Genomic DNA, 57,671 nt, shown 5'->3' with positions numbered 1-57,671 from the left:
ACTTTAAAGGTACTGTTGCTCTTTGTGAGCTTTACTGTTCTTTTTTATAGCGGCATGGTATGGTTAAATCAAGAGTTTGAAGGGTATCATCGCTATGATGAACCGAAAGGAACTGCAATTAAAGTAACAACAGCGGAAGATCCAGAAGAAGAGACCTGGTTTAGCAGACTTATGCTGTTTTATTTAAATGGGGAGTAATGCCAATGGAAGACCAAATAAGAGATTATATTCACTTTCTGACTATAGAGAAGGGGCTTGCTGCGAATACCCTTGTTTCCTATGAGCGAGATTTGAAATCATATCGGACTTACTTAAAAAATGTCTGTCAATTGGCTAGTTGGAATGATTCTCGCAGAACGAACATTATCCAGTTTCTTGCTCATTTAAAAGACCAAGGAAAATCCTCGAAAACAATTGCTAGACATATTGCATCGATACGGTCCTTTCACCAATTTCTCATTCGTGAGAAAGTGACAGACCAAGATCCATCTGTACATATTGAATCACCACAGCCAGAAAGAAGCCTTCCAAAAGTGCTAAGTATGGAAGAAGTAGAATCATTGCTAGAATCTCCAAAGCTTATCGAACCTTATGGATTTAGAGATAAAGCGATGCTTGAGCTGTTATATGCAACAGGAATGCGGGTAAGTGAATTGATTAATCTTAATTTATCTGATGTACACTCGACAATGGGCTTTGTGCGTTGTGTCGGTAAAGGGAATAAAGAAAGAATCATTCCGATTGGAAAAACAGCGCTTTTCGCTATTGATCAGTATATAGTTCAAGCTCGCGGAAAATTTGTAAGTAAAAACTATAAAACTGATTCTTTATTTCTGAATCATCATGGAAATCGGTTGACTCGGCAAGGTTTTTGGAAAATTTTAAAAAGATTAGCAAAAGAAGCAAACATTGAAAAAGAACTGACGCCACATACATTACGGCATTCGTTTGCAACGCACTTAGTAATGAATGGAGCAGATTTACGGGCGGTACAGGAAATGCTCGGGCATGCTGATATTTCAACGACGCAAATCTATACCCATGTGACAAACGTTCGTTTGAAAGATGTGTATACAAAGTTTCATCCAAGAGCTTAATAGAATGATAAGGAGTATTTAAGGTCTTGACTTTGCACATTATAAACACCAATTATCCCGGTTTAACGGGATGGCTTTGTAGATTCAAGAGAAAGGCAGCCCGTATAATACCGGTCGCTTCAATTTTGCAATAAAACAAAACTAGGCGAGTTACAATGCTACCTAGATTTAATAAAGAGAAAGTTTGACTAAAGACATAGACATGACCATGCGTCGAGTTTCGTTATTTGTTTATTGAATGGGTTCGTAGTAATACTCTAACGAGGCTTTAGCGCTAATCAAACAAGACTAACTATCACTGGGGGAGGAAAAACCCATGCTGATGGTTAGTCTTATCAAGTTAGATCTATGTCATATAACTAAAACATGAGTGGTTACCGGGTTTAAGAAGATAAAATCATTGTAAAAAAGATCAAAAATCGTTTACAATGTAGTGGTCAGACTTCTGACTTCAAAAACGCTTACATATTAAACGGTGATTTAATCAATATTGTTACGGGTAATATAAAAAATAGAGGTAAAAAGCTAGGAGGAATAAACATGAACCAAGAATCTAGATATAAAAGAATTTTCTTAGTTGTAATGGATTCAGTTGGGATTGGCGAGGCACCGGATGCTGACTTATTTGGTGATGAGGGTGCGGATACACTCGGTCATATCGCTGCTGAGATGAACGGATTGAAAATGCCGAATTTAGGTAAATTGGGACTAAGTAATATTCGGGAGATTCAAGGTGTGGATAAAGCGGACCAACCGCTAGGATTTTTCTCTAAAATGCAAGAAGCATCAACGGGAAAAGACACAATGACAGGTCACTGGGAAATAATGGGTTTAAATATTACGAAGCCTTTCCGTGTCTTTCCTGACGGGTTTCCTGAGTTGCTCATTCACGAATTAGAAGCTAGAACAGGTCGCTCAATCATCGGAAATATTCCAGCAAGTGGAACAGAAATTCTTGACCAGCTTGGTGAAGAGCACATGAAAACAGGAGCGCTGATTGTCTATACATCTGCTGATTCTGTGCTTCAGATTGCCGCACATGAAGAAGTCGTGCCACTAGATGAATTATATAAAATTTGTGAAATTGCTCGTGAATTGACATTGGCTGATGAATATAAAATTGGACGTGTTATTGCCAGACCATTTATCGGTGAACCAGGCGATTTCAAAAGAACAGCGAATCGCCATGACTATGCATTAAAACCGTTTGAACGAACCGTTATGAATGAATTAAAGGATGCAGGTTTGGACGTTCTTGCTGTCGGGAAAATTTCTGATATTTTTGATGGGGAGGGTGTAACTAAAAGCTTGCGAACAGTGTCTAATGTGGACGGAATGGATAAATTACTGCAGACTTTAGACATGGACTTTACTGGGTTAAGCTTTTTGAATTTAGTTGACTTTGATGCATTATACGGGCATCGCCGTGACCCAATTGGATACGGAAAAGCGTTAGAAGAATTTGACGCACGTATGCCGGAAGTGTTAAGTAAGTTGAAGGAAGATGATTTATTAATCATTACTGCAGACCACGGGAATGATCCTGTCCACGCCGGAACAGACCATACACGTGAGTACGTGCCACTGCTAATCTATTCACCCCGTTTTACAAAGGGTAAAGAATTGCCAATCAGTCAAACGTTTGCTGATCTTGGCGCAACAGTAGCAGAGAATTTTAAGGTGAAAATGCCGGAATTCGGAAAAAGTTTATTGGAATATCTTCAATAAAGATGGCTGATATTGGGCGTTTTCCACGAATAATATAAAGAATAAAGGGAGTAGTGCAGAATGTACGAGAAAATTGAAAAAGCAGCATCGTTTATTAAAGAAAAGTTTCAGGATACACCAGAAATCGGTTTAATTTTAGGATCAGGTCTTGGTGTTTTAGCAGATGAAATTGAAAATGCGGTGAAAATTCCATACAGTGAGATACCAGAGTTTCCGGTGTCAACTGTTGAAGGTCATGCTGGGCAGCTTGTACTTGGCGAACTAAGTGGAAAAAAGGTTGTCGCTATGCAAGGACGTTTCCATTATTACGAGGGCTATCCTATGGAATTGGTCACGTTCCCAGTTCGTGTTATGAAGCTTCTTGGTGTGGAGAAAATGATCGTAACGAATGCTGCCGGTAGTGTGAATGAAAGTTTTGTTCCCGGTGATTTAATGCTGATAACTGATCATATAAATTATACAGGTACAAATCCTTTGATCGGGCCGAATGATGAGCGCTTTGGTCCACGCTTCCCGGATATGTCCGAAGCATATAGTAAGCAGCTTCGAGCAAAAGCGAAGGAGATTGCTTCAACTCTTCAAATCGATACAAAAGAGGGAGTCTACTTAGGATTTAGCGGTCCAACTTATGAAACACCAGCAGAAATCCGTCTCGCAAGGGTAATGGGAGGAGACGCAGTAGGGATGTCAACTGTACCAGAAGTTATCATCGCTCGTCATTCAGGGATTGAAGTGCTAGGTATTTCTTGTATTACGAATATGGCAGCTGGCATCTTGGATCAGCCACTATCACATGAAGAAGTGATTGAAACGACGGAAAAAGTAAAAAGTAGCTTCATGAGCTTTGTAAAAGAAATTGTTAAACAAATGTAAATTTAAAATATTTTAAAAAGTGGTGATTTCAATGAGAATGGTTGATCTAATTGCAAAAAAAAGGGACGGGTTTGAGCTATCAACTGAAGAAATTAACTTTATTATAGACGGATACACAAAGGGATCGATTCCTGATTACCAGATGAGTGCATTTGCAATGGCTATATACTTTAAAGGCATGGCTGAAAAAGAACGTGCTGATTTAACGATGGCGATGGTCAACTCAGGAGAAACAATTGATTTATCAGCGATCGAAGGTATTAAAGTGGATAAACATAGCACTGGTGGTGTGGGTGATACTACAACACTTGTGCTAGGACCTCTTGTTGCTGCAGTAGGTGTGCCTGTTGCGAAAATGTCAGGCCGCGGTCTTGGTCATACTGGTGGAACTATTGATAAATTAGAAGCGGTCAAAGGCTTCCATGTTGAAATTGAAAATGAAGAGTTTATCCATCTTGTTAACAAAAATAAACTCGCTGTAATCGGCCAAAGTGGGAACCTGACTCCAGCCGATAAAAAGCTTTATGCCCTACGTGATGTTACAGCAACAGTTGACAATATCGCGTTGATCGCAAGCTCGATTATGAGTAAGAAAATTGCCGCTGGTGCTGACGCTATCGTCTTGGATGTGAAGACAGGAGCGGGTGCATTTATGAAAACAGTTGAAGATTCGGAGCAGCTGGCTAAAGCGATGGTAAACATCGGGAATAATGTTGGCCGTAATACAATGGCGATTATTTCAGATATGAGTCAGCCACTTGGCTTTGCCATCGGGAATGCATTAGAAGTAAAAGAAGCGATTGATACATTAAAAGGGGAGGGACCTGAAGATTTAACGGAGCTTTCTTTAACACTTGGTAGTTATATGGTTTATTTAGCGAAGAAAGCGGAATCTATTGAAATGGCTAGAACAATGCTTACACAAGCAATCAAGGACGGCTCGGCACTAGCTTCCTTTAAAATGTTCCTTGAAGCACAAGGGGGAGACGGATCGATTGTTGATCATCCTGAAAAGCTTCCACAAGCACAATATAAATTCGAGCTTGAAGCAAAAGAAGATGGATATGTTTCTACAATCGTAGCAGACGAAATAGGAACAGCCGCAATGCTTCTAGGAGCAGGGCGGGCTACTAAAGAATCTGAGATTGATTTAGCTGTAGGTCTTATGCTAAATAAGAAAATTGGAGATCGCGTTGTCAAAGGGGAGTCCCTTGTTACGATATACAGTAACTTTGAAGATGTTTCTGCAGTTAAAGAAAAACTGTATGCGAATATCACAATCTCTTCTGAAAAAGTTGAAAAGCCAACGCTTATATATAAACAAATTACAGAATAATTTAGATGACAATAAGGTTGTCCTAAAGGGTCAGATCTTCACACTCTATACATCGTTTATTAGCTTATGTTCACGACTTAAACGATATATAGTAGGTGTGGGGTCTGACCCTTTCTTATGGGACGGCTTTTTTATACTTTGTTGCTTTTCAATCTATATGCACACTAACAATCTGGGGTGATTTCCGTTTCAGGTACTCGCATTCCGCTCGAATTGTTACTTGCTAAAAACAACTATCCAATAAAATAACTTCCTCCTTTTCCTTTTTAATTAACACAACTTGTATATTAATGATAATTTTGGAAAAAATAAAATTATCAAGAATAGGAGGGGTTTGCAGATGAAGCGGATAGTAAGTATATGCGCAGCTATTCTATTGCTAACAAGCATGAGCATTCCACATAGTTTTGCTGCTGAGAAAAATAGTGTTGAATTAGCAAAACAGGCGAAATCAGCCATTTTAATTGAAAGAGATACAGGCACTGTTTTATATGATAAAAACGCAGAAGAACAGCTACCACCTGCTAGTATGACAAAAATTATGACCATGCTACTCATCATGGAGGCACTTGATAAAGGTGAATTAAAGCTAAATGAAAAGATTAGCACAAGTGAATATGCCGCATCAATGGGTGGATCGCAAATCTTTCTAGAACCTGGAGAAGTCATGACGGTTGAACAAATGCTCAAAGGTATAGCGATAGGATCAGGAAATGATGCGTCTGTTGCTATGGCTGAAAGACTGGAAGGTTCAGAAGAAGCATTTGTCGCGAAAATGAATGAGAGAGCAAAAGAATTAGGAGCAACGCACACGAAGTTCCAAAATTCCACAGGACTTCCAGAGTCTGATCATTACAGTACGGCACATGATATGGCAATTATGGCAAAGGAATTATTGAAATATGACTTAATTACCCAATTTACAGGGACATACGAATCGTACCTTCGTGAAAATACCGACAAGAAATTCTGGCTTGTTAATACGAATAAGCTTGTAAAATTTTATCCAGGTGTAGATGGATTGAAAACCGGGTTTACAAATGAAGCGAAATATTGCTTAACAGCGACAGCGAAAAAAGGCGATATGAGGGTCATTGCGGTCGTAATGGGGGCCCCGTCACCGAAAGAACGAAATGCACAGGTGACGAAAATGCTTGATTATGCATTTTCACAATTTATGACCCATCCATTATATAAGCGTGGGGTTGATCTTAAGACGGTTTCTATCAGTAAAGGAAATAAAAAAAACGTTACGGGTGTAACGAGTGAGCCGATCTCTGTGTTGACGGCAAAAGGCGGGTCTGCAAAAGATTTTACAAAAAAAATCAAGCTTGACAAACATTTAAAAGCACCGGTTATGAAAGGTGAGAAAATTGGAACACTCGAAATCATGAAAAATGGAAAAAAAGTGACGAGCTCACCCATCGTAGCTAAAAATACAGTGAAAAAAGCAAGCTGGTGGGACCTATATAAACGTTCCTTTGGCATGTTTACAAAAACGGAGTAGCGTTTTGTGTCAAAATCAAACCTATTTTTTCTAATTTAGCCGAAAAACCACTAGTTTTGCTGATAAGAAGGAATTGACCCTCTAAAAGTAGAAATTCACTCCTTATACGACAGATAAGGAGGCATGAAGTTTGAGTCTGATAATTGAAATTGAAACGAAAAATCAAGTCTTATGTATCCGCCTAAGAGGAGAATTGGATCATCATACAGCTGTTGAGCTAAAGCAGCAGGCTGAATCAGTGTTGGAGAAACAGGAGATTAAACATATCGTGCTTAATCTAAAAGAGCTAACATTTATGGACAGCTCAGGGCTGGGCGTCATTCTTGGCCGATATAACCAAATAAAGAAGAACGACGGTGAAATGGTCGTATGTGCAATCTCCCCATCTATAAAGCGCTTGTTTGATATGTCAGGATTGTTTAAAATTATCAAGCTTGATATTTCTGAAGAATATGCTTTACAAAGATTGGGGGTTGCCTAATATGAAAAATAAAATGGAATTGGCATTCTCGGCACTCAGCCAAAATGAATCGTTTGCGAGGGTGTCTGTCGCATCATTTATCGCGCAATTAGATCCGACTCTGGATGAATTAACAGAGATTAAGACAGTCGTATCTGAAGGGGTAACGAACTCCATCATTCATGGATATGAGAATGACCCAACCGGTGTTGTTTATATTTCTGTTGTCCTAGAAGACGATATGATTGAATTGGAAATTCGTGATGAAGGCCTTGGAATTGAAGACTTAGACGAAGCACTTCAGCCACTTTATACGACAAAGCCAGAACTCGAAAGATCGGGAATGGGTTTTACGATTATGGAAAATTTCATGGATGAAATGCATGTCATTTCCCATAAAGGCGAAGGAACCATCATTCGACTAAAAAAGCACTTAACTAAAACTAAAGCTTTGTGCAATTAAGGGAGACACGCCTATGGATGTGGAGGTTAAAAACAAGAAGAACCAGGTCCATTTAAAAGATGATGAGTTACGGAGTTTAATCCGACGCAGCCAGAGCGGGGACCAAGAAGCTAGGGACAAGATTGTAAATAGTAATCTAAGATTAGTTTGGTCGGTCGTGCAGCGATTTTTGAATCGAGGCTATGAGCCAGATGATTTATATCAAATCGGCTGTATTGGTCTTCTAAAATCTGTTGATAAGTTCGATCTATCGTTTGAAGTGAAATTTTCCACGTATGCGGTTCCGATGATTATTGGTGAAATCCAACGTTTCATTCGTGATGATGGGACCGTAAAAGTAAGTCGATCGTTGAAGGAAATGGCTCATAAAATCCGTCGTGCCAAAGAAGAACTATCGAAAATATATGGGCGAGTCCCAACATTAACGGAACTTGCCGAGCATTTGGAATTAACCCCTGAGGAAATCGTCCTTGCACAGGAAGCAAGCCGTAGTCCTTCATCAATCCATGAAACCGTATATGAAAATGATGGAGATCCAATCACCCTGCTTGACCAAATTGCAGATACCAATGAAACCAAATGGTTTGATAAGATCGCTTTAAAAGAAGCGATTCATGGACTGGACGAACGAGAGCGATTAATAGTCTATTTGCGCTATTATAAAGATCAAACTCAGTCAGAGGTGGCTGTTCGTTTAGGTATATCGCAAGTGCAAGTATCCCGTTTAGAAAAGAAAATTCTTCAACAAATGAAAGACCATATGAATCAATAATTCATATGGTCTTTTGCGTGTAAAAAAAGAAAAAATATAATAGTTAAGTTAGATGGTAATTTTTAGTCATCACGATTCTTTCGTATGCTCCTTTGATTTCCAATCCATACTACAAATATAAGGAAAATAACGTGCGGGGTGAGTGAAATGGAACTAATTTATGTACGAATGCGAAACCGCGTACAAGTCAAATTAAATCAGGAAGTGAAGGTTAAAGATGTAGTAAAAGTAATTGGTCCCAAAGATTTAGTAAGTAAGCTTGAGGACATTACGCTTTTGAAAGTAAAAAAAGAGGACAAAAATATCATCATTATTGATCTAGTTCAGGTTATCCAGGAAATGGGAAAAATGGATAGTGAGCTTGAAGTACAGACGTTTGGTCCTGCTCAAACAATCGTTGAAGTAGTCTATGAAAAAAGAAAATTCTCGTTTTTATTTTTCATCGGAGTATGGATACTTCTGTTTTTAGGAACAGGAATCACGATTATGAACTATCATGTCGACGTGAGTATGCAAGAAGTCCATCAAAAACTATTTAAGCTTATTACAGGCAGGGAAGACAAAAGCCCGTTGTTAATTCAAATTCCTTATAGTATTGGCTTGGGACTAGGGATGGTCCTGTTTTTTAATCACTTTTTTAAAAAACGATTCAACGAAGAACCGAGTCCACTTGAAGTGGAAATGTTCAATTACCAGCAAGATTTAGACCAATACGTGATTATGAATGAAAATAAGGAAAGCATCCGTCAAATCGATGACAGGTAATTTGATTTTGGTTGCCGTTCTTGGTTTTGCAGGCGGACTTTCTGTCGGTGCTGGATTCGTTGCATTCTTAACTGTTCTTGGACTGATCCCAAGGCTAACTCAGCTGACAAAAACGATGAAAATGATTCGCTATTACGAATGGGCTGTAGTATTTGGTGTACTTGCTGGAACTTGGCTTAGCCTACAAGGAACTATTTTGCATTGGAATCAATACGTATTGCCGATTATTGGAGTGGCAAACGGTGTATTCAACGGAATGCTAGCGGCTGCATTAACGGAAGTGCTAAATGTGTTTCCTATCCTATCCAAACGGATTGGAATCCAAGATAAAATGGTTTATTTAATCATGGCAGTTGTTTTCGGAAAGGTAATTGGATCATTGTTTCAATGGATCTATTTTGTAAACTTGTGAAGATTAACATGTGAAAATTTCTAATAACCGACAGATGGGAGTTCACTTTATATAGAAAGGATCCCTTGAATGGACAATAAACGAAAAGTAGTCCTCATAACTGATGGTGACGAATACGCAAGAAGGGTGGTTGAGATTGTAGCTAAGGAGATTGGAGGACGCTGTATTTCTATGTCTTGGGGCAACCCAACCACTCTTTCAGGCAAGACCATTGTTAGGTTAATTAAAAAGGCCCCCTATGACCCCGTATTAGTAATGTTTGATGATAGCGGGATTGTAGGAGAAGGTGCAGGAGAAACTGCTATGCGGTATGTAGCCAATCATGCGGATATTGAAGTATTAGGCATTATTGCTGTTGCTTCAAGAACGCGACATGCAGAGTGGACGAAAGTGGACGTCAGTATTGATCGTGACGGTAACTTAACAGGAAATGGTGTCGATAAGTATGGGGCGGAAGAATTTGAACCAGGAAAAATTACTGGAGATACCGTTTATTGTATTGATCAGTTACATGCACCAATTGTCGTAGGAATTGGCGATATTGGAAAAATGTCAAAAAAAGATGATTATGTAAAAGGAGCTCCCATTACCAAGCTTGCCATTGAACTTATTTTAGAAAGGAGCGGCTATAGTGACGAACAAAAAAGAGCACAAGATGCGACCGATTCCTGAAAGAGTGGAAGAAATAGAAGCCTTTATGAAGGAGAAAGTTGGCCTAGGAGAAAGTTTTGACTTAGGTGTTAGAAAACTAATTATTTTGAAAAAACAGGTCCATATCTATTATGTGAATGGATTGACCGACTCGGAATTTATAATCGAAATTTTGGACCAGCTCGTCGATCAAAATGATACTGAAAGACATACACAAAAGGTATTTGAAAAAGTCTATAATAGTATAGTTCACCCATCAGTCGAAGAAATTAAGACTCTTGATGAATTAGTCGATCAAGTACTTTCCGGTTTGATTGTTATAGTAGTGGATGGGACGCCAATTGGACTTGTTGTCGATGTTAGAAGTTATCCAGGAAGAACACCAATAGAACCGGATACAGAGAAAGTGGTTCGCGGTTCAAGAGATGGCTATGTGGAAAATATTATTATCAATACAGCACTGACCAGAAGGAGAATCCGTGATGAACGACTTCGATTCGAAATTATGAGGGTTGGAGAACGATCAAAAACGGATATTGCGATCGGATATATAAAAGGGCTCGCTGATCCTGACTTAATAGATATTATACGGAAAGAATTATCTAATATAAAAGTGGACGGATTGACAATGGCGGATAAAACGGTAGAGGAATTTCTCGTCAAACAAGGATATATTCCTTATCCGCTCATCCGGTATACGGAACGGGCAGATGTCGCATCCACTCATTTGATGGAAGGGCATGTCATCATTTTTGTAGATACTTCTCCAAGTGTCATCATTACTCCATCAACGATTTTTCATCATATGCAGCATGCGGAGGAGTATCGTCAGGCACCGGCTATTGGTACTCTTGAAAGGTGGGTTAGATTTTTAGGAGTTATTGCTTCTATTTTACTATTGCCGGTTTGGTTCTTATTTTGTGTGGAACCATCGTTATTGCCGGAACAACTAGCATTCGTAGGGCCTAACGAATCAACAAATATTCCAATAGTCTTGCAAATCTTTATAGCGGACATTGGAATTGAATTTTTGAGGATGGCGGCCATACATACGCCAACCCCACTCTCAACAGCAATGGGACTAATTGCAGCCGTTTTAATTGGCCAGATTGCTATCGATGTTGGATTTTTCGTACCAGAAGTCATTCTCTACGCATCAATTGCTACAGTAGGAACATTCGTGACACCTAGTTTGGAATTAGGAGTTGCGAATAAAGTCTCACGGTTAATTATTTTACTTATTGTTGCAATATTTAAGCTACCCGGCTTAATCATAGGCTTAACATTGTACATCATTTTGCTAGCTAGTATAAAAACCTTGAATACACCATACTTATGGCCTCTTATCCCGTTTCGACCAAAAGCACTATCGCATATTTTGTTAAGAAGACCTTATCCAGGTTCTAGAATTCGTCCGAGTATTGTACATCCTCAAGATCGATATCGTCAACCAAAATAAAGTGAAACAGCAGTCAGTTGGGGTCTTGCTGACTGTATTGTGAGATAAATGAAAAAACTAAGATTGCTCACTTTGATTGGTTGTCTAACCAAATGTTAGTTCTTATATGTGATACTGCGGTATTACACCTTTATCTATGTTAAAAAGCTAAAATGAGTAGTGCAGCTTCATTAAATAGTTTCACATAAGTGTTGCTGTTGTCGAAAAGTTGTGGTAATTTAACTTTATTCTAAAAATCAATAGCTAAAGCTTTGAATAGCTATTTGAAAGAAAAAGATTCCACAAAGAGTTTCTCCTAAAAGGGTCAGACCCCACATCACTTATATCGTTAATACAATTTGTACAAGATTAGTGGAGATCTCAGACCCTTTTGGTGGGGAAATTCTCTTACAAGAACTGCGGGAATTGGCTTCAAAGACAGGAAAGGGAGAGGCGTATATGCACTTTTATGGAACAGGAAAAGTAAATGATGCAAGACATCTTGAAATAGGCGGAGTAGATACTGTACAACTTGCAGCTGAATACGGAACACCTCTATACGTATATGATATCGAATTAATTAGAGAAAGAGCGAGAGGATTCAAACAAACATTCGAAAATCTGGGAATCTCTGCACAAGTAGCATATGCTAGCAAAGCGTTTTCTTCAATTGCCATGATTCAATTAGTGAAAGAAGAAGGACTTTCTCTTGATGTTGTTTCTGGTGGAGAACTTTATACAGCGTTAAAGGCTGAATTTCCTGTAGAACGAATTCATTTTCATGGCAATAACAAGAGCGAAGAAGAACTAATGATGGCACTAGAGCATAACATTGGATGTATCGTCGTAGATAATTTTTCCGAATTAGAATTATTAGAAGAGCTGTGTGTGTTTAAAGAACAGAAGGTAAATATTTTACTTAGAGTAACGCCTGGAATTGAAGCTCATACACATGACTATATCCTGACAGGGCAAGAAGATTCGAAATTTGGTTTCGATTTGCTAAATGGCCAAGCAGAGCAAGCGTTAAAGCAAGCTTTAAATTGTAAGTGGATGAATGTACAAGGACTTCATTGCCATATCGGTTCACAGATTTTTCAAACGACAGGTTTTGTCTTAGCTGCGAAAAAGATAATCGGACAATTAAAGAAATGGAATGAAGAATTCGGCTATCAACCTCCAGTGCTAAATTTAGGAGGAGGTTTTGGGATCCGCTACACTGAAGAAGATACTCCCATTCCTGCTTCACAATATGTAGAGGAAATTGTTCGTGAAGTTCAAAATGAACTTCAAGGAACAGACATTCCAATGCCTGAAATTTGGATTGAACCAGGGCGTTCCCTTGTAGGGGATGCGGGGATTACTTTATATAAAGTGGGCTCTGAAAAAGAAGTGCCACAAGTTCGTAAATACGTTGCGGTTGACGGTGGAATGAGTGATAATATTCGTCCAGCACTGTACGAAGCAAAGTATGAGGCTGTACTAGCGAATCGACCATTAGATGAAGTAGAAGAGACTGTTTCAATTGCCGGCAAGTGCTGCGAAAGCGGCGATATGCTTATTTGGGATTTGCCTTTGCCAAAGTCTGGCCGCGGTGATCTTCTAGCGGTATTTTGTACAGGAGCGTACGGGTATTCGATGGCTAATAACTATAATCGGATTCCACGTCCAGCAGTAGTCTTTGTGGAAAATGGTGAGGCGAAACAAGTGATTAAAAGAGAAACATATGAAGATTTAGTCCGTTTGGATTTAGAATTAAAAGAAATCGTCAAAACGAAATAAAGTGAAACTTCCATCAGTGGGGGTCTTGCTGCCCATTAAGTGTGGGATAAAAAACGAGGCTGTCTAAAAGGGGCTAACCTCACCCTCTATATACAGTTTAAGCGTAATGCTTAATTTGTATATAGAGGGTGAGGATTTGACCCTATGGTTTTAGGACAGCCTCGTTTTTTCACTATTAAGAGAAGAAGGATTTTATCGCATCAATTAAACTGCTAAAAAAGCTTTTAAGTTTATCGAGAAAAGATTGGCCTTCTTCTGATTGGAGAAAGGTAGACAATTTTTCTTTAGCTTCTGTCAATTGGTTACCAACAGCATTCCAGTCAATATTTAAATCTTTCAACTTATTAAACAAGTCGATGAGGCTTTGGATTTGTTGCTCGTTTAAGGTAATTCCCAGTTCTTTTGCCGCAGACTCAATGATTGTTCGAACGTCTGCTTCTGTTTTCGGAGGATCTATTGCCATTTTTTCTTTTATCTTTGTAATAAGGGCAGCGGCTTCCTCTGTACCGACCTGATCACCGAGTTGAGCGGTTTTCACCATCTCCTCATTTGCTGCTTGTTTTACTTCTTCAGGTATCGCTTTATCTGATGAAAGTTCATAGGCTTTAATTACACCAGTTAAAGCAGCCGTCCCTGAAACGGGAATCGGAGCTGTTACATGTACGGTAGCATCTTTGACACCAGCAGTAGCAAGTGCATTGGCATACATCTCTTCTGTAACCCAGTTAATATTTTTTGATTCTACTTTCAATCCTGTGCCTGCTTTTTCCAATGTAATGGAAGAAGAAGAGATTGCTTTCGTTCCGATTAATCGGCTTGCAATATAATTTCCTAAATAATCGTGTTCTTCCTTATTAGTAACTGTTAGAATTTCAGCGTCAGCTGGTGCACCCATTTCTGCTAGTAACATTTGTTTTTGTTCTGCTGTGAGATTTTCACCAAGTGTAATAATCATGTCGCCCACCGCAGCATCGGCAAATGCACGAATTGGTACGAACATACAGAGTATTAGGGCTAATAAACCCCATTTTATTATTCTTTTCATTGTATTTCCTCCTTCAATTAATAGACGAACGTTTTGAGAAAAATATTCATAGTATGAGAGGAACTATCACTCATTAGCTATAGAATGTTCAAGGGATGCTTGAAGTTTCACTTTATAGTATAAGCAGATTGTAGAAAAGTTTCAAAATAAAAGTGGTAAAGCATCTGATTTTATGGTAATAAATTGAAATAATATTGTCAGAAAGTAAAGAGTGTAGTAAAATGAAGGCATAAACAAATAAAGAACGGTTGTGCTATGCATAAAATAATACTTTTTGTACTAATGATTGCGGGTTGTGGGAGTTCGTAAATGAGAAATAATAATCTAACTCTAATCTTCATTTTGATTGCACTAGGGCTTATTTGGGGCATTGTTTACTGGATATGGATCGTATAAAGCTAAATGGTCCTTGATGGGTCAATCTATTTTTAGTAAAAGGAATTATGGCGGATGTTGAAACAAAAGAAGTTTTTATGTATCATAAATATCGGTTCAATTATTAAAATACAACGTTCTTTTAGTAACGAGGGATATTATGTTAATCAAATATAAAAAAGCATACGAGAAATTTGCTATGGGTCTATTGTCGTTTATGCCAGAGGAAAAGGATATTAAAAAATTGCAAACCACGATGAAAGAGTACGAAATCAATGATAATATGCAATTGTATCTTTGGAAGGACGAGGAAATCCTCGGTGTGATTGGAATCGACCTTTCACTTTCTGATGTAATTATCATTAGGCATATTTCTGTTAACCCTTCTTTTCGCCAGCAAGGCATTGGAAAGACTATGATAAAAGAAGTTCAAGAGCTTTTTCCTAATAAAGAAATTAGACCAAATGAAAATACCGTTTCTTTCTTTGAAAAATGCGATTTTATCAAAGAAGTTGAATAATAAGAAGAACGTAAAAGATTTACCATGTAAATATATAAATAATTTATAAACAGTGGGCGTCTCATAAATGTCTGACTTCGTATTCTAAATCAGTATGAAGAGTTTCTTACAAGTATCTTTAACTGTATTTAGCTGTTGCAGGATCTGACCTTAGGCGCCTCTTTTTCCCGCATTAACGGGCAGTAAGACCCCCACCTCAAGGATAAGAGGTGGGGGTCTTATTTGCCTTTTTGTTTCTAACCCTACTTAAGGTCATAAGCTGTAATACTCTGTGGCAAATTACGCCATAGAGTATTACAGCTTATGCTTGTCGGACTATCACAGGATGTGGGTGACATAGAGGTAAGACTAAAGGACGCGGTGCACTTTGTGATTCATTTAGATCCTTCGACAGTAGAAAGGGACAAATCAGTGGGGAATGGAAAAAAACCTACTAATTGAAGTTTCACTTTATTGTAATGTGATCATTGAAGATTAAAAAAATCAGTCACTTTTCGTTTTTCGCATTTGCAGCTGTTTATTACGTTCTGTAATGACCTCTGAACGATCACGTAGTGCATGTCTGTTAATCAAAAGAGAATCATTAAGATTGCTTTCCTTCATCCACTGATAGCCGGCTTCACGGCAACTAGTAAGGCAGTCTTCCGATAATTTTTCGTCGAAAATTGGCAAATTCACACTTTGATAAGGTTTTTCTAAAATCATTCTTTCAGTAAGATCATCGATGAGTTTCATTAAATCATTGTAATCTATTCCAAGCTGGCTGATCTGCGCGGGCTTCAGTTGAAGAATATTACCTGCTTTTCGAATGGTCTTTCTAGCACCAATAAGATTTCCCCGACGGTAATGATAAAGAGCTACAGCTAGTTGGATAAATCCGACCCAATAGGAGTCTCTTTCACGAGGTGAGACCTCTTTCCAATATTCTTCTAAAATTTCATGGCATTCGAAATAATCTCTGCTAGCATGAAAATGAACTAAATAAGACACATACTCTTTTGGGTAGCCCAATTTGTTCACTCCTTGTTTATTCAATTGTTACCGTCATTGTAGCATAAGCCGGATTTAGAAGTGAATCCTTACAGTCATAAAGCCTTAGTAGGGGAAAAGTACAAGGAATAGCTTATAGGAGTGCTCTTTATGTCATAAAACATATTAATTAAAAGGCCCTTTTCGTAAAGATTGTTGTTATCAGCAAGTAACAAATTCGAGCAGATATTGATTGTAGTGGGAGGTACGGGCCACCTGTGACGCCCCGCTTAAAAGCGAATTCGTGTAACGGAAATTATCCCAGGAGAGTAGTGTACATATAATTTAAAAGCAACAAAGTATGTGAAAACAGCCAATTAAAAAGAGGATTTGACTCTTTCGTCAAATCCCTCTTTGTATAAATTTAATTATATAAACGAGGAAAATCAATTCGAGTTGTTCAATTATTTTGTTTAGTGGCTAAATTAGAGCCTCCTAGTCGCCTTATTAACAAGGCTTATGAGCTAAAAATTAAAACCAAGATGCACCTACAATAATTAACAAAATGAATAATACGACAATCAAAGCGAAACCTCCGCCGAAACCAAATCCTCCATCGCCCATGTTAGTACCTCCTTTAATTCTAATTTCTTTACAGTGTCAGAGTATGCACTTTTGAAGAAAAGTGTATGGGCAGAAACCTAATTTAGAAAAATGTTCCTAGAAAAAATGGCTTCTTTATTTAATGTACTATTGGATAACAGCTGAAAAATCCACTATACTATAGTGTGGCGTATTTTAGAAAAAGGTAGAAATAACGAATGAAGTTCGGCTTGCCTTAGGATTTGTAACCGAAAACGATGTAATGGGGTTTTGAAATGGCTTATAATATTAAAATTGATGCTTTTGAAGGGCCGATGGATTTATTGCTTCATTTAATCAATCGGCTCGAAATAGATATTTATGACATTCCAATGGCTGAGATAACAGAACAGTATCTTAGTTATATTCATACAATGAAGCATCTAGAATTAGATGTGGCCAGTGAATATTTAGTAATGGCTGCCTCGCTACTTGCCATTAAAAGCAAGATGTTAGTACCAAAACATGAAGAGGAACGTTTATACGATGAAGAAGGCATGGAATATGAAGAAGATCCTCGTGATGAGCTCGTAGAGAAACTGATTGAATATAAGAAATATAAACTAGCAGCCAATGAATTAAAGATGCTTGAAGAGGATAGAAGTTTAATGTTCATGAAGCCGCCAAGTGACTTGGGGGAATTTGTAAAAGAGGCAGAAATGGATCATCAAGATCTCAATGTAAGCTTATATGATATGCTCGGCGCTCTACAAAAATTGCTTCGCAGGAAAAAGCTCCAGAAGCCGATGTTTACAAAAGTAACGAAACAGGAAATATCTATCGAAAAACGGATGAATCAAATCATGGCTGACTTACAAGCAATTCGGGGAAGAAAAAGCTTTTTTGAATTATTCCCAGAGCCTGAGAAAGAGCATATTGTCGTTACTTTTTTAGCAATATTAGAGTTAGTGAAGCTAAATGATATCTTTCTCGAACAAGAGCATAACTTCGCAGAAATATTTGTTGCAACTAAGGAAGGTGTAAGAGCAGTTGGAAGTGATTAATTGGAAAGGTATCGTTGAAGCATTGTTGTTTGCAGCTGGAGATGAAGGATTATCTCTAAAGCAATTAACTTCAGTACTAGAAATGGCTGAACTTCAGACAAAAGAAGTTCTTCAAGATCTTAATGAATACTATGAAGAAAGTGATAGAGGTTTGCAACTAGTTGAAATGGCGGGCGTTTATCAATTAGCGACTAAAAAGGAACATTCGGATTATATTAAAAAGCTTGTAGAATCACCTGCATCGGGCGGATTGTCTCAAGCTTCTCTAGAGACACTGGCCATCGTTGCATACAAACAACCAATAACGAGGTCTGAGATTGATGAAGTCAGAGGCGTGAAAACAGAAAGGCCTTTGCAGACGCTTATTTCTAAAGCGCTAATTAAAGAAGTAGGTAGAGCGGATGGAGCGGGAAGAGCTTATTTATACGGCACAACGAAAGAGTTTCTCGATTATTTTGGATTGAAAACACTTGAGGAATTACCCGCGCTCGAAGGCTCATCCGAGGAAAACTTTGAACAGGGTGAAGCGGATCTGTTTTTTGAAAAATTCCAGGAAACACTTGACTGACAATATTATCGTAATTGTGATAATATACTAATAATAAATCTATCCAGCCCATAATACGTTTTTAGAATCGAAAACGGATTGGCGGATAAAATTCATTAGGGGGGTTCGCTGTGGAAAGTTCAACGGTTCAGTCTCAGTTAGTTGATGTACAAAACTTTTTAGAGAATACGGTAAGTACGCTTGAGGTATTTCTAAATGAAACGACAATGCATGAGTTGACGCAAGAAAAACAAGGCGATGAAACGTATTATAAAGGTCTTTTATCAACCATTCGCCGTTTGTTGGTAAACAGTGAATATTGTTTGGAAGAGTGTCAGATCATTTTGCAGAAAAACAATTTTAATAAAGAGATAGCTGAGAAAACTTTATATCGAATATTTCATGGGTGTATAGAAGAATTTTTTACTCCCAGATCAGATGTTTGGTATGAAGATAGCCGATCTGCTTATACCGGTGCACATGCGATTAGATTCCAAAAGGATGCCCCTGATAGTGTAGACCGCTTATTGAAAAGTCTAGAAGGCAATTTTCAAAGAATGCGTGAAGAACTAGATTATTATGAAAATGATTATCGTACGAAAATGATGCAGTCTAATTAAATGTAACCAAAAGCTGGTTTGCGAAAAGATCCTTTCGTAAACCAGCTTTTTGATTACTCAAAATATCCTCATATCATGCTAAATTTTTCATAGGATAGTTCAGAATGGGCAAAAAAAGAAGATTTAGTGATATTGGGGGAGAAAGAAAATGATAAATAAACAATATGTAGAAGACGTTATAGAATGGCTTCAGGGAGTAAGGAGTTTTCTTGACAAAAGATCGGATGATTCAAGTGATCTACATGATGAAATCGATCAACTATTAGAGTGTACATCGGAAATAAGTGAAGATGAGCTATCTGCTTCTGAAATCGAACAGCTTCAGCAACGTATCCATATCCTCCATCATAACGTAACCAAACTCTCGCAAAAGCAGCCACAAGATCTAAATGTAAACAAATCCGTGCCGATCGGAAAACATACGCTTCCGCCGCTCCCTTACCCCTATAATGCATTAGAACCAGTTATTTCAGAAGAAATTATGAAATTACATCATGATAAACACCACCAAACATATGTAGATGGGCTTAATAAAGCTGAACGAATGATGCAAAAAGCTCGTGAAACTAATGATTTTTCCTTAATTAAGCATTGGGAAAGAGAAGCTGCTTTTCATGGATCAGGACATTACTTACACACATTGTTTTGGGAAAACATGGATCCAAGAGGCGGTGAAAAACCAAAAGGGAGTTTGTTAAAGCAAATCGATCATGACTTTGGTAGTTTTGAAGCTTTTAAGAAACATTTTAGTGAAGCGGCAAAAGCGGTTGAGGGGATCGGTTGGGCAATACTTGTTTGGGCACCTAGAGCGAAGAAATTAGAAATACTTCAGTCGGAACGACATATGATTTTAACCCAATGGGATACGATTCCCTTACTTGTTTTAGATGTTTGGGAACATGCCTATTATTTGCAATATAAAACAGATCGAGCAGCCTATGTAGATAACTGGTGGGAAATCGTGAACTGGCCTGAGGTACAATATAGATTTGACAAAGCAAGTCAGCTTACATGGAAAACTCAATAAAGGCTTTTATTTCACATTCAAACTCATGATGTAGTTTGAAATTAGAATATTATAAAAGAGTCCATGCGCGTCTGCGCCAAAGAAAAAAATCAAAATGGCTTGGATATTGATAATTTCAGAGTACTAAACACCGCTTCTTTACATCAAATAAAACGAAATACAAAAAGGTGCAGACCTCGCACTCTATATCCTTTTTTATGTGTTCTTAAAACGATATTTAGTAGATATGAGAGTCTGCACTGCATATTTACTGAAGCTTTGTTGTCAGTGATTATCCTAGACCAGTAGTTCATCGCTAGTTTGTAAAACAACTAAGCGCTATCCGCATTATAGCGTGAAAAGAATTCACAAGTTTGTAGTCGAACGCTGGTGGCAGCTTTTCTTATCATATCCCTTTACTTTATGCATAAACTTGTACAAAACCATAAAGGGACGAGGGGACTGCATGCGTTTTCGATATCGAGTTTTGCCATGCATCTGCATGGTGATGATAGCTTTTACATTCTTTCCAGGCCAAGCTAAAGCTAAAGCTACCCTTCCTGTAAGCGCCCATAGTGCGATATTAATGGATCAGGAAAGCGGACGAGTCATTTATGAGGAGAATGCACATGAAGAGAGCCGTATTGCTAGCATAACCAAAATCATGACAGCAATCTTAGCAATAGAATCCGGTAAATTAGATCATACAGTAACAATTAGCCAAAATGCCGTTGGAACGGAGGGTTCTTCTCTTTATTTAAAAAAAGGAGAAAAAATTACGTTGGAGAACTTAGTTTATGGCTTAATGCTACGTTCCGGAAATGATGCAGCTGTAGCCATCGCTGAAGAGGTAGGCGGCAGTTTTGATGGATTTGTCTGGATGATGAACCAAAAGGCAGAGGAAATCGGCATGACAAATAGTCATTTTTCAAACCCACATGGACTCGACAACACGGAAAACCATTACTCGACAGCCTATGATATGGCGCTATTAACACAATATGCCATGAAAAACGAGACATACAGGGTGATTTCAGGCACGAAAAAGCATCGAGCTTCGAATTCAGAAGAAGACTGGGACTATGTGTGGAAAAATAAAAATCGTTTGCTTACTGGGTTATATGAATACACAACAGGTGGCAAGACAGGTTTTACAAAGCTAGCAAGACGGACACTTGTTACAACAGCAACTAAAAATAACTTAAATTTGATTGCGGTCACACTTGATGGTCCGGATGACTGGAACGATCATATTTACATGTATGAACACGCTTTTTCGGAATATAAACCAATTAAGCTGTTAAAAGCAGGACCTGTTAAGGATGTAGGTATTAAGCAATATAAAGGGAAAATCTACCTGAAGCATGATTTTACGTATCCGCTTTTGGATGAGGAAGAGGAGAACGTAGAAGTGAAAATCAAACTACTCAAGCCGAAGGGCGAGTGGAGAGAAAAAAAGAGCATTCCAGATATTGTTGGAAAAGCAGAAATATTTTATGAAGAGAAGTTAATTGGTACTCGAACAATTTTTTTTGGTGAATCTAAAGAAACGTTTAGTGATCAAAACTGGCGTAGGGTTTGGAAGGATCTCATTCAGTCTTTTGCGGGGACCGGTCGTCATGATTAATTATATATGGGTTGGGATGACTTTGATCGGTGTCATATTTGCCATGGTAAATGGAACAATGGACGCTGTTAATGAAGCATTGTTTAAAGGGGCGAAAGAAGGAGTTACCCTGTCTTTAGGTTTAATGAGTATCCTTGTATTTTGGCTGGGCTTAATGAAGATTGCACAGGATTCTGGTTTGTTGGACAAATTATCTGCACTATTTCGTCCAATTATCAAAAAGTTATTTCCGGAAGTACCAGCAAATCATCCTGCGATGGGTTATATCTTATCCAATATGATGGCTAATTTCTTCGGTTTGGGCAATGCTGCGACTCCGCTCGGAATCAAGGCGATGGAGCAATTAAAAAACTTAAATGGCGACAAGAACACAGCGAGTAGATCGATGATAACGTTTCTTGCTATTAATACGTCAAGTATTACCCTCGTTCCGACGACCGTTATCGCAATACGTATGACGTATAACTCAGCCTCACCAACTGACATTGTTTTTCCTACTATTATTGCAACGGCGATCTCTGCTGTAGGGGCCATATTAATTGACCGTTACTTTTATAGAAAACGTGTCCGTAACGGGAGGAGGTAGTTAAAAATGCAGTGGATGACCGTAATATCGATTTGGATGATACCTTTTATAATTTGCGGTATTTTGTTATACGGAACATATAAAAAAATTCCCACCTATGAAACGTTTGTTGAAGGTGGGAAAGAAGGGATCCAGATGTCCTTTGCCATCATCCCTTATTTAGTCGGCATGCTTGTCGCTATTTCTGTGTTTCGCGCTTCTGGGGCACTTGAATTTTTTGTTCAATTTCTGCGACCTTTTCTTGAATTTCTCCATGTGCCTGCTGAAATTGTTCCGCTGGCCATTATCCGCCCCATTTCAGGTACAGCAGCTCTCGGGATGACTAGTGATTTAATAGCTGTTTATGGCCCAGATTCATTTATCGGCAGACTGGCAGCGACGATACAGGGAAGTACGGATACAACGTTTTATGTGTTAACCGTTTACTTTGGGGCTGTTGGGATTAAAAAAATGGGTGATGCGTTGAAGGTTGGATTGTTGGCCGATTTAGTTGGTCTAATAGCTGCAATCGTTGTAGTTACATTTGTTTTTGGTGTTAAATAATGATGTAGGCGGGTGAAATACTATCCGTCTTTTTTTGTCTCCTTTCGTTAAGATTGTTGTTTTTTGCAAGTAACAAATTCGCGAAGATGTTGATTGTAGTGGAAGGTGCGAGGCACCTGCTTAGAGAAGCGTGTTCAGGGAGACCCCGTAAGTGCGAAGCACTGAGGAGGCTCCTAAGACCGCCCGCGGAAAGCGAGTACCTGTAACGGAAATCAACCCAGGTTAAAAGCAAAAAAGGATACGAAACCAGCCTTTTTTATGAAGGAAACAGGAACTGGTTTTCGTGAATTTGCTAATGTAGCTATTCTGTTTAGCGAGTGTGTATATTTTATGAAACACTAGTGAAACGATAATAAATAAAGGAATTTTCGGTAAATTGTAATTTGTCGAAATATCGTCAACTTTTTTTGGCAAGGTACCGAATGACTGTGGTAAACTCATATAGAATTAATCTCCATTTTTAAATGAAAAAATTGTCAAAAAACATTCATTATCTGAAAAAGTAATTGCTAGTAACTGCTCATTTTTAAAGTGAAATCATCTCTTTTCATTAAAAACTTTCATTCACCTTCTTTTTTTCGGTACAATGTGTAATAATTGTATGATTGCGTTATTCTACAAACATGTTAAACAACATTTGATGAGGTGAAAGATAGATGGAAAGGTTACAAAAAGTTATTGCACATGCTGGCATGAGTTCAAGAAGAAAAGCAGAAGAGTGGATTCAAGAAGGCAAAGTGAAAGTAAATGGTAAAGTCGTAAAAGAATTAGGAATTAAAGTAGGACCGAATGATAAAGTTGAGGTAAATGGTGTCCCGCTTGAAAAAGAAAAACCTGTTTATTTCTTGTTTTATAAGCCGCGTGGCGTTATTTCTGCTGTATCGGATGATAAAAACAGGAAAGTCGTAACAGACTATTTTTATGAAATTGAGGAGCGTATTTATCCTGTAGGTCGTCTTGATTATGATACGTCTGGCTTGCTGTTGATGACGAATGATGGCGATTTTGCTAACGTATTAATGCATCCGAAGCACGAAGTAGATAAGGTGTATGTTGCAAAGGTGAAAGGAATACCACTACGTGAAAGTTTGAAGAAGCTTGAAAAAGGAATCGTATTAGAAGATGGAAAAACAGCACCTGCGAAAGTGAAATTTCTCTCGAGTGATAAGAAAAAACAAACATCAATTATTGAGATTACGATTCACGAAGGTAGAAACCGTCAAGTAAGAAGGATGTTCGATGCAATCGGTCACCCCGTTCAGAAACTGAAAAGAGAGCGATATGGATTTTTAACATTACAAGGGCTTACTGCAGGGGATGCTCGTGAATTGACGCCTCATGAAGTGAAACAAATGAGAGCATTAGCTACTACAGATGGGAAGAGCAACAGACTAAAATAAAGGAAATTATCTATCTAAAGTAAAATACTTTGTTATTTCGAGATAATGTCAATATGTGTAACCTGCAACAATGAAATCATGAATGAAGCATGTAGGGGGATGGTTATGGATAAAAAACAGCGCCGGCTTATTATGAGATCTGCAATTCTTGCTCTTTTAGGTGCAGCATTAGTTTTTTCATTATATGCGAATTTTACAAAAGACAAAGTAGAAGCCGTTCAAAAAGGGGACATGGCTCGAGATTTTGTGTTAACTGATCTAGATGGAAATACGCATAAACTTTCTGATTATAAGGGGCAGGGAGTGTTATTAAATTTCTGGGGTACATGGTGTAAGCCTTGTGAATATGAAATGCCGTTTATGGATAATCAATATCAGATCTATAAAGAACAAGGGGTGCAAATTTTAGCAGTTAATGTTGGAGAATCCAATTACTCTGTTAAGAAATTTGCTGAGAAGCATCAATTAACATTTCCGATTATGATTGATAAGAATAAGCAAGTGCAAACGGCTTATAAAGTAGATCCACTACCTGTTACCTTTTTAATAGATAAAAATGGAAGAATTGTGGATACACTAACAGGCAGTCTAAGTGAGGAAAGCATTCAAAAACATATGGAGCGAATTAAACCATAACATTGGGGAGATTTTGACATGAAAGAAGTGGTGAATTGTGAGTGTGGCCATGTGAATCCACATGGCACGATTCTGTGTGAATCTTGTGGTCGGGTACTAGATGATGCCCAAAAAGACTCAAAGATGATCGATATGCGTTATGAGGGGAGCGCACGTCGATCACAGACTTATAATAAATCGATAATTGATAAAATATGGAATTTCTTCTCATCCGTAAAGGTAGGCGTCAGCTTGATCGTGATCTTGCTCATCGCTTCTTCAGTGGGGACAATTTTTCCTCAAGAACAATACATACCGCCTACTGAATTACCTAAGGTTTTTTACGAAAAAGAATATGGTTTTTCAGGTAAATTGTATTATTTATTAGGTTTTCATAATTTATACAGTTCTTGGTGGTATTTAATTTGTATCGCGATGCTTGGGACTTCTCTTTTGATTGCAAGTATTGACCGTGTTGTTCCTCTTTATCGATCGTTAAAAAAACAGAAAATCGCAAGACATGAAGGTTTTTTAAAGAAGCAGCGTCTCTTTGGGATAACGAGTACAGATAAACAAGCTAGCGATTTTGAAGAAATCAAGAAAAGCCTGGAATCCAGAAGATATAAAGTCAAAGAAGAAAACGGCAACATTCTTGCGGAAAAAGGACGATTCTCTAGATGGGGGCCGTATGTCAATCATGCTGGGCTTATCATTTTTTTGATTGGCGGAATGCTTCGATTTTTACCAGGCATGTATGTCGATGAGGTTCTTTGGCTACGAGAAGGCGAAATGAAAGAAATTCCCGGAACTGAAGGTCAATATGCACTGAAAAACAATCAATTTAAAGTAGAAGTGTATGATAAAGAGGAAGACCAAACATTCAGTGCTGCCATTGATAAAGTAGGAACAATCGTAAAAAATTATCAAGCTGATGTAACCCTCTATGAAAAAGAGGGCAATACTCTTCCTGGAGAAGATGCAAAATTTCAAAAAATTAAAGACCATTCTATCAAAGTGAATGTTCCATTAAAACACGATCATTTTGCATTCTACCAAGTCGATTATAAACTGGATGAATTGAGTGAAATGACATTTAATTTAATGAATAAAAGTACGAAAGAAACGTTTGGGACGATTACTATTTCTTTGGACGATCCAAAAACCATGTATAAATTGCAAAATGGTTATTCGGTTGAGTTAATGAGCTATTTTCCTGATTTTGAATTTGATGAAAATCAGGAACCTGTTACTAAATCACCAGTTCCAAATAATCCAGCTTTTATTTTTAATATGAAGACACCAGATAAGCCAGAAGGTGAAGTTAGTTTTGTTGCCATTCAACAAACGCTTGAGCCATTAGGAGAAAATACGTATAAGATGGCATTTGCTGGGGTAGATACACGAAATGTCACAGCACTAACTGTCAGAAAGGATCTAACATTATGGATTTTCTTTGTTGGCGGTGGCATATTCATGATTGGTGTTATACAAGGTGCTTATTGGAATCATCGACGTATTTGGATTCAAAGAAAAGATGGGGAAATTTGGCTGGCAGGACACACAAATAAAAACTGGCATGGATTAAAACGCGATATTTCCATGGTGCTGGAAGGTACGAATATAACAGAGCCAAAAGATCAGTTGGAAGCCAAAGAAGTAGGCGAAAAAGAGAAATAAGGTGGGGTATACGTGGCAGAATTAAGCGGTAACTTGTTATATGCTTCTTTTGTCCTTTATTTAGTCGGTACCTTTTTTTTCGGTGGTGCTATAAAGGATAAAAAAGGGGAAACTGAAAAAAAACAAAACAAATGGGCAATAATAGCTATTGGGTTAACAATATTGGGATTTGTTGCACAGGTTGGCTATTTTATTACAAGATGGCTAGCAAGCGGACATGCTCCAGTAAGTAATTTATTTGAATTTACAACTTTCTTTGGAATGATGCTTATAGCTGCATTTATTTTGATTTATTTTATCTACAAAACACCTGCATTAGGATTATTCGCTTTACCGATCGCTCTACTGATCATTGCCTATGCAAGTATGTTTCCTCGGGAAATATCACCACTCATTCCGGCACTTCAGAGTGATTGGTTGCATATTCATGTTACGACGGCGGCTGCTGGACAGGCGGTATTGTCCATTAGCTTTGTGGCGGCGATTTTATATCTTATAAAATCAGTTGATCAGTCAAAAAGGAACAAGAAGACGTTTTGGCTTGAAGTGATTATGTTCACCATGGTAGCAACACTTGCTTTTGTCATCATCACGTCGACTTTTTCTGCATTGGATTATAAAGCAAACTTTACATGGATGAATAAATATAATAAAGAAGACGTGTTTGAATACCATTTACCTGCATTAATAGGTCCACATGAAGGCGTTTTATTGACAGAAGGGAAAATGAAACCTTTCGTAGAAATGCCTGCAATTATCGATGCAAATAAAGCAAATACAGTGGTCTGGTCTCTATTTTCTGGATTAATTTTATACGGTTTACTTCGCCTGATTTTCCGTAGACGAGTTGCGGCCATTTTCAAACCGCTAGTTAAGAATGTTAACTTAGATTTAGTAGATGAGATTAGCTATCGATCGATATTAATTGGCTTCCCAATCTTTACCCTTGGAGCCTTAATCTTTGCAATGATTTGGGCACAGATTGCCTGGACACGTTTCTGGGGATGGGATCCTAAAGAAGTATGGGCTTTAATTACCTGGCTATTTTATGCCGCATTTCTTCACTTACGTCTTTCAAGAGGCTGGCATGGGGAGAAATCAGCATGGCTTGCAGTAGTAGGTTTTGCCATCATTATGTTCAATCTGATCGTTGTGAACTTAATTTTAGCTGGACTTCATTCATATGCATAACTAATTTAAGAGGCGCTTTCCATTCGTTAGAAAGGATCGCCTCTTTTCTGTATCCTAGGCTAGCTCGGTAAAAAACTGTTTAATAAAAGTATTTTGCTAAAAGGCGTGTAAACTTACATTCGAAAGAGATAATATTCTTTTTTTATGAGATGCTGCTATATTTTAATGAAACAAGCGCATGAATAAGTGAAAGATTTGTGACAAACATAATATTCATTCGTACAAAAGCAGAAAGAGAATAGAAATGCTCGCATTCATTTTGTAAAATAGAGGTAAGAAAGGGTGCTTACATATATGGGAAATCCGATTAAAATATTAGTTGTAGATGATGAAGCGAGAATTCGTCGCTTATTACGAATGTATCTTGAAAGGGAAGACTATGAAATTGATGAGGCGGAAAATGGTGATATTGCGCTCACAAAGGCAATCGAAACAGATTATGATCTAATTCTTCTAGATATTATGATGCCAGGTAAAGATGGAATCGAAGTGTGCCGGGAATTAAGAGAAAAAAAGGCGACACCAATTATCATGTTAACGGCAAAAGGGGAAGAGGTTAACCGAGTACAAGGCTTTGAAGTAGGTACAGACGATTATATTGTAAAACCATTTAGCCCTAGGGAAGTTGTCCTAAGGGTAAAAGCATTGTTACGCAGATCCTCAAGTACAACATTTGTACAATCCGAAACAGCTACGAAAGATATTATCGTCTTTCCTCATTTAACGATAGATCATGATGCACATCGAGTAACTGCTGATGGAGAAGAAGTATCTTTGACACCAAAGGAATATGAATTATTATATTTTTTGGCTAAGTCTCCTGACAAAGTATTTGATCGTGAGCAGTTACTAAAAGAAGTGTGGCATTATGAATTTTTTGGAGACCCTCGAACTGTAGACACCCATGTAAAACGACTGCGTGAAAAATTGAATCGCATATCGGAAAACGCTGCTAAGATGATAACAACCGTATGGGGTGTTGGGTATAAGTTCGAAGTTATACAAGAATGAAGCTATGGAGAAGTGTAGTTGGTAAGTTATGGGCCACCATTTTATTATTGGTTTCCCTCGTATTAATAATATTAACAATTTTACTCGTCGAGTTTTTTGGGAATTTTCAAATTGATGAAGTTGAAAATAATTTAATGAAAACTGCAAAACGAATTGTTGAAATAGCCAATACCCATGCTGACACCGATGAAGTATTACAGATTGCATCTGAAATGATTGGAATCGAAACTAAAATGCTCGTTTTGAATGATAATGACATTATTTTCAGCTCAGAATCAATGGAGAAATACGGTGTTAATCCAGAATTTCTTAAAAATGACCCTAGTCTAAACAAAGTATTCACAAAAAGGGAAATGGTAAAGAAAGAACTGCTTCTCCCACTGAAAGTTGGTAATCAAGAGATTTCAGCAATTGTTGTTGGGGTTCCGCTTGATTTAAACGGTCAACAAGATGAAGTCTTTCTCTTTCAATCACTAGAAACAATGGAAGAAGCCATTACATCTACTACAAAATTTATTCTGCTTGCAGCAGGTGTGGCAATTATCCTAACAACAATATTTGCTTTCTTTTTATCTACGAGGATTAATGCCCCATTAACAAAAATGCGGGAAGTAGCATTTGAAGTGGCTAAGGGCAAATTTGATACGAAAGTACCGATTTTGACAGGTGATGAGATTGGGGAATTGGCGATTGCTTTTAACCAAATGGGCAAACAGTTGAAGAATAATATTAGTGCATTAAACCAAGAAAAAGAGCATCTAGCTAGCATTTTAAGAAGTATGGCTGATGGCGTGATTACCTTTAATAGAGATGGAACGATATTGCAAACCAACCCGCCTGCGGAACGTTTTTTGCATAGCTGGACTTTCGAGAAACTTGAAAGTAATAGAATGGTTCCATCTGTACTCATGAATTTATTCGATCGCTCAGAACTACTTGATAAAGAACAAATTGGTGAAATTTCTTTGCAAGGGCATGATTGGGTGTTAATCGTCAGTCCTTTATATGGGAGTGAGAGCATCCGAGGTGCAGTTGCGATTATCCGTGATATGACGGATGAAAGGAAAATGGATAAACTTCGTACCGACTTCATTGCAAACGTCTCCCACGAGTTGCGAACACCGATTAGTATGCTTCAAGGGTATAGTGAAGCAATCATTGATGATATTGCCGAAAGTGAAGAGGATAAAAAAGAAATGGCAAAGGTGATTTATGATGAATCGCTTAGGATGGGACGTCTCGTTAATGACTTGCTTGATTTAGCCAGACTAGAATCGGAAAATATGCAACTTTGTTATGATTCGATACCATTGGAAGATTATTTAGAAAGAATCGTCTATAAATTTTCCGGACTTGCTAAAGAAAATGACATTATTCTGTCAACTTCATTGAAAAATCCAGAACTTAACTGGATGTTTGACCCTGACCGTATTGAACAAGTATTGACGAATTTAATTGATAATGCTATTCGTCATACCCCAGTTCGTGGAAGGGTTGAAATAATTCAACGACTAGATGAATGTCAAGGGTTGATAATAGAAGTGAAGGATTCAGGTTCGGGGATTCCAAAAGAGGATTTAGCCTTTGTGTTCGAACGCTTTTATAAAGCAGACAAGGCTAGAACTAGAGGTAGTTCAGGTACAGGACTTGGGCTTTCTATCGCTAAAAATATTATCAATGCTCACGATGGGGAAATCTCGGTTAACAGCTTGCTAGGAATTGGAACGACCTTTACCTTTATTTTGCCACGAAAAATGATAGAAAATGAATAATTCCAGAATAGTTTGCCAAAAAATCTTGTTTCATAAGAAACGCCTATGGCATGAAAATAATACTATTTACTAAGAAGGATTCATACCTTAGCACGCTACCTTCACCTAATCATGGTGGCGGTGCGGAGCTGGATTTTGGAGTGCTTTTCTTAATAAAGTACGTATTTCTGCAAAGTAGATTGATTTTAGTAAGTCGCGAAGCCCAATCCCCATATCCTTAATACAAAACGCCTTTACTTAGTATTATGGTAGGAGCGTTTCTTATAAAAATAGCCATTAAGGACCCGCTGTCACCAAAAAGAATAATGTAATTGGGGATTAAGTATAGTAAAAAAATTGTGTATTTAAAGTTCTACAAATCGGTCATATCTCATACAAATAGAGAGTTGATGAAATTTTGTGTGAGGGGATAGATATGCTGGATTATGGAAAACGATTATTGATTGTCTTGATTTTTGGGATATGTATCAGTTTGATGTTTATTGGCGGGATTGGGAAGCGTGAAGTAGACGAAGGTTTTTTTACTAGAAAACTTAACGAAAATGTGAGGCATTACTACGAACACTATATGTGAATTTTTCCTCACTTAGTGAAGCATTACCAAATGAGTCATGAACAGGCAAAAAGGGTCACCTCACACACTATATACCGTTTATCCCGCATTAACGGAAAGTCGAAAGTAAGCCCCCACCTCGAAGCTTAGAGGTGGGGGCTTACTTTCCGTAAAATCCTGATTAGTGAGAGACAGTGAAACTTGCCTTTGTGGGTTTCAAAAGGAAGTTTAGGCCTACAAGATATGAATCATACAGATGAAGCCATAACGAGCGGCGAACTTAGTCTGTGATTTATTGGCATATAGTAAATGTGGGTTCTGATCTTTTCAAATAGAACAGCCTTTTAGATCATTAACTGATAGTTAGCTAACTTCCATGTAATGTGATTCTGTATAAAAACGTAATATCATCAAGTTGTTTAAGTTTTCTTAATATGTCATCACTTAATGGATTATCAAATGAGAGTAACATGATGGCTTCCCCACCAGCTTGTTTACGGCCAACTTGCATAGTCGCAATGTTCTCCCCGTGGTCACCGAGTATTTTACCGACACGGCCAATTACACCAGGGCGGTCCATATGCTGAACGTATAGCAGATTTCCTTCAGGATGGAAATCAATTGTGAAATCATTTAAACGAACGATACGTGAGCCATAGTGATCTACATATGTTCCACTAATGCCAAGTTGTCTGTTATCACCTTTGGCTGTAACGGTAATGAAGTTACTATAGCCAAAGGTATCGTGTGAAGTTTTTTCGCCGATTGTCAGGCCGCGCTCTTTGGCAATCAAAAAAGCATTTACTTCATTGACGGGCACATCTAATCTAGACTTAAAGAACCCAGATAACAAACTTTTTGTTAATATACTTGTATCAAAATCCAACACTTCACCTGCGTAATTCACCGTAATTTCATGAATTCCCTCAGGCATACTTTGACTGACGATAGAGCCCATCTGTTTTATTAGTTCATAAAAAGGTTGGACTTTAGCAAAAACTTCTTTGGATATCGCAGGAAGATTGATAGAACTCGTGACAGGATTACCATTAAGGAAAGATAAAACTTCTTGGGCAACTTGGGTCGCTACATTTAATTGGGCTTCTTTCGTTGATGCCCCAAGGTGAGGTGTTGCAATAACTGAATCAAGTTCGAGTAACTGATGTCCAAGTGGAGGTTCTTCTGCAAAAACATCAATGGCAGCTCCAGCAATATGCCCCTTAATAATTAATTCGTACAAATCTTCTTCATTTATAATGCCGCCTCTAGCGCAATTTAATAGATATACCCCTTTTTTGCATGTTAATAAATTTTTTTTATTAATTAGGTTTCTGGTTTCTGGTGTAAGAGGGGTATGTACCGTTATAATATCAGCCAAGGTTAATAGTTTTGCCAGCTCAAGCGATGTCACACCCATTTTCTTCGCTCGATCAGACGTTAAGAATGGATCATAGACGAGCACATCCATGCCGAAAACTTTGGCGCGTTTAGCTATTTCACTGCCGATTCTACCCATTCCGACAATTCCTAGATTTTTACCGTATAGCTCTGTTCCAATAAATGAAGATCGTTTCCATTCTCCATTCTTAAGTGAAGCTCGAGCTTGAGGGATATGGCGCATTAAAGCAGCCATCATGGCAAAGGTGTGCTCAGCTGTCGAGATTGTGTTCCCGTCCGGTGCGTTGACAACGACGATACCGCGTTTAGTAGCAGCGGGGACATCGATATTATCGATTCCGACCCCAGCCCGAGCGATGATTTTCAGATTTGGCATAGAAGAAATTAATTCTTCAGTCACAGTGGTTGCACTTCTAACAAGAATTGCATCGATTTCATGAAGTTGATGTTTTGCTTCTACTACTGTTTTTTCAATGAGATGGACCTTTGGACTTTCTAATAATGGTCCAAGCCCTTCTGGTTTAATTGCATCTGCCACTAAAATCTGGTACAAAACCAAACACCACCCATCCTTTATAATTCACTTAATTTTCAGTTAATTTTACAGGATGGGTATACGAGTGTCAATTTGAGATAGATGTAAAAAATATGTAAATCTTTAGTGTTTCTAAAAATACTGTGGTTTGGTAGAAATAAAAAAGCAAAAAAAAGATTATATCCCGCATTAACGGAAAGTCAAACCCCTCACTAATTGAAGTATCACTTAATAAGTATATTAGATGTTTCTCAAGTAAAACGAACAAGGTTTTTATCACTTATTTAGTCATATTGCAAATTTAAATCCTTGCTTTTTTTTACGTTCAATGATAAATTAATACCAATTAAGATAGTATGAATATGTGAGAATGGATGTGAAATAGATTAGTAGCAGCTCGTTATCAATCTTAAGATAGGTAAAGGATGCTAATCTGATCACATAAACTTTTACTTATATCGTACTGGTTAATTACTTTTTCGGATACGAAAAAAATTGAATAGGTCTATCTTCGGGGCGGGGTGTAATTCCCCACCGGCGGTGATGAAGTAAATCTTCAAAGCCCGCGAACCTTCGGGTTGATTTGGTGAGATTCCAAAGCCGACAGTATAGTCTGGATGGGAGAAGATGGAGGTCTCTTGAGAAATGTTCAAATTCACATGACTTGAACGTTTATTTGCTGATACCTTTAAAGCTCCCTTTAGTTCGTTGAATTAAAGGGTATTTTAATGGATGCAAATCATTTCGATGGAACCAATCCTCTTTTTCGTGGGGTAGATCACAAAAAAGAAGGAGAGAGATCTATGAAGGTGTACAATGTAAAGAAACTGGTAATTTTGGCGATGTTAGGGAGTATATCTTATGTGTTAATGTTATTGAATTTTCCATTCCCAGGTTTACCACCATTTTTAAAGATTGATTTTAGCGATATTCCAGCGATAATAGCTGCGCTTATTTTCGGTCCTGTTGCAGGGATTATTGTTGAATTGCTTAAAAACGTATTGGATTTTGTTATGATTGGAAGTCCGACGGGCGTTCCTGTAGGACATATTGCTAACTTTGTTGCTGGGGTATTATTCGTTCTGCCAACATATTATATTTTTAAGATGTTAAATTCAAAACACGGTATGACAATTGCTTTAGTTATGGGTACTATTATCATGTCATTGTTTATGAGTGTGCTAAATTATTATGTGATTCTTCCGGCGTATACGTTATTTATGAACTGGGATGCCATGTCATCTCAGGAAACAAGACAATTTGTTACAACTGCAATCCTTCCATTCAACATTTTGAAGGGTGGATTGATTACCATCGTATTTACGCTGCTTTATATAAGAATGAAAACGTGGATTGAAAAACAAGCATTATCACATAATGTTTGAAGTGAATAGTTGAATAAGGATGAAGGTATCTCAAAAGGGTCTGACTCATTTGAGATACCTTCATCTTTTTTTATAGATGCAGTAAAAAGAGCTATCCCGTAAAAAAAGATCGGACCTCATACCTAGAATTAGTAGAGGCCAGATCTTTAAGGATAGCTCTTTGAATATCAAGTTAATTATTACTCAAATTTAGTAGCGTCCCCATCAAATGGTTCATCTGCAATTTTGATGGAATCTGTTGGACAGCCTTCAAATGCGTCCATCATATCATCTAAAAGAACATCAGGAACTTCAACTGTTCCCTCATTATCATCTAGTATAACGAAAGCAATGCCTTCATCATCATAATCATAAATGTCAGGCGCCGCAGCTCCACAAGCACCACAAGCGATGCAAGTATCCTTGTCAACGATTGTATATTTAGCCATTACAAAACTCCTCCCGGTAAATCCAAACTTTTCTACTTCTAAATTGTTTCATGTATTCATACTTCCTTATTGTAAAACTGAATGTAGAAATTTTCAATATAAATGTAATGAAAACACTATTTGTACTAGGTCTTGTCAAATTAAAATATGCATTTGTGATATAAATCCGATTGATTTACAAAAAAATGCTCATTTTTTATAAATCAATCGGGTTTCATGACCTATAAACTTCAATGATTTGGTACAATGGTAACAAAGATTATAACAAGGTTGTGAATATAATACATGCAAAATTACTTTGACATGATCGTACTCGATTGTATTCGTATTATTAATGGAGAACGCTCCGTTTACGCTATTTTGCATATGCTAAAGGGGAAAAAATCGTCTCAAACGATTCAAGATGTTCATCTGTTTGGACTAACCAAGCTGTTAGGTACACTACCTGATTTGACAAGAAGACAGCTTGAAATTACTGTTGATCATTTGCTTCAATCAGGGTTGATTAGTACTTTACCTCAGAATGGCTATTATATGATAACCTCAATCGGTCAGGAATTGTTAAAACAACATCTGGACAAGTACCCATTTCCAGAAACTTTGAATGGATTTAGATTTCAAAATCGTACCCAAACGTATTGGAGTAGATTAAGCCTTCTTATTCAAACTATATCACATATTATTCACAAGCAAAATCGATTTTATCCGATTCAACGGAATTTTCAAACCCAAACATGGGTCAAGCGGTATCTAGCCCTAAATCGACAAAATCGAGCAGAAATTGGCCGACATTTATTTGATGAATTATCGATGCTTTTAGAGAAAAGACCAGAAAAGGAAAGAGATATTTTTGTAAAAAGATTAACAGGTATTGATCGCATAGGAAGTACTTATTCGCAAATCGCCAAAGAATTAGATGATGACGAGTGGCATGTACGGTACTTATTTCTCGGTACAATTCATTTTATGTTACAAAAAATGGATGACACATCCGGGGAATATCCTTATTTAAATAGTGTGGGTAAAGATATTCAAGGCAATTCTCATATTCAGTTAACGAACTCGACACAGATGACATTAAAGTATTTAAAAGCAGGAAAATCATTAGAAGAGATTTCCTATATTAGAAAATTGAAGCGAAGTACAATTGAAGATCATATTGTGGAATTAGCTTACTCTGATCCTCAGTTTAATATTTCACGCTTTATGACTCCAAAAATTGCTGAAGAAATAAGAGTAGCTTCTAAAACGAGCCGAACGAAACAATTACGCGCTATTAAAGAAATCGTGGACAATAGTGAAATTAGCTATTTTCAAATTCGTCTTGTCCTGGCGAAAGTAGGTGATGATTCATGAACTTAGAAGACATTTTACTCAAGCAATTCGGCTTTAACACGTTTCGACCCGGCCAAAAAGAAGTTATCGAGTCGCTTCTAAGAGGGAAAGATACATTAGCCATGCTACCGACTGGTTCTGGGAAATCATTATGCTACCAGTTTCCAGCTTATGTATTAAAAAAATCGGTTTTAATCGTTTCACCTTTGCTATCCCTTATGCAGGACCAAGCGGAACAACTAAAAATGCGAGGCGAAAAAAGCGTAATCACATTGAATTCATTTTTAACCTATGAAAAGAAAAGGGAAGCAATTGAGCATTTAGACTCGTATCGCTTCATTTACTTATCACCAGAAATGCTTGCAATTCCGCGTATCATTGAGCGATTGCAAAAGCTTGAGATTGGATTATTCGTCATTGATGAAGCGCACTGTATTTCGCAATGGGGGTATGATTTCAGAACGGATTACTTGAACCTAGGAAATGTAAGGAGTATATTGAACAATCCGCTTACGTTGGCATTAACGGCCACCGCTACAAAAACGGTTCAAACAGATATTAAAGACAAACTAAAGCTTGAGCAACCAAAAGAAGTCATTACTTCAGTGGATCGTAGTAATATTGCCTATATGGTCGAGGAATTTTCTTCATATGATGAAAAGCTAAAAAGGCTGATGCAACTGGTGAACAGTTTTGATGGCGCAGCGATCATTTATTTTTCGAGTAAGAAAGCAGCCGAATCTGTTGCGACCTTTTTACAGGAAAATGGAGTTAAAAATATAGATTATTACCACGGGGGGATGGAACAAGAACAAAGAATGCTGATCCAGCAGCAGTTTCTTCGTGGGCAATTACGTATCATATGCGCGACCTCTGCATTTGGGATGGGCGTGAATAAAAATAATGTAAGAGTGGTTATTCATTTTCATTTACCACAAGGAATGGAAGCTTATTTACAGGAAATAGGCAGAGCAGGCCGTGACGGGTTGCAAAGTGTAGCCATTTTATTGTATTGTGACGGCGATGAAGGTTTACCACTACATTTAGTAGAGCAACAATTGCCAACAAATTATCAAATTGAACAAACTTGTGCATCACTTCATGAAGTAGGGATTTGGAATATTGAACCGAAACTAGAAATAGACTTAAGAGAAATGTATACACTGACAGATGTGCAGTGGAGATGGATTACACATTATGTAAAAGAATTTGAACAAGAAGAGCCATTATTGATAACTGAGAAGTTAAAGCAGATCGCTCAAACGAGAAGGGTTGAAAATCAAACGAAACTTGAACGTTTTTTTCGTTGGATAGCGGTTGAAGACTGCAGACGGGAAAATATTCTGTCTTACTTCGATGTTATGCTAACAGAAAAAAATCAAACATGCTGTGATCGTTGCGGAGTGGTGACAGAAGAGCTATTAGAAATTTTACCTCATGATGAACAAGCCGGTAGAGCGCTAAAGAAAACATGGAAGCAAGAATTGGCAGCCATATTGATAGGAGAAGCAAAAAACATTGAAGAACAAACAAGCTGAACTCATTGGACGACTTAGCAATCGTGAGCTACATATGCAGTTATTTTTCACACAGATTTTGCTTTTGGTCATTTCTGTCATACTTGGGTTTTGGTTATTTGATGATTTTTCATCCTTTACGAAAATCTTTCACTCGGAATGGAAAATTATTTATATTGGAGTAAGTGCAGGACTCATTGTCGTTCTGTTTGATTTAGTGTTGATGAAACTCCTCCCAGAATCTTATTATAATGACGGGGGAATTAATGAAAGAATCTTCACGAGTTTGTCATACCCGATGGTTGCCGTTGTTGCAAGTATGGTTGCTGTAAGTGAGGAACTTCTGTTCAGAGGAGTTTTACAAACCCATATTGGCTTACTATGGACAAGTGTTCTCTTTGCCCTTGTTCATTATCGCTATTTGTTTCACCCATTTTTATTCGTTAATATCATAGTAGTCAGTTTTTTTATTGGCTTTATATTTGAAATGACAGGGAATTTATATGTAACAATTAGTATGCATTTCACGATTGATTTCATTTTAGGGCTAATAATTAAAGTGAAAAAAGGAAAGAACCTAGATAGAAAGAGGGAAGATAGATGAATCCCGAGAATACACCAAATGAGTATCAAAAAAATCATGTAAACATGAACTCGAAACCTTTGCCGAGCAGGAGTGAGATACGAGCGAAAAAGAAAAAAAAACGAAAGAATAAGTTTCTGTTAATTAAGCTATTAGCTGCTTTTTTTATTGCCATGCCGATTGCCATATTTTTTCTTTTACCGTTTTTAGAAAAACAAAAGCCGATTTCATTATCTCCACAAAAGCTAGTAAGTGGCTTTGAAACGGTAGAAGTAACAAAGCGCACGGATGGTATAAAATCAAATGAAATGGCGGAAGAAAAGCAGGGAAAAACGAATGATTCAGAAACGATACCTGCTAGTGCTAACCGACCAATAGAGTCTGAAAAAACTCAAGAGAAAGCATCTGTTATAGAGAGAAAAGATAAGAAACAGGAGTCAAAAGATGGGTATCAGATTGTTTACCATACCGTTTCGCCAAATGAAAGTTTATTTATTATTTCTATGAACTATTATAATTCAGGTGATGGTATTGACTTCATAAAAGAATGGAATCATATACAGGGAGATGAAATACAAGTAGGTCAAGTTTTAGAAATCCCATTAAAGGAAAAAGAATAAGAGATTTCTATCATTTTATTTGGACAAGTGCATATAGTGATGGTGTAGACGCATTGGAGGGGAAGCGAATGGAGTCAGCCATCCTATTATTAGACGATAATACTGATCAGGCGACGAAACAAATGCTGCAACATGTAGTAGAAAGAAAAAGAAAATATGAGGCATTGAAAAAAAAACATCTTAGAACAATATGGGCAACCATTATTTCCGCAGGATCATTGTTTGCCTACCTATATATTGCTATAATTATTCCTTATTCTTATTCATTTTTCACAATGTTTTCTGTGTTCGTTGATCAGTTTGCACATATGTTATTTTTATTAATAACAGCGGGATTGTACGGCTATATGGGTATCATGAAGAAAAAGGTTGATAAAGCAGAACTTGAATATCATACGATGCGAAAAGAAATCATTCATAAAAGCAAAGAGCTATGGAAGGCTGAACTGAAATGGAAAAATCGCCATAAGGTGTTCGAAATGATGAAGAAAAATTATGATATAAATCTGTATCATGAAAGTAAATAAAGACAACATATACATGCTGTTTCTGCATGATATGTAAATTGTTTAATTAGGGGGGCATGACTCTTTGACTTTGAGTCAGCCTATTTTTTTTATGAAGGACACGGGGACGGGTCTTCGCGACTTAACAATACAACAAATCTTCTTAGCAGGTAAACTAATTTATATTGAGAAACATTCCGAATACCGGCTGCGCACCGCCACCATTGTGATTAGGTGAGTGCAACTTGTTACATGATTGATCCTTCATGGAAAATGGTTGAGTTTTACCCCATACAACTTTGTTAATCAAATGGTAAGTGATTAGAAGGAAGGCAGACAATAGATGATATTAAACGGAGTAATTTTAGGGATTGCCATAATTGTAGTCCTTGTCTTGTATATGTGGCGAATGGCATTTTTAAATAGAATTTTAGTACAAACATTGAACTTTGAAGCTTTTGAGTCGTCTGATCCTATATCTTTATTTTTTATATCTGATATTCATAGAAGGAAGATTTCTCCTAAACTAATTGACTTTGTCCGTAATAAAGCGGACTTTGTCATCATTGGTGGTGATTTAAGAGAAGGTGGCGTTCCGATAGAACGAGTGGCTGCGAATATTGAAAAATTAAAAGAAATTGGGCCTGTCTATTTCGTTTGGGGAAATAATGATTATGAACAAAATGAGCAAGAATTATTAAATAAGCTTGAGGAACAAAATGTGATAATCCTTAACAATAAATCAATGAGAATTAACGTGTCTGAAAATCAAAAAATCACACTGCTTGGTATAGAAGATATCGGTGAAAAAAAAGCGCGATATGATTTGGCTCTTAGAGATGCTGATGAGCATGATTTCAGAATATTAATCAGCCACAACCCACTAATTGCTAAAGAGGTTAAAAGTGAGCATAATATTCAGCTTGTTTTATCAGGCCATACTCATGGAGGACAAATTAGATTTTTTGGCATTGGTCCATATGAGCTCGGAGGGTTATCTAAAGCTGGAAAATCGCTTTTTTTAACGAGTAATGGATATGGAACAAGCACGTTACCTTTACGTTTAGGAGCAAAACCAGAGACTCATTTACTAACGCTTAATGGAAACGGTTCGGAAGATCACTCAAAAGTCATTGAACTATAGTAACAACAATCAAGTTGATTTCAAAAGTGAACGAACAAAATGGTATGAGATTGAGGAATCAAAATAGAAGCGAAAAAGGATATGCACCGTGAATAATCGTTTACATATGATGTATGAAAATGGTTATTCAGGGGGCATTTTTTATGAAGCTGGAGCGATTGACGAATAACAAGATAAAAATATTTTTAACATTCGATGACTTGTTTGATCGAGGAATAACCATAGAAGATATTAAAGCTAATTCTCTAAAGGTTCACAAACTTTTTCAAGAAATGGTGGAAGAAGCTTGTGAGGAAATGAATTTTAAAATGAGCGGATCAATTGCGGTTGAAATTTTTTCCTTACAGGCACAAGGGTTAATTATTGTTGTGTCAAAAGACGAGGAAGACAGTTTGACAGAGGAAGATGAGTACTTGGATTTAGAAGTTCGGATTGGTGAGCATCCATATATTCTATATATGTTTGCCGATATTGAAGCAGTAATTCAACTTGCATATTGTATCAAACATATGGATGTTTGTATCACCCTTTATGAGTTTGAAGGTCAATATTATTTTTTAATTGAAAAGGTATCTAAAGAATCATATGATACAATCATTTCACTTGCTGCTGAATATGGCTATGTGTCTACACTGACTATTTACAGATTAAAGGAATATGGAAATTGTATTATACCTGAAAACGCACATTTAATACTTACGAAATATTTTTCTAAATAAACATGCAATTAAAAAGGTAAAGAGCAATAGCTACAAAAACAAGACTTAATTGCTCTTTCCTGCTTTTTAAATCACAAGTCTACTTGTTATCTTCAAAAGTAGTGATGAGTTAAATGATATCGCTTTCAATAAATTTGTGATTATTCTTCTTTTTCCAACTATAATGCTTTGCAGAAGTGATACAAAGGTGTATACTCTTGTATGAAGGACATGGGGACGGGGATTGGATTTACTAAGGTAGCCGATCTTTTTATCAGGTATACTGATTTATCAAGAAAGCCCAAAATTCCGGCTCCGCTACCGCCACCTTTGATTTGGCGAGTGTAGCGTACTTCATGATATATCCTTCATGGTAAATGGTGGCGTTTTTTTGTAAGATGACCTAAAGTAATTACTGAAGATTCTAGGAGGTATACAGATGGTAGCCGAGAAAGGTACTGACCATACTAACCAAGAACAAGAATATGACGTGCTGAAGTCTACTCAGACTGTAATACATAAAGCATTGGACAAACTTGGTTATCCTGAGGAAGTTTATGAGCTGCTTAAAGAACCATTGCGTTTGCTAACAGTGAAGATTCCAGTAAGAATGGATGATGGTTCAGTAAAAATATTCACTGGATATCGTGCTCAACATAATGATGCGGTAGGTCCTACTAAGGGTGGAATCCGTTTTCATCCAGATGTGACTGAAAAAGAAGTGAAGGCATTATCTATTTGGATGAGCTTAAAATGTGGAATTGTTGATTTACCATATGGAGGCGGAAAAGGCGGTATCGTTTGTGACCCTCGCAATATGTCGTTCCGTGAGCTAGAAAGATTGAGCCGCGGTTATGTGCGGGCGATTAGTCAAATCGTTGGACCAACGAAGGATATTCCTGCACCTGATGTATTTACCAACTCTCAAATCATGGCTTGGATGATGGATGAATACAGTCGAATGGATGAATTCAACTCCCCTGGTTTCATTACAGGTAAACCGCTAGTCTTAGGTGGTTCACATGGTCGTGATTCAGCTACAGCAAAAGGGGTTACAATTGTTATTCATGAAGCGGCTAAAAAAAGAGGCATCGATGTAAAAGGTGCGCGTGTCGTTGTTCAAGGATTCGGTAACGCTGGAAGCTATCTTGCGAAATTTATGCATGACGCAGGTGCGAAGGTCGTGGGGATTTCTGATGCTTATGGAGCCCTTTATGATCCGGATGGACTGGATATTGACTATTTACTTGATCGCCGTGATAGTTTTGGCACGGTTACTAAGCTATTTAAGAATACGATTACAAATAAAGAGTTGTTAGAGCTTGAATGTGATATTCTTGTGCCAGCAGCTATTGAAAACCAAATAACAGAAGATAATGCTCATGATATAAAGGCGAAAATTGTTGTAGAGGCAGCTAATGGTCCGACAACAATGGGAGCTACACAAATCTTAACTGAACGCGGCATCCTACTTGTACCAGATGTACTTGCTTCCTCTGGCGGGGTGACTGTTTCTTATTTTGAATGGGTTCAGAATAATCAAGGGTATTACTGGAGCGAAGAAGAAGTAGAAGAGAAGCTAGAAAAAATCTTGATAAAAGCGTTTAATAATATTTATGACACTGCTCAAACAAGACGTGTTGATATGCGATTGGCTGCCTATATGGTAGGCGTAAGAAAAATGGCAGAAGCTTCGCGTTTCCGTGGTTGGATTTAAGCATTAAGCTTTATTAATTGATGAAAATGAAAAAATCTCCTATTCTAAATGAAAAGGAGATTTTTTTTGCAATTATTCTTGAAATATAAGGAATGGTATTTAATAACAGGCACGATGCACGATTGGTTTGAGATCAAAAGCCAATAAAGTGATACTTTTAACAGTGGGGGTTTCCTGCACGTTAATGAGGGATAAAAGGATTCCGTGTGCTTTGATAATAAGAAAGAGGGTATAACAATGATTCATGAAGAAGTGATAATAATTGGTGGGGGACCTTGTGGGCTTAGTGCTGCAATAGCTTTAGGGAATGAAGGAATTCAGGCGCTCGTTATTGAAAAAGGTAATATTGTGAATTCCATCTATAACTATCCAACCCATCAAACGTTTTTTAGTACGAGTGAAAAACTTGAGATTGGCGATGTTGCTTTTATTACAGAAAATAGAAAACCAGTCCGAAATCAGGCTCTGGCGTATTATCGAGAAGTAGTAAAGAGAAAACAATTACGAATTTCATCATTTGAAAATGTAACCAATGTTGCTAAAGCCGAAAAAGGTACATTTGTTGTAACTACTTCTAAGGCGACGTATTCAGCGAAAGCCGTTATAGTCGCAACTGGTTATTATGATCATCCGAATTATTTAAATATTTCAGGTGAAAATCTTCCCCACGTATCGCATTATTTTAAGGAAGGTCATCCATTCTTTGATAAAGATGTAACCGTGATTGGTGGAAAAAATTCAAGTATTGATGCTGCGTTGGAACTCGTAAAGGCGGGTGCTAGGGTTACTGTCCTCTATCGTGGCACGGAGTATTCGAAGAGCATCAAACCATGGATATTACCTGAATTTGAATCACTAGTAAGGAATGGGACAATTACTATGGTATTTGGGGCTCATGTTGATGAAATCACTAAAGAACAAGTAATCTACCATACAGCAGAGCGTGCCGAAACGATTAAAAGTGATTATGTGTTTGCTATGACAGGGTACCATCCAGATTATTCTTTTTTAAAAAAAATGGGCATTCACATTCAAGAAGAAAGTGGCAGACCACTATTTAACGAGGAGACAATGGAGACGAATGTAACTGGAATATACATTGCTGGGGTGATCGCTGCTGGAGATAATGCGAATGAAATCTTTATTGAAAACGGTCGTTTTCATGGTGGAATGATCGCTACGGATATTGCTTCTAAAATTTACTAAATTGCAAACTAATAGAGCGGGTGTCCCAAAAGCAAGAGGTTAGACTAAAAAACAACTAAATACAGTTTAAGATACTTATAAGAAACACTACATACTGATTTAGAATGCGAAGTCAGACCCTTATGAGACGCCCTCTCGATTTAGTTTTCCGATGCATTTGTAAAGACATTCTTACAAAAGTTGAAAAAATTATTGAAGGGGTGATTCAGATAAAGTCACAAGTAGCTAACCTCGCAAAAATAAAGCGATTCATTTGGCTTTTTCCGCTCCTTTATTTCATTCACGATTTGGAAGAAATTTTGACTGTAGAGACTTTTCTTTATAATCATTCTGAAACGATCCCTTTTACTTTAACAACAAAGCAGTTTACGTTTGCCTTTTTACTTTTATAGATTATATCAGTCAATGGAAGCTATATAGCATTAAAGATCGAGTGTTTTTAGGAATAGAGACACTAACATTCTTTTCATCCTTAGTACCAGGTCTATTATTAGCTAACGTTGTCAGTCATTTCATTCAATTTATTATATTAAAAGACTATGTTCTAGGCATATTCCCCTCAATGATTGTTCATCTATCCTTATTCTATTATAACGCTCAAATACTTGTTCAATGAGAAGTTAATAACGGTGAAAAAATTTATATGGTTTCTATGTTTAGGTTTTATTTTACAAGTTCCTTTTACGCTTTTATCCCTTTGGAATGCAAAACTATTGTTTTAATATAGGGCTAATTTTCTTTGAATCGAGTATTTGTCGACCTTTACAGAGAAAACATTCGCTGAATTTCTATATGAGATTCTGTGTTATGTAGAGCGATCAATAATTTAATCCGTGCTTTCTGACCGTTAAGACCGTTTGAGAAAATAATCCCCATATCTTTCAAATGCTTTCCACCACCGTTATATCCATACACATCCTGTACGATTCCATTAAAGCAGCGAGACACGATCACAACAGGAATATTTGCTGCTAAGAGTCCCTCGATTCCTTTTAATGTCTCAGGAGGCATATTACCTTGGCCAAGTGCTTCAATGACTAATCCATCGATATTTATATCCTTTAATGCATAAAATAAGGCAGAATCCATTCCGGCGTGTGCTTTAAGCAAAGTTACTCGTTTTGAAACGCTTTTCATCTGATACTTTTCTCGATGTATAGGCTGATGATGAAAAAAAACTGCACCCTTTGTCACAATTCCAATTGGACCATATTGGGGACTTTGAAATGTGGACACATTGCTAGTATGCGTTTTTGTGGCGTTGGCGGCTGTATGAATTTCATCATTCAAGACAATGAGTACGCCTTTGTCTATAGCCTGATCACAAGTTGCGACTTTAATAGATGAGATAAAATTGTATAATCCGTCAGAGCCGATTTCATTACTTGAGCGCATAGCACCTGTGACAACAATGGGAATATTCGTCTGAATCGTCAAGTCTAGAAAGTAAGCTGTTTCTTCAAGTGTGTCTGTACCGTGAGTGATTACAACACCATCGATTGATTGCTTTTGGATCGATTCTTCAATTAGTTTCTTAATCGAAAGCATTTCAATAGCAGTGATATGTGGCGAAGGCAAATTAAAAGGCTCTTTAACGATAAAATTTGCCATGTCGCGTATTGTTTCAGATGTTTTTTTTATTGGATTTTCATCGGCTAATTTTACGGAGCCGGCCGAATCCTCCATCATAGAAATTGTTCCACCTGTATGAATGATTAACACATTTTTTTTCACAATTCGTCACCTCCGGGTTCTTTTTAAAACCAATAACAGAATTTAAGCTGTCATTTTCTTTTTCCTTATTACATGATACGATTAAATAAAAGATATGAAAAGGGGTCAGCCATGCTGGTCATTTTAACTGCAGGCATTGCACCAGGTTTGGCATTGCTATGTTATTTTTATTTGAAAGATCAATATGATTCTGAACCGGTTTCTGCTGTGTTAAAGACGTTTTTATATGGGGTTTCTCTTGTGCTACCGATTATGTTTCTTCAATACGTGTTGCAAACAGAAAATGTCTTTACATCACAATTTGGCGAAGCATTTCTAAAAGCGTCACTGTTGGAGGAATTCATAAAATGGTTTTTTCTTTTGTATATTATTTATCCGTTTGCAGTATTTGATGAACCGTACGACGGGATTGTTTATGGTGTTTCTGTTTCATTAGGTTTTGCGACGATGGAAAATATTTTATATTTAATTGCAAACGGAGTCGAACATGCATTAGGTAGAGCGATACTCCCTGTGTCCAGCCATGCATTATTCGGAGTAATAATGGGGTATTATCTCGGCAAAGCTAAATTCTCAAACACACATAAAAAACTATTTTTGTTCTTATCCCTTAGTGTAACTGTGTTTCTTCATGGTATGTACGATTTCATACTCTTGACTGATCGATTTTGGATTTATTTAATTTTGCCATTTATGATTTTTCTTTGGTGGTTAGCATTGAAAAAAGTAAAATCTGCACGACTTTTATCTGAATTTCATGAAACAAGAAGTTTTTAAAACATGTAAAACAACGGTTTCAGACGAAGTGAATCATTGTTTTTTGCTGTTTTCGCATACTTTGTTGCTTTTCAATTATATTTACACTAACAACCGGGGGTGATTTCCGTTGCAGGTACTCGCTTTCCGAGGGCGGTTTCAAAAGCCTCCTCAGTGCTTTGCACTTGCGAGGTCTTCTTCAACACGCTTCTCCCGCAGGAGTTTCGCACCTTCCACTACAATCAATCATCTGCTCGAATTGTTTTTTTGCTAAAAACAACAATCTTTACGAAAAGAGCCTTTTTTATATCTCAAATTATTTAAATGTGAGTTAAGAGGGAGACCATTTGGTTTTCCTCTTTTTTCTATTAAGGCTTTTTCTACTTATCTTGGAATAAAAACGGCCCTTAAGAAGAAAATAGGACTACATTACATCATAAGAAAAAGAGGGTGTGTAGTTGATGAAAGGAATTTCGTCAAAATGGAAAGGGGTAATAGCGACAGGTTTAGCTGTTTGTTGTCTAGCATTTTCTGATATTCATGCTTCGGCCTTTACGAGTCAAGTGATTCAAAAAGGTGCGGTCGGAGACGATGTCATTGAGCTTCAGGCTCGTTTGCAAAACATCGGCTATTATCATGGCAAAATCGATGGGGTATATGGGTGGGGGACATATTGGGCTTTGCGAAATTTTCAACAAAGCTTTGGATTACCTATTGATGGTTTAGCTGGGTTTACAACGAAAAAAAAACTTGCAGATGCATCGAATTTTAATGCGAAATTCGTCCATACACAAATTCAAAAAGGTAACGAATTTACGTATTATGGTGGGGTAGATATTGCAAAGCAAATAAAACCGAATACAAATAAGAAGAATACGAAAACTACAGGGAAAACTAGTACAAATACTAAACAAGCTACCAAAGGCAATCAAAAAACGAATACTGCATCGAATCTCCCAGCTGGCTATTCTCAGAATGATATTCAATTATTAGCGAATGCAGTGTATGGCGAAGCAAGAGGTGAACCTTATATAGGACAAGTAGCTGTTGCTGCGGTTATCTTAAATCGTATCGATAGTCCTTCGTTTCCAAATACGATTTCTGGGGTTATCTTTGAACCTGGAGCGTTTACGGCTGTAGCGGATGGTCAAATCTGGCTGTCTCCTAACGAAAGAGCAAAAGAAGCGGTTATTGACGCAATTAATGGCTGGGATCCGAGCGGAAATGCAGAGTATTACTTTAATCCGGCAACTGCCACAAGTAAATGGATTTGGACAAGACCGCAAATTAAACAAATCGGCAAACATATTTTCTGTCATTGAGAGGTGAATCAAATTGATTAGAAACGTAGTGATTGGTGTTTTAGTAGCAGCTGTTGCAGGTACGGGGTTTTGGGGCTACCAAGAACATAAGGAAAAAAATGCAATCTTGATTAATGCTGAAAATACGTATCAACGTGCATTTCACGATTTATCGTATCAAGTAGATATATTGCAAGATAAGATTGGTAATACATTAGCAATGAATTCTCGTACTTCACTTAGTCCTGCACTTACAGATGTTTGGAGAATTACGTCTGAAGCACAAAATGACGTGGGTCAACTTCCATTGACATTACTCCCATTTAATAAAACCGAAGAGTTCTTGTCAGATATTGGTGATTTTAGCTATCGAACTGCTGTAAGAGATTTGGAAAAAGAACCGCTTAATGATCAGGAATATGCTAGACTTGAATCTCTTTATGGGCAAGCTGGAGAAATTCAGAAGGAACTAAGAAAAGTCCAATATCTTGTCATTAAGAATAATCTTCGTTGGATGGATGTTGAAATGGCTTTAGCATCTGGGAAAGAGAATGCAGATAACACGATTATTGATGGCTTCGAAACGGTGGAGAAAACAGTATCAGGTTACTCAGAAGCCCAAACAGGAGACCCTACGCATACGAGTACTAAACAAGAAAATAAAAACTTTCAAAACTTAAAAGGTGAGGTTATTTCGAAACAAGAAGCAATTCAAAAAGCAAAGAAATATGCAAAAATGACAGAACCGATTGAAGTCAAAGTTGTAGAAAATGGCAAAGGTGCGAAATACGGATTTTACAGTATAAGTCTTGTTGAAACAAAGACAAATAATGAAGTAGATATGGATCTAACGAAAATAGGCGGATATCCAGTATGGTATATAAACAATCGTGACATTCAGAACAGTAAATTAGATTTAAATCAAGCGAGCAATAAAGCGGTTCAATTTCTAAAAGAAAATGATTTTGAATCACTAGATCTATTTGAAAGTGCTCAATATGATCATGTAGGATTATTTAACTTCGTGACTTTACAAGATGGTATTAGGATCTATCCAGATTCGGTAAAAATAAAAATTGCACTTGATGATGGATCAGTGCTCGGCTTCTCAGCTGATGACTTCTTTCAGTCACATAAAAAGCGTGATATACCTCAAGCTACACTATCTGCAGAAGAAGCGAAAACGAAAATCAATCAAAACGTACAGATTATGGAGGAGAGAAAAGCGTTAATTGTTAATGATCTCGACCAAGAAGTTCTTTGTTATGAATTTTTAGGTACGATTAATCAGGATACGTATCGGATTTTTATTAATGCTAATTCGGGAAGAGAAGAAAAAGTGGAAAAATTAAAAAATTCCGAACCTGTTTATGAGAATATTTTGTAACGCAATTGATGTAAACTACGAATAGGATGGGTGTGTCTCCCTCTATCTAATTTAGGGTTTTTAAACATTTAGAATGTTTTAGTGGCATATTATAATAATTACTAAAAAGGAAGAGTACCTTATGTGCTTTTCCTTTTTTTGTTTTCATGTAATAATAAATGGAAATAAAGATAGAAAAGGCGATGTTCAAGAATACAGTCAAAGCGGTGGAAGAAAGAATATTTGAACAAGTTATTATAGGGAAGTGTGAAGTAATGATTAATATCGGGGACGCTTTATTAATAAAGCCAAGGTTTTCTATGACTGAAGAAACGTATAAAGCAATGGTAGTTGAAATAGAGGATGGCGGTTTATTTATTGATTATCCAGTGAATGTTGAGACTGGTAAGATTGCGTTTTTGCCAGATGGTATGCAATTGGAGATTACAATTACTGATTCGGAACAAATGGTTCATATTTTTGATTCTGAAGTGCTGGGGAGAATTAGAGCAAGAATTCCAATGATTCAATTATTATTACCTCCAGAAAATACCTTCATTCGAATTCAGAGGCGACAATTTGTAAGATTAGATGTCTCAGTAGATGCAGCCGTACATCCAGAAAAGAATGAATTTTCACCTTTTAAAACGATCACGGAAGACATAAGTGCTGGAGGAGCAGCAATAAGGCTACCAAGAAATATAGAGATTAAAGGGACTAGCAACGTAAAAATATGGCTTTGTTTGCCCTTAAAATCAGGTGAAATTCATTATCTATGCTTGAAGGGGAGGATTACTCGCTTTAATGAACAATATAAAGGGAAAAATATCCTTTCGGTTCAATTTTTCGAAACAACAGACACGGATACTCAATTAATCATGCGTTTTATATTTGAAAAACAGATGGAATTAAAGAAACGTGGTCTTATCTAATATTTTATACATAAAGCGTTATTACTAAAATATATTATTTCTATATTTTGAAAAGTAATTGAATGAATTTTAAATCATTTCTCCATACTGTTAATAAGTACAAAGTAGCAAATGGAGGGTTTTTAGTTATTTTGAAAACGGTGGAACGAATTATAATTAAATTAATTTGGATCCAATTGATTTTCTTACTGGTATTTCAACTTTTTTTGAATCGTGAAGAATCTTTTGGTCAATTAAAAAAGCTTGCTCAGTATGAAGGAGTCAATAGCAATAATTATACAAAAGTTATTGAAACATTCGAAGATTTGCAAGACTAAAAAAGGCGAATTTTTCGCTTTTTTTATTGGCTAAATATTTGACGTTTAAGAGATTATGGATGTGTTACTACGGAATTTGAAATCTATTTCACTCGTATAACAGATTAAATATCTCGACTTCAATTTTTTGGTCGTAGAATCAAAAAGTTGAGATGAAAATAAACAACGATTGAAGTTTCACTTAATTAGGGCAAAAGTATTTCTGTTTCATTAAGTGAATGTGATAAAATAAAAGGGATAGGATATTACAGCAATTGATTTGGATTTTAGGAGGATTTATGAGAAAGAAAATATCTGTTGCCATCGATGGTCCTGCAGCAGCAGGGAAGAGTACTGTGGCAAAAATAGTGGCAGAACATTTTAATTACATTTACGTAGATACAGGAGCAATGTACCGCGCATTAACATACAAAGCTTTTAGTGAAGGAATCAATCCAACGGAAGAGCAGCAACTTTTTTCGTTGCTGACACAAACGGAAATCGTATTAAAGCCAAGTGAACATGGACAGCTTGTATTTCTTGATGGTGAAAACGTCACTGCTCAAATTAGAAATAACGAGGTGACAGGGTCAGTATCTGAAGTATCGAAGCATCGTTCGATTCGAGAAGAAATGGTTAGAAGACAGCAACAGCTTGCCAAAGGCGGCGGTGTTGTCATGGATGGACGCGATATTGGTACGCATGTACTCCCAGAAGCGGAAGTAAAAGTGTTTTTAATTGCATCAGTAGAAGAACGTGCGCAGCGTAGATATCAGGAAAATGCACAAAAAGGATTTTCAGCTGATATAGAGAAATTAAAAGAAGAGATTGCTTTACGTGATAAGCTGGATTCGGAAAGGGAAGTATCACCATTAAAAAAGGCGAATGATGCCATAGAACTAGATACTACCTCGATGACGATTGAACAAGTAGCAAAGAAAATCACTTCGCTCATAGAAGAAAGGATAAGATGAATTTGAATTTTTACACATTTGCAAAAAACGTTGTAAAAATTGTTCTATTGCCGTTCTATAGGGCTAAAGCGATCGGAATTGAAAATATCCCGAAAGAGGGAGGAGTACTAATTTGCTCCAACCATATTAATAACCTAGATCCGCCGATCGTTGGAATTGCATCGAAAAGAGATATTCACTTTATGGCTAAAGAAGAATTGTTTCAGATTCCTATTTTGAAGGGTATCTTACCTAAAGTTCATGCATTTCCAGTAAAGCGGGGTCTCAGTGACAGGGAGGCGTTGCGAAAAGGACTAGCGGTACTTAAAGAAGAACAAGTATTAGGGCTTTTTCCAGAAGGAACACGAAGTAAAGATGGTTTATTAGGAGAGGGATTAGCGGGTGCTGGTTTTTTCGCTCTTCGTTCAAAAGCTGCGGTCCTTCCATGTGCGATCATTGGTCCTTATAAAATGTTTAGACCTGTAAAAATTGTCTTTGGTAAACCAATAGATTTCGAAAGAATACGCGAAGAGAAAGTTTCAGCAGATGACGCAACGAAGGCTATTATGACAGAAATCCAAACATTGATAAATAACCATAAATAATTCATCTTACTTGACAATTTAACGTTTTTATTAGAATTTATATAAATAGGGGATTAATTCCGAATTATGAATTAGTATGAAATCTTTATTCACTCTAAAGGACAGGCAAGCTAACTTATTCTTAGATCGAAAAAGAGCCTGGAATAGAAATTCTGCAGTGCAGTCATGGGTTAAGGAGGAGTTCGTAATGACAGAAGACATGAACCAAGTTGAAGTAAATAATTATGAAGTGGGAGACAAGGTGAATGCAACGGTTTCCAAAGTTGAGGAAAAACAAGTCATTGTAGCTGTGGAAAACGCGAAAACCGATGGTATTATCCCTATAAGTGAATTATCTAGCTTACACATTGAAAAAGCATCTGATGCGGTAGCTGAAGGTGATGTACTAGAGCTTGAAGTAATCAAGGTCGAAGAAGAAGCTCTTATTCTATCAAAAAGAAAAATGGATGCTTTAAAAGCTTGGGATACACTTGAACAAAAGTTCGAGGCTCAAGAAATATTTGAAGCTGAAGTTCGTGACGTTGTAAAAGGCGGTCTTGTCGTTGATTTAGGAGTAAGAGGATTTGTTCCTGCTTCTTTAGTTGAAGACTATTTTGTAGAAGACTTCTCAGAATATAAAAATAAAACATTAACGTTTAAAATCGTTGAACTTGACAAAGAGAAAAACCGTTTAATTTTATCACATCGAGCTGTTGTTCAAGATGAAAAGAAAAAACAAAAATCAAATATTCTTGATAAAATTGAAAGCGGACAGGTGATCGAAGGAACCGTTCAAAGGCTTACAGATTTTGGAGCATTCGTAGATATCGGCGGTGTAGACGGTTTAGTTCATATTTCCCAACTTTCTCATGACCATGTAGATAAAGCATCTGATGTTGTTTCCGAAGGCGATCAAGTAAAAGTGAAAGTTTTATCGGTTGATCGCGATAATGAAAGAATCTCATTATCCATTAAAGAAACATTACCTGGACCTTGGGAAGGAATTGCAGAAAAAGCCTCAAAAGGATCTGTACTTGAAGGGACTGTTAAGCGTCTCGTTTCTTTTGGAGCATTTGTTGAAATTTTCCCGGGAGTAGAAGGTCTCGTGCATATTTCGCAAATCGCTCATAAACATATTGGCACGCCACATGAAGTTTTGCAGGAAGGTCAACCTGTTACGGTAAAGGTACTTGAGGTAAATGAAGAGGATCAACGCTTGTCCTTGAGTATTAAAGATTTACAAGAGCAGGATTCCTCACAATATGAGGAGTATGAATTGCCTGAAGAGACAAAAGGGTTTCAATTAGGTGAAATTCTTGGTGATGCATTTAAAAAATTTAAATAATAAATAATCATTAAGGGGGTGAACACCCCCCCTTAATAGAAATTTCACTTTTTTTTAGAATGTTCAATTGAGTCAGAACTCTAGAAGATCTCCAGTTTAATACGATTACACACAAATTAAACTGTACATCGGGAATTAGAGGATCTCGACCTTTTATTAGAACAGCCTAACTTTTTTAATTTCATGTAATTTAAAAACAGAAAACTACTGTTTATTTCTTCTTCTTGCCTCTTCAGGCCCTTCTAATCTCGTTGCACCAGAATATTTAAGAGACTGATCACGGTCTGATTCCACTCTTTTGCTCATTTTTAATTTTTTCTCTTGCCGATCTTTTCCCATTTATAACACCTCCTCTTTTTAACCTAACTAAAGGGACCTTCATTTATTCATAGCAAACTAATATAGCGTTAAAACGCCACCATTTACCCTGAAGGCTAATTCATCTATCACGCTACACTCACCTATTCGCAATGGTGGCGATGTGAAGCCGGATTTTTGCATGCTTTCTCGATAAAATAAGTAAACCTGCTATACAGATTGACTATATTGATAAATTGAGAAGCTCCGTCCCATGTCCTTCATACAAATTATATAAATTATGACAAACGATATAGGACTAGGTTTAACCTCTGAATAAAGCAGATATACTGTTTTTAGAGGAGTGTTGTAAATGGAAGGATTGATTTTTTATTGGATTGGCTGGATTGCCTGGGTCATTATTATGTTCTTTTTTTCAAAAACACAAGTGTATCGGTTTCAATTATTATTTCATCTTTTAGCTGTAATAGGAATGGCCGAATACTTTCTTCATATTGGGAGGTACTCAATTGGGCTAGCTGGAATTTATTTATTATTTGTCGTCCTCATCTATCATCGTAGACTTTCCTTATTGCAGTTTGTCTATTTTATGCTGTCTAGTTTAATAATTGCATTAGGTTATGCTTCTTTTCAGTTATTTTCCATACTTGATCCGCTTTGGGTCTTTGTCAATCCTACGTGGTTAGCTGCTGTAATGATTCATTTTTTAACATTATTTTTATATAAAAGCTTTAAACAGCGAATAAGTAGCATCTTAATCGGGATGATTTGGGGAGATGGTATTTTTATGATTGCAATGGTGCATAATTCACTTCCCTATTCAGCTACATCTTACATATTGCTTGATATGATAACTATATCATTAACTGCAAGTCTTATTTGGTCAGGTATCGAATGGCTTAGCGTTTTTGTAATGAACTATATGCAAAGCAAATTTCAGACAGGCCAAAAACAATTATAGAGATTTTAAAATGCTCAAGCGGATATAACTAACAAAAATACTCAGAAGCGTATTTAACGGAAGTATATGTCCAATTTTTATTATGTCACTTACTGGTTGAAAATTGTGATTGTTTTTCTATATTGTTGATTGTTGAAAAGTTTGATACTATATGATAGTTAGTGGAGGCTTCTTTAAAGCTTTGCAGATTACGAATGAAGAACAATTAGAGCGTATGCTAAGAAGGTTGTCTTCTTTAAGAAACCTGTCAATATTTTATGAAAGTTTGTGGACTCATTTCATTAAAATATATTTGATTATCTATAAAGCAGGGTTTAATACGAAATAGTGAAACTTCAATCAGTGGGGGTCTACTGCCCGTTAATGCGCAATAAATGGAATGAATTCATGAATGTAATGATGGAAGCGATACATGGTAAAAGAGAGGATGACATACAATATGCCAAAACCGGTAGTTGCCATAGTTGGCCGCCCAAATGTGGGGAAATCAACCATCTTCAATCGAATTGTTGGAGAGAGAGTTTCGATTGTAGAGGATGTTCCTGGGGTTACGAGAGATCGAATATATAGTTCAGGAGAATGGCTAACCTATGATTTTAATATAATTGATACAGGTGGAATTGATATCGGAGATGAGCCTTTCCTAGAACAAATCCGCCAGCAAGCTGAAATCGCTATTGATGAAGCGGATGTCATTATTTTTATGACAAATGGACGTGAAGGAGTCACTTCTGCTGATGAAGAAGTAGCAAAAATCCTTTATAAATCAAAAAAACCTGTTGTTTTAGCCGTAAACAAGGTGGACAACCCTGAAATGAGAAGTCAAATTTATGATTTTTACTCACTCGGTTTTGGGGATCCATACCCAATCTCTGGATCACATGGTTTAGGTCTTGGTGATTTACTTGATGAGGTTGCTAAGCATTTTCCGCAATTCGATGGCAGTGATTATGATGAGGGTGTCATTAAGTTCAGTTTAATTGGACGACCAAATGTCGGCAAATCATCACTCGTGAATGCTCTATTAGGTGAGGACCGAGTGATTGTCAGCGATATTGAAGGAACGACTAGGGATGCAATTGACTCCCCATATAAATTTGATGGTAAAGAATATGTCATCATTGATACGGCAGGGATGCGGAAAAAGGGGAAAGTATATGAAAGTACGGAGAAATACAGTGTACTAAGAGCTTTGAGAGCGATTGAGCGTTCCGATGTTGTTCTAGTAGTCCTGAATGCGGAAGAAGGAATTCGTGAGCAGGATAAGAAAATTGCTGGATATGCTCATGAAGCAGGCCGTGGTATCATCATCGTTGTCAATAAATGGGATGCGATTGAAAAAGATGAAAAGACTATGAAGGAATTTGAGGAAAGTATTCGAGCACACTTTTTATTTATGGACTATGCACCAATCGTATATTTATCTGCGTTAACGAAAAAACGGATTCATACGGTTATGCCAATCATTGATCAAGTCAGTGAAAGTCATGCGTTAAGGGTTCAAACAAATACCTTAAATGAGGTACTAATGGATGCAATTGCTATGAATCCAACGCCAACTCATAATGGTGCTCGTTTGAAAGTGTATTATACAACTCAAGTTGCAGTTAAACCGCCAACATTCGTTGTTTTTGTCAACGATCCAGAACTTCTTCATTTTTCTTATCAACGATTTTTAGAAAATCGAATTCGAGACGCCTTTGGCTTCGAAGGAAGTCCTATCAGGATGTTCGGTCGCCAAAGAAAATAACGAAGGCGGTGTAATTATGTCAGAAGTCAAACAAAAAATCGCAGTGATTGGCGCTGGGAGCTGGGGGACAGCTCTTGCTATGGTATTAGCCGACAACGAGCATCAAGTTCGTCTTTGGGGCCATAATGAAGCGCTAATCACGGAAATTAATATACATCACACCAACTCAAAATATTTACCTGAAATTGAATTGCCACCCAATATTGTTGGATACCATTCACTTGAAAAAGCCGTAGAAGGTATTGAAACGATTATTATGGCAGTTCCAACGAAGGCAATTAGAGAAGTGCTGAATGATATTGTTCCTCTAGTAAAACAGCAAGTGACCATTGTTCATGTGTCAAAAGGTATCGAACCTGATTCACTTTTGCGCATATCTGAAATGATTGAAGAAGAGGTTCCGGCATCAAAGCTTCAAGCGGTAGTAGTTTTATCTGGTCCTAGTCACGCTGAGGAAGTTAGTCTGCGTCAGCCGACAATTGTGACGGTTTCATCAGAAAACATGCGGGCTGCAGAGAAAATTCAGGATTTATTTATGAATCAAAACTTTCGCGTCTATACAAATCCAGATATTGTAGGTGTTGAAATTGGTGGAGCGCTGAAAAACATTATCGCTTTAGCTGCTGGAATTACGAATGGATTAGGATATGGCGACAATGCCAAAGCAGCTTTAATCACACGAGGGCTTGCTGAAATTTCAAGGCTAGGGACTGCGATGGGAGCGAATCCGCTAACATTTTCCGGTATTACAGGGATTGGCGATTTAATTGTAACTTGTACAAGTATTCATTCGCGAAATTGGCGGGCAGGTAATATGCTTGGCAAAGGAAAAAACCTTGAAGAAGTGCTTGAGAATATGGGCATGGTTGTAGAGGGTGTAAGAACAACGAAAGCAGCCTATCAACTCGCCGAAAAGGTCGGAGTTGATATGCCGATTACGAAAGCCTTATACGGCGTTTTATTTAATGAACAAAACGTGAAAGATTCGGTGGATTCATTGATGACGCGAATGAAAAAAAACGAAATGGAAGAGTTATTTAATGCTTGGGGCGACAAACCAAAGCAATAACATAAATATTTATCCTAAAATAGGCGATAGACGGTTCGAGTCTATGCACAACTGCATACAATGCTACGACAGTAAACTAGCAATATGGCTTGGTTTTAGGTGGATTTAGTCAAATGGCAGAAAATAAAGAGCTTCTTTATTTTCTGTCTTTTTTTTAGGCTCTTTTCGTAAAGATTGTTGTTTTTAGCAAGAAACCAATTCGAACAGATGTTGATCTTCGTTACAGGTGCGAGACTCCTGCGGGAAA

The 57,671-nt window shown here is 37.2% G+C and carries 57 protein-coding genes, 1 pseudogene and 1 riboswitch (1 of these 59 running past the window's edge); of the genes and pseudogenes, 51 read left to right on the top strand and 7 right to left on the bottom strand.

Translation table 11 applies throughout. The features are described 5' to 3' along the window. From HNP81_RS12370 to lysA, 14 genes are all read left to right on the top strand, one after another. On the top strand, positions 1-198 hold the 3' portion of the coding sequence (locus HNP81_RS12370) for a DUF4227 family protein (protein ID WP_028391617.1). The gene continues 30 nt to the left of window position 1, outside the view; only the last 198 of its 228 coding nucleotides appear in the window; the start codon falls outside the window, past its left edge; its stop codon occupies positions 196-198. 5 nt (positions 199-203) lie between these two features. Then, positions 204-1,097 (top strand): site-specific tyrosine recombinase XerD, encoded by an 894-nt coding sequence (gene xerD / locus HNP81_RS12365; protein ID WP_028391616.1) that lies wholly within the window; start codon positions 204-206, stop codon positions 1,095-1,097. 540 nt (positions 1,098-1,637) lie between these two features. Then, positions 1,638-2,825 carry a phosphopentomutase gene (deoB, locus tag HNP81_RS12360; protein ID WP_182502817.1) on the top strand — a complete coding sequence of 396 codons (1,188 nt, stop codon included), beginning with the start codon at positions 1,638-1,640 and terminating at the stop codon, positions 2,823-2,825. Positions 2,826-2,885: 60 nt separating this feature from the next. Further along, on the top strand, positions 2,886-3,698 hold the full coding sequence (locus HNP81_RS12355; protein WP_028391614.1) for a purine-nucleoside phosphorylase: 813 nt from the start codon (positions 2,886-2,888) through the stop codon (positions 3,696-3,698). A 31-nt stretch (positions 3,699-3,729) separates the two neighbouring features. Then, positions 3,730-5,034, top strand: a complete 1,305-nt coding sequence (locus HNP81_RS12350) for a pyrimidine-nucleoside phosphorylase (protein ID WP_028391613.1) — start codon at positions 3,730-3,732, stop codon at positions 5,032-5,034. A 340-nt stretch (positions 5,035-5,374) separates the two neighbouring features. Further along, complete coding sequence (locus HNP81_RS12345; protein ID WP_182502816.1) at positions 5,375-6,541, top strand: D-alanyl-D-alanine carboxypeptidase family protein; 1,167 nt, start codon at positions 5,375-5,377, stop codon at positions 6,539-6,541. A gap of 130 nt (positions 6,542-6,671) precedes the next feature. After that, a complete protein-coding gene (spoIIAA, locus tag HNP81_RS12340; protein ID WP_028391611.1) occupies positions 6,672-7,022 on the top strand; it encodes an anti-sigma F factor antagonist in 351 nt (116 codons plus the stop codon). Position 7,023: 1 nt separating this feature from the next. Beyond that, positions 7,024-7,464, top strand: coding sequence for an anti-sigma F factor (gene spoIIAB, locus HNP81_RS12335; RefSeq protein WP_028391610.1), 441 nt, complete (start codon positions 7,024-7,026; stop codon positions 7,462-7,464). A gap of 13 nt (positions 7,465-7,477) precedes the next feature. After that, positions 7,478-8,236 carry an RNA polymerase sporulation sigma factor SigF gene (gene sigF, locus HNP81_RS12330; protein ID WP_028391609.1) on the top strand — a complete coding sequence of 253 codons (759 nt, stop codon included), beginning with the start codon at positions 7,478-7,480 and terminating at the stop codon, positions 8,234-8,236. Between the two features lie 147 nt (positions 8,237-8,383). Then, positions 8,384-9,001: a stage V sporulation protein AA gene (locus HNP81_RS12325; RefSeq protein WP_028391608.1), complete on the top strand. Its 618-nt coding sequence runs from the start codon at positions 8,384-8,386 to the stop codon at positions 8,999-9,001. Further along, the gene (locus tag HNP81_RS12320; RefSeq protein WP_028391607.1) at positions 8,991-9,413 is read left to right on the top strand and encodes a stage V sporulation protein AB; all 423 of its coding nucleotides are present in this window, start codon (positions 8,991-8,993) and stop codon (positions 9,411-9,413) included. The genes HNP81_RS12325 and HNP81_RS12320 overlap by 11 nt, the downstream gene beginning before the upstream one ends. Positions 9,414-9,482: 69 nt before the next feature. Next, positions 9,483-10,085, top strand: coding sequence for a stage V sporulation protein SpoVABEA (spoVAEA, locus tag HNP81_RS12315; protein WP_028391606.1), 603 nt, complete (start codon positions 9,483-9,485; stop codon positions 10,083-10,085). After that, positions 10,045-11,523 carry a spore germination protein gene (locus tag HNP81_RS12310; protein ID WP_028391605.1) on the top strand — a complete coding sequence of 493 codons (1,479 nt, stop codon included), beginning with the start codon at positions 10,045-10,047 and terminating at the stop codon, positions 11,521-11,523. Before spoVAEA ends, HNP81_RS12310 begins: the two co-directional genes overlap by 41 nt. 438 nt (positions 11,524-11,961) lie before the next feature. Next, positions 11,962-13,284 (top strand): diaminopimelate decarboxylase, encoded by a 1,323-nt coding sequence (lysA, locus tag HNP81_RS12305; protein WP_028391604.1) that lies wholly within the window; start codon positions 11,962-11,964, stop codon positions 13,282-13,284. Positions 13,285-13,459: 175 nt separating this feature from the next. Here lysA and HNP81_RS12300 read toward each other — a convergent pair whose 3' ends face one another. Beyond that, positions 13,460-14,329 carry a DUF1002 domain-containing protein gene (locus HNP81_RS12300; protein WP_182502815.1) on the bottom strand — a complete coding sequence of 290 codons (870 nt, stop codon included), beginning with the start codon at positions 14,327-14,329 and terminating at the stop codon, positions 13,460-13,462. A 535-nt stretch (positions 14,330-14,864) separates the two neighbouring features. On the opposite strand from HNP81_RS12300, the gene HNP81_RS12295 reads away from it, so the two are divergent. Continuing rightward, positions 14,865-15,224, top strand: coding sequence for a GNAT family N-acetyltransferase (locus tag HNP81_RS12295; RefSeq protein WP_028391602.1), 360 nt, complete (start codon positions 14,865-14,867; stop codon positions 15,222-15,224). Between the two features lie 483 nt (positions 15,225-15,707). Here the strand turns inward: HNP81_RS12295 and HNP81_RS12290 are convergent, their stop codons facing one another. Together HNP81_RS12290 and HNP81_RS12285 are read right to left on the bottom strand one after the other, a co-directional pair. Next, on the bottom strand, positions 15,708-16,235 hold the full coding sequence (locus HNP81_RS12290; protein ID WP_182502814.1) for a DUF309 domain-containing protein: 528 nt from the start codon (positions 16,233-16,235) through the stop codon (positions 15,708-15,710). Between the two features lie 489 nt (positions 16,236-16,724). Continuing rightward, positions 16,725-16,817, bottom strand: a complete 93-nt coding sequence (locus tag HNP81_RS12285; RefSeq protein ID WP_084552323.1) for a YjcZ family sporulation protein — start codon at positions 16,815-16,817, stop codon at positions 16,725-16,727. A gap of 254 nt (positions 16,818-17,071) precedes the next feature. Here HNP81_RS12285 and HNP81_RS12280 point away from each other — a divergent pair, with 254 nt between their 5' ends. The 14 genes from HNP81_RS12280 to HNP81_RS12215 all read left to right on the top strand — a co-directional run bounded on the left by HNP81_RS12280 (position 17,072) and on the right by HNP81_RS12215 (position 31,008). Then, positions 17,072-17,839 (top strand): segregation/condensation protein A, encoded by a 768-nt coding sequence (locus tag HNP81_RS12280; RefSeq protein WP_182502813.1) that lies wholly within the window; start codon positions 17,072-17,074, stop codon positions 17,837-17,839. Next, entirely contained in the window at positions 17,826-18,407 is a 582-nt protein-coding gene (gene scpB, locus HNP81_RS12275; RefSeq protein WP_028391599.1) for an SMC-Scp complex subunit ScpB, read from the top strand. The genes HNP81_RS12280 and scpB overlap by 14 nt, the downstream gene beginning before the upstream one ends. A gap of 110 nt (positions 18,408-18,517) precedes the next feature. Continuing rightward, complete coding sequence (locus HNP81_RS12270; protein WP_028391598.1) at positions 18,518-19,006, top strand: DUF3907 family protein; 489 nt, start codon at positions 18,518-18,520, stop codon at positions 19,004-19,006. 148 nt (positions 19,007-19,154) lie between these two features. Then, positions 19,155-20,033, top strand: coding sequence for a superoxide dismutase (locus HNP81_RS12265; protein ID WP_034301068.1), 879 nt, complete (start codon positions 19,155-19,157; stop codon positions 20,031-20,033). 445 nt (positions 20,034-20,478) lie between these two features. Beyond that, positions 20,479-21,639 carry a D-alanyl-D-alanine carboxypeptidase family protein gene (locus HNP81_RS12260; RefSeq protein WP_182502812.1) on the top strand — a complete coding sequence of 387 codons (1,161 nt, stop codon included), beginning with the start codon at positions 20,479-20,481 and terminating at the stop codon, positions 21,637-21,639. Further along, positions 21,632-22,225, top strand: a complete 594-nt coding sequence (locus tag HNP81_RS12255; protein ID WP_028391595.1) for a nucleoside recognition domain-containing protein — start codon at positions 21,632-21,634, stop codon at positions 22,223-22,225. The genes HNP81_RS12260 and HNP81_RS12255 overlap by 8 nt, the downstream gene beginning before the upstream one ends. Positions 22,226-22,231: 6 nt before the next feature. Further along, entirely contained in the window at positions 22,232-22,768 is a 537-nt protein-coding gene (locus HNP81_RS12250) for a spore maturation protein (protein ID WP_028391594.1), read from the top strand. 656 nt (positions 22,769-23,424) lie between these two features. Beyond that, positions 23,425-24,168, top strand: coding sequence for a 23S rRNA pseudouridine(2605) synthase RluB (gene rluB / locus HNP81_RS12245; protein ID WP_028391593.1), 744 nt, complete (start codon positions 23,425-23,427; stop codon positions 24,166-24,168). A 105-nt stretch (positions 24,169-24,273) separates the two neighbouring features. Beyond that, positions 24,274-24,804, top strand: coding sequence for a thiol-disulfide oxidoreductase ResA (gene resA, locus HNP81_RS12240; protein ID WP_182502811.1), 531 nt, complete (start codon positions 24,274-24,276; stop codon positions 24,802-24,804). Positions 24,805-24,822: 18 nt separating this feature from the next. After that, a complete protein-coding gene (gene resB / locus HNP81_RS12235; RefSeq protein WP_182502810.1) occupies positions 24,823-26,460 on the top strand; it encodes a cytochrome c biogenesis protein ResB in 1,638 nt (545 codons plus the stop codon). Positions 26,461-26,472: 12 nt separating this feature from the next. Next, the gene (gene ccsB, locus HNP81_RS12230; RefSeq protein ID WP_182502809.1) at positions 26,473-27,651 is read left to right on the top strand and encodes a c-type cytochrome biogenesis protein CcsB; all 1,179 of its coding nucleotides are present in this window, start codon (positions 26,473-26,475) and stop codon (positions 27,649-27,651) included. A 294-nt stretch (positions 27,652-27,945) separates the two neighbouring features. Beyond that, positions 27,946-28,662, top strand: a complete 717-nt coding sequence (locus tag HNP81_RS12225; RefSeq protein ID WP_182502808.1) for a response regulator transcription factor — start codon at positions 27,946-27,948, stop codon at positions 28,660-28,662. Next, entirely contained in the window at positions 28,659-30,434 is a 1,776-nt protein-coding gene (locus HNP81_RS12220) for an ATP-binding protein (protein ID WP_028391588.1), read from the top strand. The genes HNP81_RS12225 and HNP81_RS12220 overlap by 4 nt, the downstream gene beginning before the upstream one ends. 415 nt (positions 30,435-30,849) lie before the next feature. Further along, positions 30,850-31,008, top strand: a complete 159-nt coding sequence (locus tag HNP81_RS12215) for a hypothetical protein (protein WP_154664005.1) — start codon at positions 30,850-30,852, stop codon at positions 31,006-31,008. Between the two features lie 346 nt (positions 31,009-31,354). Here the strand turns inward: HNP81_RS12215 and serA are convergent, their stop codons facing one another. Next, positions 31,355-32,938 (bottom strand): phosphoglycerate dehydrogenase, encoded by a 1,584-nt coding sequence (serA, locus tag HNP81_RS12210; RefSeq protein ID WP_182502807.1) that lies wholly within the window; start codon positions 32,936-32,938, stop codon positions 31,355-31,357. A gap of 485 nt (positions 32,939-33,423) precedes the next feature. Continuing rightward, positions 33,424-33,553, top strand: a riboswitch (FMN riboswitch). 170 nt (positions 33,554-33,723) lie between these two features. On the opposite strand from serA, the gene HNP81_RS12205 reads away from it, so the two are divergent. Further along, positions 33,724-34,305: an ECF transporter S component gene (locus HNP81_RS12205; RefSeq protein ID WP_028391586.1), complete on the top strand. Its 582-nt coding sequence runs from the start codon at positions 33,724-33,726 to the stop codon at positions 34,303-34,305. A gap of 179 nt (positions 34,306-34,484) precedes the next feature. Here HNP81_RS12205 and HNP81_RS12200 read toward each other — a convergent pair whose 3' ends face one another. After that, positions 34,485-34,733 (bottom strand): ferredoxin, encoded by a 249-nt coding sequence (locus HNP81_RS12200; protein WP_028391585.1) that lies wholly within the window; start codon positions 34,731-34,733, stop codon positions 34,485-34,487. Between the two features lie 285 nt (positions 34,734-35,018). Between HNP81_RS12200 and HNP81_RS12195 the strand changes: the two genes are divergently transcribed. From HNP81_RS12195 to HNP81_RS12155, 9 genes are all read left to right on the top strand, one after another. Further along, positions 35,019-36,089 carry a YpbB family protein gene (locus HNP81_RS12195; protein WP_182502806.1) on the top strand — a complete coding sequence of 357 codons (1,071 nt, stop codon included), beginning with the start codon at positions 35,019-35,021 and terminating at the stop codon, positions 36,087-36,089. After that, on the top strand, positions 36,086-37,606 hold the full coding sequence (locus tag HNP81_RS12190) for a RecQ family ATP-dependent DNA helicase (protein ID WP_182502805.1): 1,521 nt from the start codon (positions 36,086-36,088) through the stop codon (positions 37,604-37,606). The genes HNP81_RS12195 and HNP81_RS12190 overlap by 4 nt, the downstream gene beginning before the upstream one ends. Next, positions 37,587-38,189, top strand: coding sequence for a CPBP family intramembrane glutamic endopeptidase (locus HNP81_RS12185; protein ID WP_028391582.1), 603 nt, complete (start codon positions 37,587-37,589; stop codon positions 38,187-38,189). Before HNP81_RS12190 ends, HNP81_RS12185 begins: the two co-directional genes overlap by 20 nt. After that, positions 38,186-38,788 carry a LysM peptidoglycan-binding domain-containing protein gene (locus HNP81_RS12180; RefSeq protein ID WP_182502804.1) on the top strand — a complete coding sequence of 201 codons (603 nt, stop codon included), beginning with the start codon at positions 38,186-38,188 and terminating at the stop codon, positions 38,786-38,788. Before HNP81_RS12185 ends, HNP81_RS12180 begins: the two co-directional genes overlap by 4 nt. A gap of 68 nt (positions 38,789-38,856) precedes the next feature. Then, a complete protein-coding gene (locus tag HNP81_RS12175) occupies positions 38,857-39,315 on the top strand; it encodes a YpbF family protein (protein ID WP_028391581.1) in 459 nt (152 codons plus the stop codon). Positions 39,316-39,637: 322 nt separating this feature from the next. Beyond that, positions 39,638-40,438 carry a metallophosphoesterase gene (locus HNP81_RS12170; RefSeq protein WP_034301063.1) on the top strand — a complete coding sequence of 267 codons (801 nt, stop codon included), beginning with the start codon at positions 39,638-39,640 and terminating at the stop codon, positions 40,436-40,438. 143 nt (positions 40,439-40,581) lie between these two features. Then, positions 40,582-41,157 (top strand): adaptor protein MecA, encoded by a 576-nt coding sequence (locus tag HNP81_RS12165; protein ID WP_028391579.1) that lies wholly within the window; start codon positions 40,582-40,584, stop codon positions 41,155-41,157. Positions 41,158-41,575: 418 nt separating this feature from the next. Further along, positions 41,576-42,853: a Glu/Leu/Phe/Val family dehydrogenase gene (locus tag HNP81_RS12160; RefSeq protein WP_028391578.1), complete on the top strand. Its 1,278-nt coding sequence runs from the start codon at positions 41,576-41,578 to the stop codon at positions 42,851-42,853. Positions 42,854-43,090: 237 nt separating this feature from the next. Then, complete coding sequence (locus HNP81_RS12155) at positions 43,091-44,059, top strand: YpdA family putative bacillithiol disulfide reductase (protein ID WP_182502803.1); 969 nt, start codon at positions 43,091-43,093, stop codon at positions 44,057-44,059. Between the two features lie 762 nt (positions 44,060-44,821). Here HNP81_RS12155 and HNP81_RS12150 read toward each other — a convergent pair. Then, entirely contained in the window at positions 44,822-45,796 is a 975-nt protein-coding gene (locus tag HNP81_RS12150; RefSeq protein WP_028391575.1) for an asparaginase, read from the bottom strand. Positions 45,797-45,904: 108 nt separating this feature from the next. Here HNP81_RS12150 and prsW point away from each other — a divergent pair, with 108 nt between their 5' ends. From prsW to rpsA, 8 genes are all read left to right on the top strand, one after another. Next, positions 45,905-46,570 (top strand): glutamic-type intramembrane protease PrsW, encoded by a 666-nt coding sequence (gene prsW, locus HNP81_RS12145; RefSeq protein WP_028391574.1) that lies wholly within the window; start codon positions 45,905-45,907, stop codon positions 46,568-46,570. A gap of 440 nt (positions 46,571-47,010) precedes the next feature. After that, positions 47,011-47,871: a spore cortex-lytic enzyme gene (gene sleB, locus HNP81_RS12140; RefSeq protein WP_051404935.1), complete on the top strand. Its 861-nt coding sequence runs from the start codon at positions 47,011-47,013 to the stop codon at positions 47,869-47,871. A 13-nt stretch (positions 47,872-47,884) separates the two neighbouring features. Further along, positions 47,885-49,237: a germination protein YpeB gene (gene ypeB / locus HNP81_RS12135; protein ID WP_028391572.1), complete on the top strand. Its 1,353-nt coding sequence runs from the start codon at positions 47,885-47,887 to the stop codon at positions 49,235-49,237. Positions 49,238-49,491: 254 nt separating this feature from the next. Continuing rightward, positions 49,492-50,148 (top strand): flagellar brake protein, encoded by a 657-nt coding sequence (locus HNP81_RS12130; protein ID WP_182502802.1) that lies wholly within the window; start codon positions 49,492-49,494, stop codon positions 50,146-50,148. Positions 50,149-50,288: 140 nt separating this feature from the next. Continuing rightward, positions 50,289-50,465: a YpfB family protein gene (locus HNP81_RS12125; protein WP_312859678.1), complete on the top strand. Its 177-nt coding sequence runs from the start codon at positions 50,289-50,291 to the stop codon at positions 50,463-50,465. A 278-nt stretch (positions 50,466-50,743) separates the two neighbouring features. Beyond that, positions 50,744-51,418 (top strand): (d)CMP kinase, encoded by a 675-nt coding sequence (gene cmk / locus HNP81_RS12120; RefSeq protein ID WP_028391569.1) that lies wholly within the window; start codon positions 50,744-50,746, stop codon positions 51,416-51,418. 2 nt (positions 51,419-51,420) lie between these two features. Further along, positions 51,421-52,002, top strand: a complete 582-nt coding sequence (locus tag HNP81_RS12115) for a lysophospholipid acyltransferase family protein (protein ID WP_182502902.1) — start codon at positions 51,421-51,423, stop codon at positions 52,000-52,002. 187 nt (positions 52,003-52,189) lie between these two features. Then, complete coding sequence (gene rpsA / locus HNP81_RS12110) at positions 52,190-53,326, top strand: 30S ribosomal protein S1 (protein ID WP_028391567.1); 1,137 nt, start codon at positions 52,190-52,192, stop codon at positions 53,324-53,326. Positions 53,327-53,530: 204 nt separating this feature from the next. Here the strand turns inward: rpsA and HNP81_RS12105 are convergent, their stop codons facing one another. Next, positions 53,531-53,665 (bottom strand): YpzI family protein, encoded by a 135-nt coding sequence (locus HNP81_RS12105; RefSeq protein WP_084552320.1) that lies wholly within the window; start codon positions 53,663-53,665, stop codon positions 53,531-53,533. Positions 53,666-53,996: 331 nt separating this feature from the next. Here HNP81_RS12105 and HNP81_RS12100 point away from each other — a divergent pair, with 331 nt between their 5' ends. The 4 genes and pseudogenes from HNP81_RS12100 (at position 53,997) to HNP81_RS12090 (ending at position 57,424) form a co-directional block, all read left to right on the top strand. Beyond that, positions 53,997-54,605, top strand: a complete 609-nt coding sequence (locus HNP81_RS12100; protein ID WP_182502801.1) for a YphA family membrane protein — start codon at positions 53,997-53,999, stop codon at positions 54,603-54,605. 363 nt (positions 54,606-54,968) lie between these two features. Next, a pseudogene (locus tag HNP81_RS24640) lies at positions 54,969-55,067 on the top strand (hypothetical protein); the annotation flags it as partial. Further along, a complete protein-coding gene (gene der / locus HNP81_RS12095) occupies positions 55,045-56,355 on the top strand; it encodes a ribosome biogenesis GTPase Der (RefSeq protein WP_028391565.1) in 1,311 nt (436 codons plus the stop codon). The pseudogene HNP81_RS24640 and the gene der, both read left to right, overlap by 23 nt. A gap of 16 nt (positions 56,356-56,371) precedes the next feature. Further along, on the top strand, positions 56,372-57,424 hold the full coding sequence (locus tag HNP81_RS12090) for an NAD(P)H-dependent glycerol-3-phosphate dehydrogenase (protein ID WP_182502800.1): 1,053 nt from the start codon (positions 56,372-56,374) through the stop codon (positions 57,422-57,424). Positions 57,425-57,671: the final 247 nt, after the last annotated feature.

It is taken from the genome of Peribacillus huizhouensis (assembly GCF_014138605.1).
GTDB lineage: Bacteria > Bacillota > Bacilli > Bacillales > DSM-1321 > Peribacillus > Peribacillus huizhouensis.
Note: the sequence above shows the minus strand (reverse complement) of the source record. Positions and strands in the feature narration are given on the sequence as shown.

What these genes read in the sequence shown, in the direction of transcription:
- HNP81_RS12100 (WP_182502801.1), top strand. Translation starts at nt 53,997, where the DNA reads ATGGAAGGATTGATTTTTTATTGGATTGGCTGGATTGCCTGGGTCATT.
- lysA (WP_028391604.1), top strand. Translation starts at nt 11,962, where the DNA reads ATGCACTTTTATGGAACAGGAAAAGTAAATGATGCAAGACATCTTGAA.
- spoIIAB (WP_028391610.1), top strand. Translation starts at nt 7,024, where the DNA reads ATGAAAAATAAAATGGAATTGGCATTCTCGGCACTCAGCCAAAATGAA.
- HNP81_RS12090 (WP_182502800.1), top strand. Translation starts at nt 56,372, where the DNA reads ATGTCAGAAGTCAAACAAAAAATCGCAGTGATTGGCGCTGGGAGCTGG.
- rpsA (WP_028391567.1), top strand. Translation starts at nt 52,190, where the DNA reads ATGACAGAAGACATGAACCAAGTTGAAGTAAATAATTATGAAGTGGGA.
- HNP81_RS12195 (WP_182502806.1), top strand. Translation starts at nt 35,019, where the DNA reads ATGCAAAATTACTTTGACATGATCGTACTCGATTGTATTCGTATTATT.
- resB (WP_182502810.1), top strand. Translation starts at nt 24,823, where the DNA reads ATGAAAGAAGTGGTGAATTGTGAGTGTGGCCATGTGAATCCACATGGC.
- HNP81_RS12160 (WP_028391578.1), top strand. Translation starts at nt 41,576, where the DNA reads ATGGTAGCCGAGAAAGGTACTGACCATACTAACCAAGAACAAGAATAT.
- HNP81_RS12205 (WP_028391586.1), top strand. Translation starts at nt 33,724, where the DNA reads ATGAAGGTGTACAATGTAAAGAAACTGGTAATTTTGGCGATGTTAGGG.
- HNP81_RS12200 (WP_028391585.1), bottom strand. Translation starts at nt 34,733, where the DNA reads ATGGCTAAATATACAATCGTTGACAAGGATACTTGCATCGCTTGTGGT.
- HNP81_RS12345 (WP_182502816.1), top strand. Translation starts at nt 5,375, where the DNA reads ATGAAGCGGATAGTAAGTATATGCGCAGCTATTCTATTGCTAACAAGC.
- HNP81_RS12355 (WP_028391614.1), top strand. Translation starts at nt 2,886, where the DNA reads ATGTACGAGAAAATTGAAAAAGCAGCATCGTTTATTAAAGAAAAGTTT.
- HNP81_RS12350 (WP_028391613.1), top strand. Translation starts at nt 3,730, where the DNA reads ATGAGAATGGTTGATCTAATTGCAAAAAAAAGGGACGGGTTTGAGCTA.
- HNP81_RS12265 (WP_034301068.1), top strand. Translation starts at nt 19,155, where the DNA reads ATGATAAATAAACAATATGTAGAAGACGTTATAGAATGGCTTCAGGGA.
- HNP81_RS12175 (WP_028391581.1), top strand. Translation starts at nt 38,857, where the DNA reads ATGGAGTCAGCCATCCTATTATTAGACGATAATACTGATCAGGCGACG.
- HNP81_RS12295 (WP_028391602.1), top strand. Translation starts at nt 14,865, where the DNA reads ATGTTAATCAAATATAAAAAAGCATACGAGAAATTTGCTATGGGTCTA.
- HNP81_RS12190 (WP_182502805.1), top strand. Translation starts at nt 36,086, where the DNA reads ATGAACTTAGAAGACATTTTACTCAAGCAATTCGGCTTTAACACGTTT.
- rluB (WP_028391593.1), top strand. Translation starts at nt 23,425, where the DNA reads ATGGAAAGGTTACAAAAAGTTATTGCACATGCTGGCATGAGTTCAAGA.
- prsW (WP_028391574.1), top strand. Translation starts at nt 45,905, where the DNA reads ATGCTGGTCATTTTAACTGCAGGCATTGCACCAGGTTTGGCATTGCTA.
- sleB (WP_051404935.1), top strand. Translation starts at nt 47,011, where the DNA reads ATGAAAGGAATTTCGTCAAAATGGAAAGGGGTAATAGCGACAGGTTTA.
- HNP81_RS12280 (WP_182502813.1), top strand. Translation starts at nt 17,072, where the DNA reads ATGGCTTATAATATTAAAATTGATGCTTTTGAAGGGCCGATGGATTTA.
- HNP81_RS12300 (WP_182502815.1), bottom strand. Translation starts at nt 14,329, where the DNA reads ATGAAAAGAATAATAAAATGGGGTTTATTAGCCCTAATACTCTGTATG.
- resA (WP_182502811.1), top strand. Translation starts at nt 24,274, where the DNA reads ATGGATAAAAAACAGCGCCGGCTTATTATGAGATCTGCAATTCTTGCT.
- HNP81_RS12285 (WP_084552323.1), bottom strand. Translation starts at nt 16,817, where the DNA reads ATGGGCGATGGAGGATTTGGTTTCGGCGGAGGTTTCGCTTTGATTGTC.
- HNP81_RS12180 (WP_182502804.1), top strand. Translation starts at nt 38,186, where the DNA reads ATGAATCCCGAGAATACACCAAATGAGTATCAAAAAAATCATGTAAAC.
- HNP81_RS12170 (WP_034301063.1), top strand. Translation starts at nt 39,638, where the DNA reads ATGATATTAAACGGAGTAATTTTAGGGATTGCCATAATTGTAGTCCTT.
- HNP81_RS12225 (WP_182502808.1), top strand. Translation starts at nt 27,946, where the DNA reads ATGGGAAATCCGATTAAAATATTAGTTGTAGATGATGAAGCGAGAATT.
- cmk (WP_028391569.1), top strand. Translation starts at nt 50,744, where the DNA reads ATGAGAAAGAAAATATCTGTTGCCATCGATGGTCCTGCAGCAGCAGGG.
- der (WP_028391565.1), top strand. Translation starts at nt 55,045, where the DNA reads ATGCCAAAACCGGTAGTTGCCATAGTTGGCCGCCCAAATGTGGGGAAA.
- HNP81_RS12165 (WP_028391579.1), top strand. Translation starts at nt 40,582, where the DNA reads ATGAAGCTGGAGCGATTGACGAATAACAAGATAAAAATATTTTTAACA.
- HNP81_RS12215 (WP_154664005.1), top strand. Translation starts at nt 30,850, where the DNA reads ATGCTGGATTATGGAAAACGATTATTGATTGTCTTGATTTTTGGGATA.
- HNP81_RS12250 (WP_028391594.1), top strand. Translation starts at nt 22,232, where the DNA reads ATGCAGTGGATGACCGTAATATCGATTTGGATGATACCTTTTATAATT.
- HNP81_RS12220 (WP_028391588.1), top strand. Translation starts at nt 28,659, where the DNA reads ATGAAGCTATGGAGAAGTGTAGTTGGTAAGTTATGGGCCACCATTTTA.
- HNP81_RS12255 (WP_028391595.1), top strand. Translation starts at nt 21,632, where the DNA reads ATGATTAATTATATATGGGTTGGGATGACTTTGATCGGTGTCATATTT.
- sigF (WP_028391609.1), top strand. Translation starts at nt 7,478, where the DNA reads ATGGATGTGGAGGTTAAAAACAAGAAGAACCAGGTCCATTTAAAAGAT.
- HNP81_RS12105 (WP_084552320.1), bottom strand. Translation starts at nt 53,665, where the DNA reads ATGGGAAAAGATCGGCAAGAGAAAAAATTAAAAATGAGCAAAAGAGTG.
- HNP81_RS12320 (WP_028391607.1), top strand. Translation starts at nt 8,991, where the DNA reads ATGACAGGTAATTTGATTTTGGTTGCCGTTCTTGGTTTTGCAGGCGGA.
- HNP81_RS12325 (WP_028391608.1), top strand. Translation starts at nt 8,384, where the DNA reads ATGGAACTAATTTATGTACGAATGCGAAACCGCGTACAAGTCAAATTA.
- HNP81_RS12130 (WP_182502802.1), top strand. Translation starts at nt 49,492, where the DNA reads ATGATTAATATCGGGGACGCTTTATTAATAAAGCCAAGGTTTTCTATG.
- spoVAEA (WP_028391606.1), top strand. Translation starts at nt 9,483, where the DNA reads ATGGACAATAAACGAAAAGTAGTCCTCATAACTGATGGTGACGAATAC.
- HNP81_RS12155 (WP_182502803.1), top strand. Translation starts at nt 43,091, where the DNA reads ATGATTCATGAAGAAGTGATAATAATTGGTGGGGGACCTTGTGGGCTT.
- xerD (WP_028391616.1), top strand. Translation starts at nt 204, where the DNA reads ATGGAAGACCAAATAAGAGATTATATTCACTTTCTGACTATAGAGAAG.
- HNP81_RS12260 (WP_182502812.1), top strand. Translation starts at nt 20,479, where the DNA reads ATGCGTTTTCGATATCGAGTTTTGCCATGCATCTGCATGGTGATGATA.
- deoB (WP_182502817.1), top strand. Translation starts at nt 1,638, where the DNA reads ATGAACCAAGAATCTAGATATAAAAGAATTTTCTTAGTTGTAATGGAT.